44 protein-coding genes and 1 pseudogene (1 of these 45 running past the window's edge) are annotated in these 57,671 nt (G+C 61.0%); 24 read left to right on the top strand and 21 right to left on the bottom strand.

The window, feature by feature from the left end; genetic code table 11:
• The 10 genes and pseudogenes from ASD03_RS39320 to ASD03_RS25545 all read right to left on the bottom strand — a co-directional run.
• Positions 1 to 171 (bottom strand): annotated as a pseudogene (locus tag ASD03_RS39320) (glycine C-acetyltransferase); the annotation flags it as partial.
• A 179-nt stretch (positions 172 to 350) separates the two neighbouring features.
• The gene (locus ASD03_RS25505; protein ID WP_199197094.1) at positions 351 to 1,433 is read right to left on the bottom strand and encodes an NAD/NADP octopine/nopaline dehydrogenase family protein; all 1,083 of its coding nucleotides are present in this window, start codon (positions 1,431 to 1,433) and stop codon (positions 351 to 353) included.
• 45 nt (positions 1,434 to 1,478) lie between these two features.
• The gene (locus ASD03_RS25510) at positions 1,479 to 2,090 is read right to left on the bottom strand and encodes an XRE family transcriptional regulator (protein ID WP_063997110.1); all 612 of its coding nucleotides are present in this window, start codon (positions 2,088 to 2,090) and stop codon (positions 1,479 to 1,481) included.
• Between the two features lie 39 nt (positions 2,091 to 2,129).
• On the bottom strand, positions 2,130 to 2,705 hold the full coding sequence (locus ASD03_RS25515; RefSeq protein ID WP_025431398.1) for a peroxidase-related enzyme: 576 nt from the start codon (positions 2,703 to 2,705) through the stop codon (positions 2,130 to 2,132).
• Positions 2,702 to 3,202, bottom strand: a complete 501-nt coding sequence (locus tag ASD03_RS25520; RefSeq protein WP_057217244.1) for a hypothetical protein — start codon at positions 3,200 to 3,202, stop codon at positions 2,702 to 2,704. Before ASD03_RS25520 ends, ASD03_RS25515 begins: the two co-directional genes overlap by 4 nt.
• A gap of 9 nt (positions 3,203 to 3,211) precedes the next feature.
• Complete coding sequence (locus ASD03_RS25525) at positions 3,212 to 4,705, bottom strand: NAD(P)/FAD-dependent oxidoreductase (RefSeq protein ID WP_057217246.1); 1,494 nt, start codon at positions 4,703 to 4,705, stop codon at positions 3,212 to 3,214.
• A 93-nt stretch (positions 4,706 to 4,798) separates the two neighbouring features.
• Complete coding sequence (locus ASD03_RS25530; protein ID WP_057217248.1) at positions 4,799 to 5,884, bottom strand: ABC transporter ATP-binding protein; 1,086 nt, start codon at positions 5,882 to 5,884, stop codon at positions 4,799 to 4,801.
• A complete protein-coding gene (locus tag ASD03_RS25535; protein ID WP_025431402.1) occupies positions 5,884 to 6,678 on the bottom strand; it encodes an ABC transporter permease in 795 nt (264 codons plus the stop codon). Before ASD03_RS25535 ends, ASD03_RS25530 begins: the two co-directional genes overlap by 1 nt.
• On the bottom strand, positions 6,678 to 7,664 hold the full coding sequence (locus ASD03_RS25540) for an ABC transporter permease (RefSeq protein ID WP_057217251.1): 987 nt from the start codon (positions 7,662 to 7,664) through the stop codon (positions 6,678 to 6,680). The genes ASD03_RS25535 and ASD03_RS25540 overlap by 1 nt, the downstream gene beginning before the upstream one ends.
• 160 nt (positions 7,665 to 7,824) lie before the next feature.
• Positions 7,825 to 8,934: an extracellular solute-binding protein gene (locus ASD03_RS25545; protein ID WP_057208311.1), complete on the bottom strand. Its 1,110-nt coding sequence runs from the start codon at positions 8,932 to 8,934 to the stop codon at positions 7,825 to 7,827.
• A gap of 409 nt (positions 8,935 to 9,343) precedes the next feature.
• Here ASD03_RS25545 and yghU point away from each other — a divergent pair, with 409 nt between their 5' ends.
• Both yghU and ASD03_RS25555 read left to right on the top strand, forming a co-directional pair.
• Positions 9,344 to 10,258 carry a glutathione-dependent disulfide-bond oxidoreductase gene (gene yghU, locus ASD03_RS25550; protein ID WP_025431405.1) on the top strand — a complete coding sequence of 305 codons (915 nt, stop codon included), beginning with the start codon at positions 9,344 to 9,346 and terminating at the stop codon, positions 10,256 to 10,258.
• 10 nt (positions 10,259 to 10,268) lie between these two features.
• Complete coding sequence (locus ASD03_RS25555; protein ID WP_025431406.1) at positions 10,269 to 10,646, top strand: hypothetical protein; 378 nt, start codon at positions 10,269 to 10,271, stop codon at positions 10,644 to 10,646.
• Positions 10,647 to 10,859: 213 nt separating this feature from the next.
• On the opposite strand, the gene ASD03_RS25560 is transcribed toward ASD03_RS25555, so the two are convergent.
• From ASD03_RS25560 to ASD03_RS25590, 7 genes are all read right to left on the bottom strand, one after another.
• Positions 10,860 to 11,999, bottom strand: a complete 1,140-nt coding sequence (locus tag ASD03_RS25560) for a hypothetical protein (RefSeq protein WP_057217253.1) — start codon at positions 11,997 to 11,999, stop codon at positions 10,860 to 10,862.
• Complete coding sequence (locus tag ASD03_RS25565; protein WP_057217254.1) at positions 11,974 to 13,146, bottom strand: polysaccharide pyruvyl transferase family protein; 1,173 nt, start codon at positions 13,144 to 13,146, stop codon at positions 11,974 to 11,976. The genes ASD03_RS25560 and ASD03_RS25565 overlap by 26 nt, the downstream gene beginning before the upstream one ends.
• Positions 13,147 to 13,188: 42 nt before the next feature.
• The gene (locus ASD03_RS25570; protein ID WP_057217255.1) at positions 13,189 to 14,367 is read right to left on the bottom strand and encodes a polysaccharide pyruvyl transferase family protein; all 1,179 of its coding nucleotides are present in this window, start codon (positions 14,365 to 14,367) and stop codon (positions 13,189 to 13,191) included.
• A gap of 36 nt (positions 14,368 to 14,403) precedes the next feature.
• The gene (locus ASD03_RS25575) at positions 14,404 to 17,079 is read right to left on the bottom strand and encodes a glycosyltransferase (RefSeq protein ID WP_057217257.1); all 2,676 of its coding nucleotides are present in this window, start codon (positions 17,077 to 17,079) and stop codon (positions 14,404 to 14,406) included.
• Complete coding sequence (locus tag ASD03_RS25580) at positions 17,069 to 18,526, bottom strand: DUF6212 domain-containing protein (protein WP_107028307.1); 1,458 nt, start codon at positions 18,524 to 18,526, stop codon at positions 17,069 to 17,071. Before ASD03_RS25580 ends, ASD03_RS25575 begins: the two co-directional genes overlap by 11 nt.
• 218 nt (positions 18,527 to 18,744) lie before the next feature.
• Entirely contained in the window at positions 18,745 to 19,974 is a 1,230-nt protein-coding gene (locus ASD03_RS25585; RefSeq protein ID WP_057217261.1) for a glycosyltransferase family 4 protein, read from the bottom strand.
• 48 nt (positions 19,975 to 20,022) lie between these two features.
• On the bottom strand, positions 20,023 to 20,595 hold the full coding sequence (locus ASD03_RS25590) for a MarR family transcriptional regulator (protein WP_057217263.1): 573 nt from the start codon (positions 20,593 to 20,595) through the stop codon (positions 20,023 to 20,025).
• A gap of 192 nt (positions 20,596 to 20,787) precedes the next feature.
• On the opposite strand from ASD03_RS25590, the gene ASD03_RS25595 reads away from it, so the two are divergent.
• The 11 genes from ASD03_RS25595 to ASD03_RS25645 all read left to right on the top strand — a co-directional run bounded on the left by ASD03_RS25595 (position 20,788) and on the right by ASD03_RS25645 (position 35,714).
• A complete protein-coding gene (locus tag ASD03_RS25595) occupies positions 20,788 to 22,569 on the top strand; it encodes a type I secretion system permease/ATPase (protein ID WP_057217265.1) in 1,782 nt (593 codons plus the stop codon).
• Complete coding sequence (locus ASD03_RS25600; RefSeq protein ID WP_057217267.1) at positions 22,566 to 23,966, top strand: HlyD family type I secretion periplasmic adaptor subunit; 1,401 nt, start codon at positions 22,566 to 22,568, stop codon at positions 23,964 to 23,966. Before ASD03_RS25595 ends, ASD03_RS25600 begins: the two co-directional genes overlap by 4 nt.
• A gap of 265 nt (positions 23,967 to 24,231) precedes the next feature.
• Positions 24,232 to 24,891, top strand: coding sequence for a calcium-binding protein (locus ASD03_RS25605; RefSeq protein ID WP_057217270.1), 660 nt, complete (start codon positions 24,232 to 24,234; stop codon positions 24,889 to 24,891).
• Between the two features lie 292 nt (positions 24,892 to 25,183).
• Positions 25,184 to 27,208: a glycosyltransferase family 2 protein gene (locus ASD03_RS25610; protein ID WP_225906501.1), complete on the top strand. Its 2,025-nt coding sequence runs from the start codon at positions 25,184 to 25,186 to the stop codon at positions 27,206 to 27,208.
• Positions 27,205 to 28,044 carry a class I SAM-dependent methyltransferase gene (locus tag ASD03_RS25615; protein ID WP_057217272.1) on the top strand — a complete coding sequence of 280 codons (840 nt, stop codon included), beginning with the start codon at positions 27,205 to 27,207 and terminating at the stop codon, positions 28,042 to 28,044. The genes ASD03_RS25610 and ASD03_RS25615 overlap by 4 nt, the downstream gene beginning before the upstream one ends.
• Entirely contained in the window at positions 28,041 to 29,294 is a 1,254-nt protein-coding gene (locus ASD03_RS25620) for a glycosyltransferase family 4 protein (RefSeq protein ID WP_057217274.1), read from the top strand. The genes ASD03_RS25615 and ASD03_RS25620 overlap by 4 nt, the downstream gene beginning before the upstream one ends.
• A gap of 9 nt (positions 29,295 to 29,303) precedes the next feature.
• Positions 29,304 to 30,035: a hypothetical protein gene (locus ASD03_RS25625; RefSeq protein ID WP_057208333.1), complete on the top strand. Its 732-nt coding sequence runs from the start codon at positions 29,304 to 29,306 to the stop codon at positions 30,033 to 30,035.
• A 14-nt stretch (positions 30,036 to 30,049) separates the two neighbouring features.
• Positions 30,050 to 32,278: a hypothetical protein gene (locus ASD03_RS25630; RefSeq protein WP_063997113.1), complete on the top strand. Its 2,229-nt coding sequence runs from the start codon at positions 30,050 to 30,052 to the stop codon at positions 32,276 to 32,278.
• On the top strand, positions 32,275 to 33,609 hold the full coding sequence (locus tag ASD03_RS25635; RefSeq protein WP_057217277.1) for a glycosyltransferase family 4 protein: 1,335 nt from the start codon (positions 32,275 to 32,277) through the stop codon (positions 33,607 to 33,609). The genes ASD03_RS25630 and ASD03_RS25635 overlap by 4 nt, the downstream gene beginning before the upstream one ends.
• Before the next feature lie 12 nt (positions 33,610 to 33,621).
• Positions 33,622 to 34,809: a polysaccharide pyruvyl transferase family protein gene (locus ASD03_RS25640; protein WP_057217278.1), complete on the top strand. Its 1,188-nt coding sequence runs from the start codon at positions 33,622 to 33,624 to the stop codon at positions 34,807 to 34,809.
• Between the two features lie 17 nt (positions 34,810 to 34,826).
• Positions 34,827 to 35,714: a UTP--glucose-1-phosphate uridylyltransferase gene (locus ASD03_RS25645; protein ID WP_057208339.1), complete on the top strand. Its 888-nt coding sequence runs from the start codon at positions 34,827 to 34,829 to the stop codon at positions 35,712 to 35,714.
• Positions 35,715 to 36,020: 306 nt separating this feature from the next.
• On the opposite strand, the gene ASD03_RS25650 is transcribed toward ASD03_RS25645, so the two are convergent.
• Positions 36,021 to 36,701: a hypothetical protein gene (locus tag ASD03_RS25650; RefSeq protein ID WP_057217279.1), complete on the bottom strand. Its 681-nt coding sequence runs from the start codon at positions 36,699 to 36,701 to the stop codon at positions 36,021 to 36,023.
• Between the two features lie 275 nt (positions 36,702 to 36,976).
• On the opposite strand from ASD03_RS25650, the gene ASD03_RS25655 reads away from it, so the two are divergent.
• Together ASD03_RS25655 and ASD03_RS25660 are read left to right on the top strand one after the other, a co-directional pair.
• Positions 36,977 to 38,371, top strand: coding sequence for a sensor histidine kinase (locus ASD03_RS25655; RefSeq protein ID WP_057217280.1), 1,395 nt, complete (start codon positions 36,977 to 36,979; stop codon positions 38,369 to 38,371).
• Positions 38,368 to 39,024 (top strand): response regulator transcription factor, encoded by a 657-nt coding sequence (locus ASD03_RS25660; protein WP_057208345.1) that lies wholly within the window; start codon positions 38,368 to 38,370, stop codon positions 39,022 to 39,024. The genes ASD03_RS25655 and ASD03_RS25660 overlap by 4 nt, the downstream gene beginning before the upstream one ends.
• On the opposite strand, the gene ASD03_RS39325 is transcribed toward ASD03_RS25660, so the two are convergent.
• Positions 39,014 to 39,481 carry a hypothetical protein gene (locus ASD03_RS39325; RefSeq protein ID WP_057217281.1) on the bottom strand — a complete coding sequence of 156 codons (468 nt, stop codon included), beginning with the start codon at positions 39,479 to 39,481 and terminating at the stop codon, positions 39,014 to 39,016. The two genes, ASD03_RS25660 and ASD03_RS39325, sit on opposite strands and share 11 nt — an antisense overlap.
• 195 nt (positions 39,482 to 39,676) lie before the next feature.
• Entirely contained in the window at positions 39,677 to 39,943 is a 267-nt protein-coding gene (locus ASD03_RS39330) for a hypothetical protein (protein ID WP_146160938.1), read from the bottom strand.
• Between the two features lie 311 nt (positions 39,944 to 40,254).
• Here ASD03_RS39330 and ASD03_RS25675 point away from each other — a divergent pair, with 311 nt between their 5' ends.
• The 5 genes from ASD03_RS25675 to ASD03_RS25695 all read left to right on the top strand — a co-directional run bounded on the left by ASD03_RS25675 (position 40,255) and on the right by ASD03_RS25695 (position 46,975).
• The gene (locus ASD03_RS25675; protein WP_082557407.1) at positions 40,255 to 41,010 is read left to right on the top strand and encodes a GGDEF domain-containing protein; all 756 of its coding nucleotides are present in this window, start codon (positions 40,255 to 40,257) and stop codon (positions 41,008 to 41,010) included.
• A gap of 440 nt (positions 41,011 to 41,450) precedes the next feature.
• Positions 41,451 to 42,812 (top strand): TolC family outer membrane protein, encoded by a 1,362-nt coding sequence (locus tag ASD03_RS25680; RefSeq protein WP_225906504.1) that lies wholly within the window; start codon positions 41,451 to 41,453, stop codon positions 42,810 to 42,812.
• A 33-nt stretch (positions 42,813 to 42,845) separates the two neighbouring features.
• Positions 42,846 to 45,023 (top strand): type I secretion system permease/ATPase, encoded by a 2,178-nt coding sequence (locus ASD03_RS25685; RefSeq protein WP_057217285.1) that lies wholly within the window; start codon positions 42,846 to 42,848, stop codon positions 45,021 to 45,023.
• A gap of 60 nt (positions 45,024 to 45,083) precedes the next feature.
• Positions 45,084 to 46,364: an HlyD family type I secretion periplasmic adaptor subunit gene (locus ASD03_RS25690; RefSeq protein WP_082557409.1), complete on the top strand. Its 1,281-nt coding sequence runs from the start codon at positions 45,084 to 45,086 to the stop codon at positions 46,362 to 46,364.
• A 2-nt stretch (positions 46,365 to 46,366) separates the two neighbouring features.
• The gene (locus ASD03_RS25695) at positions 46,367 to 46,975 is read left to right on the top strand and encodes a ribbon-helix-helix domain-containing protein (RefSeq protein WP_057217287.1); all 609 of its coding nucleotides are present in this window, start codon (positions 46,367 to 46,369) and stop codon (positions 46,973 to 46,975) included.
• 95 nt (positions 46,976 to 47,070) lie between these two features.
• Here the strand turns inward: ASD03_RS25695 and ASD03_RS25700 are convergent, their stop codons facing one another.
• Complete coding sequence (locus tag ASD03_RS25700; protein WP_225906502.1) at positions 47,071 to 48,018, bottom strand: transglutaminase-like cysteine peptidase; 948 nt, start codon at positions 48,016 to 48,018, stop codon at positions 47,071 to 47,073.
• Between the two features lie 4,300 nt (positions 48,019 to 52,318).
• Between ASD03_RS25700 and ASD03_RS25720 the strand changes: the two genes are divergently transcribed.
• The 4 genes from ASD03_RS25720 to nuoH all read left to right on the top strand — a co-directional run.
• Entirely contained in the window at positions 52,319 to 55,642 is a 3,324-nt protein-coding gene (locus tag ASD03_RS25720) for a VCBS domain-containing protein (RefSeq protein WP_244494700.1), read from the top strand.
• A gap of 78 nt (positions 55,643 to 55,720) precedes the next feature.
• Positions 55,721 to 56,086 carry a hypothetical protein gene (locus tag ASD03_RS25725; RefSeq protein ID WP_057217293.1) on the top strand — a complete coding sequence of 122 codons (366 nt, stop codon included), beginning with the start codon at positions 55,721 to 55,723 and terminating at the stop codon, positions 56,084 to 56,086.
• A 53-nt stretch (positions 56,087 to 56,139) separates the two neighbouring features.
• Entirely contained in the window at positions 56,140 to 57,315 is a 1,176-nt protein-coding gene (locus tag ASD03_RS25730; RefSeq protein WP_158269007.1) for an ABC transporter substrate-binding protein, read from the top strand.
• A gap of 338 nt (positions 57,316 to 57,653) precedes the next feature.
• Positions 57,654 to 57,671, top strand: the start of a protein-coding gene (nuoH, locus tag ASD03_RS25735; protein WP_057208356.1) for an NADH-quinone oxidoreductase subunit NuoH. 984 nt of this gene lie beyond the right edge of the window; 18 of the gene's 1,002 nt are visible here — the first part of the coding sequence; its start codon is at positions 57,654 to 57,656; the stop codon falls past the right edge of the window.

The following is a 57,671-nucleotide window of genomic DNA, read 5'->3' on the forward strand; positions in this document are numbered from 1 at the left end:
GTCGGCCAGGCCGAGATAGTTGTTGGCACAGAAGTTCAGCACCCGCTCGCCCGAGGCAACCTCGATCTCGCCCGCCTGTTTCGAGACGATCACCCGCTCGGACTTGTAAAGGCCTGATGATTTCAAGCCGTCGAGTTCTGAGCGGAGGTGGGAAAGAAAAGCATTGGTCATGGCGGGGTAAAGCCTCACTCTTGCCGGCGACACACTTCCGTGTCGCAGCACTGGGAAATCCATATTGAACAACGAGGACCGGGCTGTTGCCCGATCGTTTGCCACAATCGCCCGGCCTTCACGCACGATCGGCGGGCTGGCTGCCGCGAGCGCGTGAAAGCGGGCAATCAGGACTGAAGTCAGGCCGCCGCGGCAAACCCGTTGCGGCACAGCTCCTTGAGCTCGTCCAGCGACATAGCGTCGAGATCAAGGGCCGTCAGAAGGTCGTTCTCCGCGGTGAAATCACGGCCATACATCGCCGAGAAAATTCGGATGCCCGCCTCGTGCAGTTCCGCGGGATGGCCTGCGAGACGTCCGATCTTCGCCGTCATGACCAGACCGAAGGGCACGTCTTCCGTCACGTAGCGGCTATCGGCGGTGGTCGGGCCGCTGCCGCCATTGCCGGCTTCGTGCATCTCCTGATTCATCTGGGAGATGGAGCTCATCGGCACGTGGAATGACAGATGAAAGTGCTGAAAGATATTGCGCACCTCAAGTCCGAGCTTGCTGGCGATGGCGATGCGCTCCCGGTCGAGATCCTCAAGAAGGCGTCCGACGTTCGGCGTCACGTTCTGGCCCTGGCTCCAGCTTTCGCCGCGCTCCATGCGGGTCATGTTGCCGAGCGCGATGCCCATATGGTTCTGCGGATTGAGGTTGGAAAGCGCGATCGCCATCAGGCTGCCGCGGTCGAGGAAACGGTCGCCGAACAAGGACTGGCAGATCGAGAGCCCCTTGGCGCTCTCGGACGCCGGCACCGTCGCGAGATCGACCTGCTTGCGGATCGTGTTCACATTGACCGAGGTCGGGCTCAACTGCCTGCCCGACACAGCTGTCGTGCCCCAAGCAACGATCGGAACGACGACCCCGCGTGCGGCCAGCAGGCGGGACAGGTACAGCGCGCCAAACGAGGCGTGCGAACTGAAGATGACGATCTGTCCCGGGTTAATGTGCGGTGCAATCGCATCGAGGACAGTCTTGTGACCATAGGCCGGCAGCGCGATGACGAGCGCCTCGGCACCGGCAACAAGGTCCTTTGCGCTGGTGGCAACGGCCGGATGGAAGGTGCCCTTGATCGCGCCTTCCGCAACCAGCGCCTGGCCGCTGGCCAAGGCACGCGTCCGTTCGCCGGATGGCGACCACAAGGTCACCTCGTGGCCCTGCTGCTCAACAAGCGCCGCCGTTCCAAAAGCGATCGAACCCGCCCCGACTATTCCTACCCGCATTATCATTCCCTTTTCTGCTCATGAATTCGGCCCGCTGGCCGATCGTTATTTCGGACGTATCGACGTTCTCGGCGTGTTCGGCCCGACATCGCCGGACGCAACCACCAGGAATGCCCCCGCCCCGACAGGACCGACGCTTGTCAGCGAATGGGGGACGTCGGCGGCATAGCGCGCCGTTTCTCCGGCCCGAACGATCATGGTGTTGCCTGCGCTGCGCACCACGATCTCACCCTTGGTGCAGTGCAGATGCTCAACTGTGCCTGCCCCATGCGGGTCGCTCACCAGTTCCCCTTCAGCCTCAAAACTCAGCAGATACCATTCGATCAGCGACACCATGCTGGCCGGGGACAGGATCTGCAGCGTGCAACTGCCGTCCGCACTGCGGATGGTCGGCGTCAGGTTTCCCGGCTGGAGGTCGATGATGGAACCGCCGCGCTCTTCGCTTGCGCCGCTGACCAGACTGTTGAGGTCGATCTTGAGCGCACGCGTCAGATGCCACAGCGTTCCGTAGGTCGGGTTGGCATTGCCGCGCTCAATCTCCGACAGCATGGAGCGCGATACGCCGGACATTGCAGCCAGTTCGGCGAGTGTCAGATTCAACTCTTTTCGATATGCCTGCAAGCGCGGCCCGATCTCGGGCGGGTTGACCAACACCATGGCTTGTCCCTCTTTGCCAATCGAGTTTGTCTCCTCCTGTCATTCCCTGATCGGTTCGCCGAGCGTATGCATAAGCCGGTTGGCCCAGCCGAACAGAGAGGTGGACAGGATGAGATCGAGGATTTCCTCCTTACCTAAACCGGCCTCCACCAGCGCCGCCATATCATCGGCGCTTGCTTCGGACGGGCATTTCGAAAGCTTGACCGCAAACTTCAAGATCGCCTTCAACCGCGGCTCGATCTCGGCATCGACGCCATCGGCAAAAATGGACGCAATCACATCGGTGCTTTTGGTCAACTGGTTGTAGCGACTGGCATGAACGGCCGCACAGTAGACGCAACGGTTGACGATGGAAGCACCGACGGCGCCGATCTCGCGCTCGGCGCGTGACAGGCCGCCACTATTATACATCACACCGTTGAAGAGCGGGCTTCTGTGCGTCAGCGTTTCGACATCATGCGCCAGCACCAGCACATAGTCCGAGACCTTGGTGTTGGATGGAGTGACCTTGAGCGCTTCGAGCTGCTCGGCGCTCGCGTCCGCCAGCTTGAGCGGGGTCACATAAGGCCTCCAGACCGGGATATCGGTGGTCAAGTCGTGCACGATCTCGCTCATGCCAGCCCCCTCATCAACTCCAGGCCGACGGCAACCCTGATCTGGTAGCTGACGAAGGCGACGAGTTCTGAAAGCCGCACGATGTCGTCATCGGCAAGACCCGCTTCCTGCAACGATTCGATGTCACGGCGGGTTGCCTGCTTCGGCGCATGCGCCACCAGGTCGACGTGGCGGATCAGCGCCTTGGCACGGATATCGCTGCCACCATCGAACCAGATATCGGCCATCCGGGCAGCGGCGTCGGGCGCACCGGCTTTTTCCAGCAAAGCCTCGAAATGATCCTCGAAGGCTTTATGGTCATTGATCTTTGCAATGCGCCAGGCAAGTGCTGCGCGCTCGGCATGCGACAGGCCACCGGGATTTTCCGGCGTCAGCGCACTGTCATGTGTCTTCTGGGTAAGCGCCATGATGTCCGCGCGCGCCGATAGCACGCCGGCCATCGCGCTGCCGGGCTCGATGCCGACGATCGCGGCAATCACGTCCTCGTTTTCAGCCATGTGATCCTCCTATGCCTGCTTGCGATCGTTGACCGCTACGCTGTCCGGCAAGGGCGATGCCGTCCATTCGTCGCCGCGCAATTCGGGCGTGTCGTAGTCAAGTAAACGCTGCCAATATTGGTCGAAATTCTCTGAGTAGAGCTTGGCGGCGATCTCCCGCACCAGCCACGACGCGCCTTCGCTGATGCCCGGAATGTCGCCACTCACCTTGCCGAGGCTGGCGGCAGCGCCCGAGTTGAAGCTGTGGATGTTGGCAAGCCACGGCGCCTGGCCTGGTACGCGCTCGAGGAAACTGAAATCGTCGGCGAGATAGGGGAACCGGCCGAGCTGATCATTTTCCTCGCGCGCTGGCGGCGTGAAGCGGTCCTGCCACAAAAGGATCTTGTCGGCGTAGCCGTCGAGTTCCTTGCGCGCCAGCGGATCGACCCCAAAGCCGGTGCCGAGGATAAGGAAATCCGCGCGGACCGACTTGCCTTGCGACGTCTCGATGACGATTTCGTCGCCGTCGAGTTCGACACTTTCGACGGCGGCGTCAAAATGGAAATAGGCGTTGGGATGGCGGCTGACGCGCATCGTCGACCCACGCGGCGCCGGCGTCTGGGTGCGCAGCGAGTAGTTCATGATCTGCCACCGCCTGGCGTCACCCAGCTGCGGGAACGCAGCGGTGAAGCCGAACGAGCCGATACCCATCAGTTTGTTGATGCAGGGCATTTCCTTGCGTCGGATGAGATGGCGGACTTCGGCAGCCCCCGCTTCCAGCGCCTCGGCGGCGTTGTCGACCGCCGATGCGCCGACCCCGACAACCACGACCCGTTTGCCGCTGAGGGCAGCAAAGTCGATCTCGTGAGAGGAATGCGCCCAGTATTTCTCCGGCAGATCGCCGACGAAGTCGGGAATGCTGGGATGCCCCATGCCGTCGCGGCCGGTTGCCATCACCACCTTCCGGGTAAACACCGACGTTTCCCGCGCGCCCTTGCCTGTTATCGTCAACCGCATGAAAGCGCCCTCGGGCTGGATCGCCTTGACCTCGACGCCGTTTTCGACCGGCAGATCGAGCACCTTGCGGTACCAGCGTAGATACTCCATCCACATCGGGCGGGGGATCTTGTCGAGCTTGGCCCATGCGTCATTGCCGAACTGGGCAACGTGCCAGGCGCGGAAGGTGAGCGAGGCCATGCCATAGGCCGGGCCGGTTAGTTGCTTGGGCGAACGCAGAGTCTCCATGCGCGCATAGGTCAGCCATGGCCCTTCGAGGCCCTCCTCGCTGCGATCGAAGATGCGGATATTCTGAATGCCGGCGCCGATCAGAGCGAAACTGGCGACCAGGCCGCACATGCCGCCACCGATGACGACGACGTCATGGACCTGTTCATCAGAGGCGGTGGGCACAACCCAGTTTGCCGGCGGATAGCACAGGCAGGCAAGATCGTCGCGGACACGCTGTTCCAGCTCCAGCAGGCTCGTCGCCGCCGATGGGATCGGTGTCTCTACGTTATAAGCCATGGTTCACCTCCGTCGGCCGATGGAACTTGGGGTTCGCATTGGCCGCCTTGCCTGCTTAGGACCCGCACCAATGCGATGCGCGCCGTTGGTTGATTAGTTGTGAGCGTGCCGGTCGGGAATGACCGTCGCCGTCTCGGGCTTCCAACCGACCCAGATGTCCTCGCCGTTAAGTTGCGCGACATCGCTTGGATGCACAAGGGTGTTGAGCAAGGTGCCCGCGCCGACTTCGACCATCAGCGAGGTGTGGTTGCCCTTGAACACCCGTTGACGGATCTTGCCCTTGATGCGGTTTCCGCTGGTCGGCTCGCTCGCCGAACAATGGATCGCCTCCGGGCGCAGGACCACGTAGAGATGCTCGCCGACCTTCGGCGAAAGCCCGCCTTGGTTTGCCGTGATGGTGATGCCGTTCCAGCTGAGAGCCGCGACATCGCCTTCGGTTCCGACAACGGTACTGCGCAACAGGTTGGTCTCGCCGATGAAGTTGGCGACGAAGACCGAGCCGGGGCGGCCGTACAGCGTGTGGGGATCGCCCATCTGCTCGATCCGGCCCTTGTTCATGACCACGATCGTGTCGGACATGGTCAACGCTTCTTCCTGATCGTGGGTGACGAACATGAAGGTCTTGCCGGTCTTTTCCTGGATGGCCTTGAGCTCGATCTGCATCTGCTGACGCAGCTTGGCATCGAGTGCGGAAAGCGGCTCATCGAGCAGCAGCACGTCCGGATCCGGCGCAAGGGCGCGCATGAGCGCTACGCGCTGGCGCTGACCGCCGGACAGCTCCGCCGGCAGGCGATTGGCATAGTCCTGGAGCTGGACCAGTTCCAGAAGTTCCGATACCCGGCGATGAATCGCCTGGTTGTCGAGGCCCTTCAGCTCGAGGCCGAAGGCAATGTTCTTGGCAACAGTCATATGCGGGAATAGCGCATAGTCCTGGAACACGATGTTGACGTTGCGCTTGTTGGGCGGAACCTTGGTGACGTCCTTGCCGCTCAGCAGGATGCGGCCGGATGTCGGCGTTTCGAAACCGCCAAGCATGCGAAGCGACGTCGACTTTCCGCAACCGGAAGGTCCGAGCAAGGTGACGAACTTGCCAGCCTCGATGCTCAGGTTCAGGTTGTCGACGGCGACGTGCTTGCCGTAGCTCTTGTTGACATTGTCGAATTGGACGACGGGTTCCATCAGCGGGTCCTCGCGCGGCGGGTGAGATGTTCGGCGTACAGTCCGACCGCGGCCGTAACCACGAGGACAAGCGTCGCCATTGCGTTGATTTCAGGAGACATGCCGCCCTGCACCTTGGCGAAGATCAGCATGGGCAGGGTCGGGCGATAGCCGCCAAGGAAGAAGGTGCGGACAAAATCGTCGATCGACAGAAGCACACAGAAGATCATGCCACCGAGCAGCGCCGGTCCGAGATAGGGCAGCGTCACGCGGAAGAAGGCAACGACGCTGTCGGCACCGAGATCGCGTGCCGCATCGACGAGGTTGCCGGGCATCGAGCGCAGGCGGGTGAGCGCCATGACGACGACGAAGGGCACGGCGTGCACGGTGTGGCCGAGGATGACGGCCGCCGTACCCGTCGGCATGTCGATGGTCGAGATGAAGATGCGCAGTGAGATCGCCGAGATCATGCCCGGGACGACCGCCGGCAGACAGGCGAGCGCGAAGATGATGACCTGGCCGCGGACGCCCTCGGCAACGATCAGCATGGCGATCCAGACACCGAGGATTGTCGCCGCAAGCGTCGTCGCTCCCGCGATCATGATGGAATAGAGGCAGGCTTCCAGGAACTGCTTGTCCTGCATCACCTTGACGTACCAGTCAAACGTCCACTCCCCGATCGGGAAGGCGACGAAATTGGCGCCCTTGAAGCTCATGGCCATCATCAGCGTGAGCGGCAGAAGCAGATAGAGGATGAAGGCCCAATAGAACGCGGTCAGTGATGCGCGCGGGGCATCGGAAAACAGATTGCGCATTAGATTGCTCTCCTTTTACGCCCGCCGACCAGCCGCATGAAGATGGCGGCGGCGACAAGTGCGGTCACCAGCATGATCAGGGCGAAGGCGGCGCCGACCGGCCACTTGTCGCTGGCACCATGGAAGAAACCGCTGATCGTTTCGGGAAACAGCACGGTGTTGGGGCCGCCGAGCAGCATCGGGGTGGCAAAGACGCCGATACATGTCAGGAAGACCAGGCAGCAGCCCGATACGATGCCATCGCGCGACAGCGGCAGGATGATCCGGCGGAAGCGCGTGAACGGCCCGGCGCCGAGATCGGCAGCCGCATCCAGCAACGGCGACGGGATCTTTTCGATCGCCGAATAAAGCGGCAACAGCATGTAGAGGCAGATCAGGTAGACCAGCCCGAAGCCCAGCGAGAACGACGTGTAAAGCATCGGGATCGGCCGGTCGATCAGGCCGATTTCGCGCAGCAGCACATTCACGGCGCCGCGGTTAGCAAGCAGCATGATCACCGAAAACGTCCGGATCAGCTCGCCGGCCCAGAACGGCACGAGCAACAACAGCAGCGCCTTGGAGCGTCCCTCGGGCCTGACGATCTTGGCGACGTAGTAGGCAACAGGATAGACCACGACCAGGGTCGCAGCGGTCGCGACAGTGGCAAAGATGAAGCTCTTGATCAGCGGCGTGAAGTAGATCGCCTCGCGGAAGAAGATAGCATAGTTGTCGAGAGTGAAGCGCGACTCCACGCCCGACTGAACCGGGTAATGGGAAAGGAGACTGATCTTCAGCATCTGATAGATCGGCCCGACATGCAGCATGATCAGCCAGATCATCGGCACACCGGCCAGAAGGATGATGCGACCGATCCGCGATTCCACCGCCGCTCCCAGCGTGTGCCGGTAAAGCGCGGAGTTGACCACCTTGGCTATCCCCGTCGAATATTTCGGTACGGGGGCATCGCGCACCGTGCCGTATCCGGCTGTCGTGTTGCTACTCACCATTGAACGATCTCGGTTGGCGCAGCCCGACCGGCACCGCGCGGCGTCGCCGGCAGTCAGTCCTTGCGCGTTGTTGGCTGGAAGGGGCCAGCAGACCGGCAGCCGTCCCGGAGCTTACCGAAGCGCTCCGGGACAGGTGCAAGCTATGCGAAGCGCCGCCTGATCAGGCCGCCTTGACCTCTGTGGTCGCGCGGTCGATCATTTCGTTCTTCATGTCGCGGTTGACCGACGAGAAGAAGATGATGCGCTCGACTTCTTCCTGCGGAAGCGTCGAGGCGAGCTTTTCGCGTTCGTTGAGCAGATCGCCGACGCCGTTCATGGTCGAGCTGTAGCCCGACTGGCGGGTCATTGCAGCGCCGACTTCCGGGCTCGCCAGGATGGCGTCGAGCAGCTTGTAGGCATTCTCTGCGTTCGGCGCGTTGTTGACGACATTGAGTGTGTAGCAGAAGCCGAACGTGCCTTCCTTCGGCACTGACAGCTGGATCGGATGACCGTCGATGATCAGTTTGGCGGCCGGCCCAGACCACGAATGGGCCAGATAGATGTCCTCGTTGATGAACATCTGCTGCACTTCAGACCCGGCATCATAGTACTTGCGAACCATGTCCTTGTTCTTGATCAGGAAGTCGCGCGCCTCGTTGGTCGCCTTCTGGGCGACGTCCGCTTTACCGGCATAGCTGACGAAATCGCCGTCATGGCCGAGATATTGCATGACGATGGTCATGAAATCGCTGACGATGTAGGAGGTCTGGCCCTTGAACTGCGGATCGAACATGATCTCCCAGCTCGGCGCCTCCTTCACATAGTCGACGTTGCGGGCGAGACCCTCGTAGCCGGCCAGGATTGGCAGACCCCACAGATTGCCGTCGACACGCGCCCAGGGCGCGTCCTGATAGGCGGGATTGAGGTTCTTCCAGTTGGCAATCTTGCCGGTGTCGAGCGGCTGCAGCAGCTTTGAGCTGATGAACTGTGAATAGCGGTGGCCGGCAACGGTGACGATATCGGTCGACGGATTGGCACCCTCGGCGGTAAGCAGGTTGTACTGCTTGCCCTGGTCGTCGGTCAGACGGATGCGAACCTCGATACCGGTATCCTTCTGGAACTTGTCGATGAATTCCTGCGGCAGGAACTTGTCATAGGTGGTGATGTTGAGGACACCATTGTCGGCCCAGGCCGGGCGCGGACGAATAATGTAAGGCGCCGCAAGAACAGCCCCTCCCGCACCAAGCAGTTTCAGCGCCGTTCTACGATTGATGGATACAATTTCACTCATTTAAGTCCCCCTTTTTTAGTTTTGACTTGTGAGAGCAGATATTTTGGAATGTTCACGCACCAACTGGGCGCATTTGTCCGCAGGCAACATGGTGCCTCAGCGCGATCTGTCGAAAAGGCCTCCCCGCCTTTGTCCGGTATACCGAACTTTGCGTCCGCTAAACAGGAATTGACCTGTATAATGGACGAATGTCAAGCGAGCTTTGCAGGAAAATTACTGGGATCATCGACCGTGATGGGTGAAATCGAACCCGAGAAAAAGCGCGCAGGTCCGGTTGACGGAAATCGCTCAGCACGGTCTCTCTGGTTTCCTCGCTCAAAGTCGTGATTAACAGTGATTGCTTTCCTATATCGAGAGATGCCAAACCCGGCAGAGTGACGTGTTTCCGAGAAGACAAGGTTGAATTTTCATGACCGAGAAATCCCCCGCCGATAATTTCCCCGCCGGCTATGCACTTCCTAAGGTCTGGACCTGGGAAGCGGGCAATGGCGGCGCGTTTGCCAGCATAAACCGCCCGATTGCCGGCCCGACCCATGACAAGGCGTTGCCCGTCGGCAAACATCCGCTGCAGCTCTATTCGCTCGCCACGCCCAATGGCGTGAAGGTCACGATCATGCTGGAAGAGCTTCTGGCTGCCGGCCATTCGGGCGCGGAATACGACGCCTGGCCAATCCGCATCGGCGATGGCGACCAGTTCGGTTCCGGCTTCGTCGAGGCCAATCCGAATTCCAAGATCCCGGCGATGATGGACCACGCGCCGAAGGGTGGCGGAGCGCCGGTTCGCGTTTTCGAATCTGCTTCCATCCTGCTCTATCTCGCCGAAAAGTTTGGCGCCTTCCTGCCAACCGAGCTTCGCGCCCGCACGGAAACGTTCAACTGGCTGTTCTGGCAGATGGGCTCCGCGCCCTTTCTCGGGGGCGGCTTCGGCCATTTCTATGCCTATGCGCCGATGCACATCAAATACGCCATCGACCGCTACGCCATGGAAGTGAAGCGTCAGCTCGACGTGCTCGACCGCCATCTCGAAGGCAATCGGTTCATGGCCGGGTCCGAATACACTATCGCCGACATGGCCATCTGGCCCTGGTATGGCGGCCTGGCCCTTCACCAGACCTATGGCGACGCCGGTACCTTTCTCGATGTAGGGAGCTACAAGCACGTCCAGCGCTGGACGGCCGAAATCGCGGCGCGTCCGGCAGTCAAGCGCGGCCGCATGGTCAACCGCCTGAGCGGTGATCCGTCGGAACAATTGCACGAACGCCACGATGCCTCCGACTTCGACACGAAGACGCAGGATAAGATCGCCCAGAAAGAGACCGCGTAAGGAGAGTGGAATGGCCAAGCTGCCTGATATGACGAAACACCGGGGATTTCCCTACGCCATGCCGGGTACAGGCATCCAGTTCGTGATTCGTCGCGCCAATCCAAAGGGGGCAACGCCGATCAAGGCGTTGCCCCGCCATGCCCGGCCGGGCTCGGGAGCGCACCGCATCGACGCGGCATTCCTCCACGCCCTTTGGCATCATTTCGGCGCGGAACCGTTCGAACGTGGCAATCTTGACGCCGCCCGGCTGAACCTCCTGTTCGGCCGCGAGGTCTTGGCTGTGGACAAGGACTTCGACCCGGTGTCCTATGAAGCCTTGCTCGTCATCAACGAAAAGGTCGCTCGCCAGAGCTTCCCGGAATCGTTCGAGGACGTCTTCGAGGTATGAAGGTAACGGGCCGCGACCAGTGCGCCTGTTAGCGGCCCGCACCAGCAGATACGGGGATCAACGGCGACCTGAGCCAAACGTAGGGCGGATGCAAACTCTCCGAACCTGGAGGCGACAATGCCTCGACACGACGCCTGAAGGGCGCTGGAACTGCTGCAAAATGCGGGCCATCCTCGCCCCCACGCGCAAGCTGCCCCGATTGAGGGCCGTCAGCTAGTTCGGAGCGATTGCCTTGATACCGGCAGAACTGAGCTGGCCGCATCGCCAGACACCGTAGCCGGCGTTGGTATCCCAGTCATAATAGAAAGCGGCTTCCAATCGCCCTGACGACATGAGGTCGCTAAAAACTGATCGTATCGCCGCCACCGCCCCGGTGCGCTTCTGGTCGTCGAGCGGGCAGGAACGGGCGGAGTTCGCCACGCCCCATTCGGTGATCCAGCAGGGCCTACCTGTGTCCCCTGCCCCGCAGAAACGAAGGAGTTCGCGGATATAGCCGGCAAGCTTCGGCCCTGCCTTACGTCCCGGATAGACGTGAATGCCATAGGCGTCGACATACTCATCGAGCCCACGCAATTTAAGAAGGGTGATCACTTCTTCCGGGTCCAGGCGCTCCATGCCCCTATGATCCGCCTCCCCGGCGCTCATGTCGGACAAGCCGGCAGAAACGACCACCGCGTCGCGGCTATGGATCGTCGCCTTCAGCTCCTGCCGGGTAATCCTGGCAACCTCCACATAGGTTGCCAGTCCTCGCTCGAAGGCCTGCCTGTTGCGGATGTCGGAGACACGGCGCGGTGTGACGGCACCGGGTTTTCGATAAACGACGAGATCGCCATTGTAGGCGCTGTAATTGATCTCGTTACCGGGCTCGACGGCCATCAGCGTAACGCCTGCATCGTCCAATCTGCGCAATGCCGCCTTGAGGCTTTCGCGGTACTTCGCCGGATCGAGGTCGGAGAGGCGGCGAATGTCCCAGATACGACCGAAGCCGGTTCGAGCACGAACCTCGTCCGCGTAGTAGTCGGGATTCGCGAGCTGAATCTCCAGCAGGATCTTCAAGCCGAGGCCATGAGCGATCTCGACCGCGTCGATGCTCTTGTCTACCGGGGCCGACAGGGATAGCCGCACGTGGGTTGCGCCGCTCGCGGCGATGTCACCAAGGATTTTTCTCTGCTCGTCGGGTGTCTGCCAAGCGAGATTGACCCTATTGATCCCGACGATCGCCGCCGGGTGTTGATCCTGTGCGATCGCCGATCTGGCCTCGAAGACAAGAAGCGAAATCAGCGCGCAAAGAAGGACTTTGCGCGCCGCAACCTTCCATGCCACGCGCTCAGATCCCAATCTGGCCGAGCACATTTCTGAAGTTGGTCTCACAGGCGCGATAACGGTCGACGGCCGCCTCTGCGTCGATCTTGGAAAGGAAGTTCGAAAGATAGGTCCGCTTGTCGGCCTCGCGATTCCAGGTCGCCGCCTCGATATAGGGGAAGCCGATGAACTCGAGCATTTCGCGCATGCGGTCGTCGACCGCGATCATCAGCGCCGGAACGCCGGCCTGCATGCCGATGATGCAGCCATGGAATCGACGGCCGAAACACATGTCTCTGGTCGTCGTCCAGCCTCGCCATTGGTTTGTGTCGAAGAAGGCGATCAGCTCGTGTTCGCGCTGCCACTTCTCCTTGTGCTTGTACTGCGTCGCCCCGGTAATACGTCCACTGGCGCGATCGTAAACCGGGGTCGTATCCTCACCCGGCAGATCGAGATTGTAGGCGATGACCTCGTCCTGGACCACATAGCTGGCAACGGACTTCGGCCCCAGTAGTGCGTGCGCGTCGACGATCGTGTCGGCGACGCTGCCGAGGTAACCACCGAAGGCGATCTTCTGCGCGTCCGCCAAGGCCGGATTGGCGAGTGCCGTGAGCGATCGGACCATTTCGTTCGGGGCGAAATAGAGCGAAGGGCAGCCCGTCGGCTTGACGAATTTCATCCCCTGCTCTCTCAGGAACTCCGCGGTAAAATAGCCGCGTGTCAGGAAGAAGCTTTCCCTGTTCCTGAGCACGTCCAGGAACTTGAGCGTGCCTGCCGGCAGCAACTCCTTGAGACCTTCCTTACGCTGGATGCCGATGCCCATCACCACAACGGGCATCTTCAGCTTGGCGAAAACCTCGGCTTCGAGATCGGCGGAATATCCGGGCCGCAACAGGTTGGCGGAAGCGAAGACGCAGATATCGAATTCGCGGTTGGCCTGCTCGTAGAGATCGTCCGAGGTGCGATTGTTGACCAGGTGCCAGAAGGGCACATAGGTGACATCGTGCCCCCGCAGGCTTTGTGCAGCACCCTCGCCGATCAGATAATTGCCGGTATTGGCGATTCGCCTGACCTGGGAGAGGAAGTCCTTCTTCGCCGTCACCTCGTCGAAATAGGGGCGATGGTGCACCGTCATGCCGGCAACTGAGCCGATCGTGCGCTGCAGATACGAGGGGATCCCTGTAAGTAAGATACGCATAACTGTCCTTTGAACGAGCGCTTGGGAGGATGCCGAGTTCTGCTAGTGACCGATGCCGATTTCCCGCAAAGTCGAACGGAATGTGCGCTCCCGATCGGAATATCTGTCGACGAGCTCCGAAGCATTGAGCTTCCCCAGATGGTCGGCGACGAATTCGCTGCGGTTCTCGGCGCTGTCGATCTCGTTGATGTCGACTGCAGGCAATCCGGTGTAGCCGAGCATTTCGCGCATGCGGTCGTCCACCGCGACCATCAGGCTCGGTACGGCCGCCTGCATGGCAATGATCGAGCCGTGGAAACGGCGACCCAGATTGAAGTCCATCGACGAAGCCCAGGCTCGCCACTGGTTGGTGTCGAAGAAGGTGCGCACCTGGAATGGCTTGCCGAGCCTGTCGGCGCCGGGATAGGCGAGGTTGCCCACCATGGTGCCCGACGCCGTGTCGTAGACGCGCCCCTCCCCATTGGGCTCGACGCTCATGTCGAAGTGGAGAAACTCGTCCTGGACCACATATTGCGGGACGCTGTCGCCGCCAGGCAGAGCCTTGGCATCCAGGACCGTATCCTGGTTGCCGCCAAGGTAACCGGAGAAAATGGTGCGCGCCTTGCCGACATCGACCTCAGGCAGCTTTCTGAGCGATTTCCGCATGTTGTCGGGCATGAAATAGACGGACGGGCAACCGGTCGGCCGCACGAAGTTAAAGCCTTGATCTTTCAGGAAACCTTCCGTCTCGAAGCCGCGCGTCAGGAAGAAGTGCTCACGCTCCTTGAGAATGGCCAGCAGCCGCTTCGTGCCCTCTGGCAGATTGTTCTCCAGGTCCTTGCGGTTCTGCTGACCGATGCCGAGCATGACGATCGGCATCTTGAGCTGCTCGAGCACATCGGCTTCCGCGTCGGCCGAAAGCCCCTTGCGCAGCAGATTGGCGCAGGTGAAGACGCAGATGTCGAAGTTCGAGTTGAATTCGTCGAGGCCGACGCCATTCTTGGCGCAATTATAGAGATGCCAGAACGGCACGTGCTTGGCGTGGGGTGAAAGCGCGCGCAGGGCACCTTCGCCGATGAGGTAGTTGCCGGTGTTGCTGATATTGCGCAACTCCTGCAGAAACTCCTCTTTCGTCTCCGGCTGTTTTTGACGCTCCGCATAGGAGACGGACAAACCGTGGGCGCCATTGACGAGGCGGGTGTAGTGACCGGGAATACCGGTCACAAGAATCCTTGCAGGCATGCAATCGACCTTTCTGCTTGAAAAACCGGCGTGGGCTCAACTGGCCGCCCGGATGCCGGCGTCTACCGCTGGATCCGCTGGAAAGACGGCCGTTCTTGACTGGGAAGAGTTATCGACCCAGGTGTCGCACCACGCGAGAAACTGCGAAAACGAGGATGTCCACGATCGACGGGATGCAGTCTTGATGCAGCCTTCGATCAGCGGAGCAAGTTGGTCTGGGTTGCGGGCAACCGCCTCGATGGCCTGTGCCATCGACCTGACGACTTCTGGATCGGCCGCCGCATGGATCAGCACACCGTCTTCGCCGTCGATGATGAGTTCGTCGACGGCTCCAACCGCCGTGGCAATCGGAACGCATCCGAGCTGCTGCGCCTCGGCGATGGCAAGCGGCGCGCCTTCCCAACGGGACGGCATGACGAGCACATCCGCCCAGGACAGTGCCTTGACGAGTTCCTTGCTGGCGAAGGCCGGTGGACGGACGTCGACGGAGAGATCCTTCAATCGTTCAGTCCATGAGACGCTCGAGTCGGCAAGAATCTCCCCACCGACGGCACGCGCCTCGAATGGAACATTCCTCGCTCGAAGCTCGGACAGCGTCGCTGCCAGCCTGTCGATCCCCTTCTGCCGATCAAGCCGCCCCATGTAGAGCACGTGCAAGCGCGCATCGTCGCGCGGCTGCCGTCGGGCGGCGATCACGTCTGCCTGGACTTTCGGTGGCACCGTAAAGCCCGCGCTGTTGGAGACGGCAAAGACCTTTGCGTGGGGCACGCCGAAACTGTGCAGGTAGGTCTTCAACTGCTCGGAGCAGGTCAGGAACGCGTCGTAGCAATGTTCGTGAGCGATCGCGGCAAAAGGCTGGCCCGCCGGGCGCTTGAACGCGGTGTTGTCGACGACGTGAAGATAGCATGCCGTTCGCGTTCCCTCGGAACGCAGCCGGGCGATGAGGGGATGGACGGCCATGACATGGTTGTTGATCACCAGATCGAAACCAGACAGCTGGCCCTTCAACGCCTGCCAATCGACTCCATGCTCGTCGGCGATAAAATCCTGTCCGAGGAATGAGCCCGACCCGCCCCATGCAGGAACGCCGGCATCCCAGAAGTGAATGTGATCAAAGCTCGCATCGAATTCGTCGATGACATCCATCTTGGCGCTGCCGAGCACGAACAGATGTGTTTCGAAACCGGTTCGCTTCAGCTCGCGCGCGACAGCATAAATGACCTTTTCGGCCCCACCGAAAGAGGCGTTCGGCACCAGCAGAGCCGCAGTGCGCTTGCCGGAGCTGTGCCCGAGCGGCAGGACCGGCGAACCGCCGACTTCCCTTCGCAGCTCCTTGTATAGCTCGCCATAGGGCACCAGCCGCGAAGGCCGCCATGTCCACCGTTTGCCCGCCGTATGGCGCAAGGGGCTGGAAGCAATGGCATTGATGCAATTGATCATCATCTGCTGCGGCGTGATCAGCGAACGGCGCGACAGGCTCTTGGGGAAGGGAAAGCGAACTTTCAGCAGCGTCACCGTCGGCCAGATCTGCTGGTTGCCGATCGATGCGAACCACTCCAGCGCGTTGTTCTGGATCACGTCTCTGACCAGCGGCGTCGGAAGGAAAACAAGGTCAGCCGGGCCGACATTCTGTGAACCTGCCGGTAGTGCAACCGCCTCGATCCCACGCTTCACGCCGTCATTTGCAAGTTGAACGAACAACGCGTTGGTATTTTCGCTCAACCGCTCCAGGTGGGCGAGAATGTTTGGAAGCATGCGCGAGCGCAATAAGAGATCGAAAGCCGAACCACTGCCCGCCACGAGAAAGGGCGGGAAGTGTGCATTGTCGGGTTCGCCGACATTTGCCCAGAACGCCGGGATGATGTCGTCCAGCCGAAGCACGGTTGGTGCCTTGGTCGGATCGGTAAACAGCGAGATCGACGCATTTTCGGTTCGGGCGAAGAGATAGCGCGGCGCTTCCTCATGCTCGAAATCGACGAGCATCGGGCGGCGATACAGAGCCTTGTGGCGTTTTCTGAGGTAACTGACCGAAGTAGCGCGCTCCCGGTTGGCTTCCTTGAAACGGCTTTCGGCGCGCAACCGATACTCAAAGACCGTGTCGTGGCATGGCACCCCGACGAAGCCATTCTCGATGCAGGACAACCAGAATTCCCAGTCCTCAAATCCGTTCTGCCGGTCGTCGCTGAAGCGCACGCCGGCGCGGAAAACGTCGATGGAAATCAGCGATCCCGTGTCGCAAATGTTGTCCGTGATGCAATGCGCCAGCCGCGAATACTGATTTCCGTAATGCGCGCGCCAGGACACGGAGAACGTATCGATGTTGGTATAGACCCAGCCACAAGCACTGCTGCCGAGCTTTTCATAGAGTGTCTCTATGGTGCGAGGCAGAACACGATTGTCGGCATCGAGGAAATACACCGCCCGCGCCTCGGGCAGATGCTCGAGAATGAAGTCGATGGCGCGGTTGCGGGCACCACCTGGCCCCGCGTTGCGGCCGAATATCACGTGAATGAACGGATGGACCGCAGCATAGAGCAACAGCTGGTCGAACGTTTCGTGGCACGGGTCGCCATCGACCGAAACCACGATCGCGAGCCTGGATGTGTTCAGATCGGACCCAAGAGCGGATTCGATGGCTTCCAGGACAAGCGCCGCATGACCGTAAAGCGGCATCGCGATGGCGATGAGATCGGCCTCTGGATTACCTGGCATTCAGGGCCTCCGTCGACTGCTTTACCAGTCGGAAGCTCGACAACTTGAGCCAGCAAAAATCGACGGTCTCATCCACGGCCCGGCTGAGGATGATCAGATCCATTGGCACGCGGATCGCTTCGTCCATCTGCATGCTGATGCTGATGGATTGCTGGGCACCGACTTCGCGCCAGCCGCTGAACAGGGTCGAAGGTTTCACCGAACCCTTGCGCGCGAGCTCGGCGACTTCCGCGCGCGCGTTCGAACTGGCGGGGCTCAGGAGAAAACTGACTGCTGCCGGCGCGCCCTTGGGATGATCGATAATGGCGCTTGCCGACAACGAGACGGTGCCAGGCTCGATGGCGCGGTTGATCGCCCCGGCTGAGATACCGGTCGGCAGCGGGTGGCAGACGATCGCATGTTCGTGTTCGAGGAACCGGATCGTCTGGAAATCCGGGACGATCTGGGTCACCGAAACGTCAGTGATCTGGCTGAGCTTCTCGATCCCCAGCCTGTAATCGACGGTGAATTGTCCTTCCAGCAAACTGGTGGGAGCGATCATGTTCGCGGTGCTGGCGGGCTTGACCCCGGGCAGCCCCGTAAACACCCGGAACGCAAGCGGGCGCAGGTCAAGGTCGGGATGCGGATGTTCCGATCGCGCCGAGTAGCGCTCGCTGGCGATGTGGTGCCCGAGCGAAAGGCCAAGCGCGTCGGAGCCGCTTGCAGATACGCGCAGGCGAAGTGTCCTTGCCGCGCCGCCGCAGGCACGCGGCAGAGAAAAGAAGTTCCAGCCGGAAACCAGGCCGACATAGGGAACATTCCATTCCGCCACGCCTTCGCCACTTTCCAGGTAGTTCAAAGTGACGATGAGCTCTCCACTGCCCTTCGGCAATGAGTGCAGGTGAAGCGCGAAGCCGGCGACCCCGAGGCTCGAGACGGGCAGGAGCTGCTCGATGAACGCGCTGCTCAACAGCTGCCCTACACCCTCGTCCTTCGGATCGGCAAAGGGATCATGGGCAAAGACTTCGGCAACCGGCTCCCAGTTTCGCGCATGGAAGGCGTCTTCCAGAAGGCGATAGTTTTCGAACAGTTCTTCGCGCTCACGCCTCAGCATGGCGAGTTCCGACGTGATCGAAGCCGAATATCGGGCGAGCCGGCCTACTCCGTCTTCGGCAAGCGCACGCAGGAGCGCCGAGCTCTCCGCCACATTGACCGGGTCAAGACGCAGGACCGCCAGCTCCGGGAGCGTTCGCAAGGCAGACAGTCGCGCCAGCCCCTTCTTCAGGTCCACCTCTGCCTTGTCGGAAAAGGCGACCGCGGCGATCGGAAACGTATCCTTCAACGTGTCGAAGGAACCACCGTCGGCTTCCACATAGTCCACCAGATGGGCAACATTGCTGCCCTGCAAGATCGCCCGATCGCGATCCGATGCCAGAAGCAGCTTTTTCAAACCGAGCCGAGGCCCCATGGCGGAGTGTCTTACTTCTTGCACGTAACGCCCTCAGAAGAAACGATAACGCATATCGATGGAGTTTCTGAACCGACGACAGCTATACTGTCGATCGCCATTCATCACGCTGATTACGTAGCAGTGAATTTCGCAGTGCACAACGGCAAAATACATAGCGCGCCCAACAATAAACATAACAAATACTTCAATATTTGAAGTATTCTGAAATGTTATTGTCACATTGCTGCCGGACGCCCCGTCATCGTTGTCATAAGGTCTCGCTGGCGCAGCAGGCAATCCTCGAGCCGGAAGCGCCGCTCGACAGTCCTTCGCGCTGCCGCCCGCATGCCGACGGACGCCTGCGGATTGCTGACGGCGCCGAGGATTGCTTCACTGAGCGCGTCGGCGTCGAAGAACGGCACAAGGATACCGTTGTGACCCGTGCGAATGACTTCGCGAACCGGAGGCGTGTCGGATCCGATAACCAAGGCGCCGCATGCCATGGCCTCGAGCACGGACCAGGAAAGCACGAACGGATAGGTCATGTAGACATGGGCCGCGGAGACCTGAAAAAGCTGGCGAAGGATGTGGTGCGGGACAACACCTGGAAAGATGATGTTGTTAGGCGGCACGTCAAGCGAGGCGAGCAGGTGCGATTTCCATGAACCACCGCCAGGAGGCGGCGGCCCGTAGCTGGTTCCGTCACCTCCGACGAAGACGAAAACCGTGTCAGGGCGCTTCTTCACGACCTGTGCGGCGGCCTGCAGTGCCTGGGGAAAACCACGATAGGGCTCAAGATCGCGGGCGACAAAGGTGACCACCGGCGGATCATTGGCCTTCAGCACGCGACCGTCCGGAAGCCGCACCGACGCCGAAGCGTTGGGGCGGAACAGCGCGGTATCGATACCTTCGTGGCAAACGGCAATGCGCTCGCGCGTATCGGCGGGATAAAGGCTCTTTTGCCATTCGGTGGGGCTGATGCCGCCATCCATGGCTTCCAGTGACAGCAATTGCGCGACGTTGCGCAGTCGCAATCTCTTGCGCTCTTCGAGGTCGGGTTGATCGTCGGGCGCAAAGCCGATATCGGCCCCCTGCGACCGATAGAAAAACTCGCAGTAGCCAAGGGCCGGAACGCGAGGAAGGGCATCCTTGACGAACATCATGCTGCCCCAGCCGATGTGGCCGACGACGATGTCCGGCGTCATGTCCTGTCGCGTCATCGCATCGAGCGTTTCGGCAACGCGATGTCCGATCCGGGCATGGTGATCCGGCACCGCCATGTGCCGAGCGATGGCCGCGGACATGCGCGGCCCGGGCTCGGCCCGGTGCCGAATGACGCGCACGGACGGAATCTTCTGATCCACGGTTTCGGTGATCAGGCTGACGCTGTTGCCGGACCGCACCAGGTCAGCCGCCAACGCGGCGAACTGGCCGAAGCCGCGCCGATGAACAAATGCCACATGCATGCTATCTAATCCGCTACCTGAATGACGTCCACATTGGGTTCTGCCCGGTCACATGTCGTAACGTGACGCGCTGCCCCAGACGAGTTCGAGTTGATGCAGGGTCTGAAAGGCGGTCTCCAGGTTCTGGCGATCCTGATGGCCGCGATTGAGCGCCCGCTCGTAGGCCATCGCCGCGTCGCGCAAGTTCGCCCTCAGCAGCCGGCCCTTTTCCGTAAGCTTGATGCGCGCCGAACGCTTGTCGCGCTGGGAGGCAACCCGATCGATATAGTCGCCATCTGCAAGTTGCTTCAGATAGTACGACACGTTCGAGCCGACATAGTGCCCGCGATCGAGCAGCTCGGCCACCGACAGCTCGGCATCTCCGATTGCCAGCAAGACCATGGCCTGAGCCGGACCGATGTCGTCGACACGCAGCTTGGTCAGCTCGGCGCGCACCAAACCGGAAAACCGCCTGCTCACCCTCTCCATCAGGCGCGCAAGCTCGAAATAGGTCAGCTGTCGGCAATCGTTCGCGGCTTCGGCTTGATCGTGGGCTCCTACCGCCTTCGACGTCTGCTCCTCCTGCTGGAGCAACGACACATCTTTGATCCCCGTGGACGGATAGAGTACTCTTTCATTCATCCAACTCTCCATTTCGAAATTTACTTCAAATCTTGAAGTAAATCAGACTACAACATCCCCTCCCCTCTACCTTGAACTTGCATTACCTCTTGCTTTTGTGCCACACATAGCGAAGCAATACTACGCTTCACCCTATTTTAAAGCCAGACGTCCTCCACGGATGGCTTTAACGTCAACCTCAGGCTACTGCCCATGCGTGATACTGTTCGGAACGAGACGATAAGCAACGCTCAAATTTTAGGGGTTCTGCGCCAGGATGAAATTATCAATCCAAGATTGCTAATATTGCAAGCCAAGCGTGTGTTTCTTTCCGTATCACTTTACGCCGCATTGCTCAGTGTCTGCATAAGCCTGCTTCAGCTCACGATACCGCTGTTCATGTTGCAGATTCATGACAGGGTTCTCAACAGCCAGAGCTTTGATACGCTCACCATGCTGACGCTGCTCGCGATCAGCGCATTGGTCGTCTATGGGGTCCTAGATCTTATCCGAGCCCTTGCTTTCCAAGCGATGGGCAGCGCCATCGTGCGAAGACTGAATGCTCCGGTTCTGGCATCGGCGGTGCAGGCATCGGTGAACCAGGGGCTTACTCGCGCCGCCCAATCCCTCCGCGACCTGTCGGAACTTCGCAGCTTCCTCACTTCATCGGCTGTGGTCGCGCCGCTCGACGCCGCTTGGTCCCCGATCTTTCTAGGGGCGCTGTTCCTGCTGCATCCGCTTTTCGGCCTGATCGGCGTCGTGTCCGTGGTGTTGCTCGTGTGCTGCGGACTGGTCAACGATTTGATGACGCGCCAGCTCACCAAAGAGGCCAACCAGGCGAATGTCGAAGCGGTCTCGAAGATCGCCGGCTCCCTTAGGCACGCCGAAGCGATCGAGGCGATGGGTATGTTGCCGGCGCTCGCAAGGCGCTGGCGTGGCCTGCAAATCCACGCTTTGGGCGCTCTTGAGGCCGGAGGAACCAGGAGCAGGGCGATGGCGTCGCTGACGCGCAGCCTGCGCTATTCGATCCAAGTGATCACGCTCGCCGCCGGCGCCCTGCTGGTTCTCGACCAGGCCATCACCCCCGGCCCGATGATGGCTTCGAGCATCCTTGTCGGCCGTCTGCTCATCCCCTTCGACACGATCATTGAAAACTGGCGCCAATGGGTGCTTGCCATTGCCGGCTGGCGCCGGCTCGAGGCGGCGATCGGCGAAGATCTGGCAATCCGCCAGACGACACCGACGCCCCATTCGGTCGGCGACGTGGGCGACATGATTGTGGATAAACTCGTTTACGCCGTCCCCGGCGTCGAGGTTCCGATCATCAAGGGCATTTCCTTCTCGCTTTCCCCCGGCGAAGTGCTGGGCGTGGTCGGCCCGTCGGCCGCCGGAAAATCGACGCTGGCCCGGCTGCTGGTCGGCATCTTGAAGCCGACCTCGGGTGGGGTCTTTCTCGATGGCCACAATACTTATCTTTGGGAGCGCGGGTCCTTTGGGGAATCGGTCGGATACCTCCCGCAATCGGTATCGCTGCTGGAGGGCACGATCCGGGAAAACATTGCCAGAATGGAAGATGGGGACCCCTACAAGGTCATCGAGGCCGCGCGGCTTGCAGAAGTGCACGAGATGATCGGCCGCCTGCCGCTCGGCTATGACACGCCCGTCGGCGATGGTCACCTGACGCTTTCCGGTGGACAAAGGCAGCGCATCGCGCTGGCGCGCTGCCTCTACAATCGCCCGCGCCTAGTCGTTCTCGATGAACCCAATGCCAACCTCGATTCGCTTGGCGAGCGCGCGCTGGTGCGTGCGATCCAGCGCATGCGCGACCAGGGTGCCATCGTCATCATGATCGCCCACCGGCCATCGATCATGCAGGTCGCCGACAAGCTTCTTGTCCTCGAAAATGGTCGTATCAGCCAGTTTGGGCCGCGAACGGATATCCTGACGACCGTGCCTGGGCCCGGCGAAACTCGGCGCGAGGTTGCTTCCGCATGACCGACAAACAGATGCTTCCGCTTCGTCCGCAGCCTTCAGAGCCCGTTGTCAGACCGCTGGCAAAAATCGCCCCTCAGGCGGCACCGACCCTGGCCGATATCGATGAGGCGCATTCCGAACGCGCGCTTCGCCGCCTGATGGTGGCGGGGCTTGCGACCATCATCGTATCCTTCGGTGGCTTCTTCACATGGGCGGTGTCGACGGAACTCAGCAGCGCGACCGTTGCCAACGGCAGCGTGATCGTCGACTCCAAGCGCAAGACGATCAGCCATTTCGAAGGAGGTGTCATGGGGCGCCTTCTGGTTCAGGAGGGCGAACAGGTGGCCGTGGGTCAGCCGCTCATCCTCTTGGAAGACACGCGGGCACGCTCCAACTTGAATGCCCTCACCAGCCGTCGCATCGGCCTCATTGCCAGGCTCGCCAGGCTCAAGGCGGAACAGGACGGCGCCGCCGCAATCGCCTTCCCAAAAAATTTCGGCGAAGCCGGCGAGATCGCCGTCGACGAAGCGATCAAGGCGGAGAATGTCTTCTTCGACAAGCGACACGAGGCCAAGGCCGGGCGCGTCGACGTTCAGACGAAAACGATCGAGGAATATGGCGAACAGACAAAATCGCTGCTCATCCAGCTCGAAGCGACCGACCGGCAGATCGCCCTCATCACCGAACAGCGCACCGCAATCGCCACGCTGGTCGAGAAGGGCTTCGTGCAGCGCGCGAAGCTCATCGAGGTCGATACGCGCCTGAGTGAGCTCGCCAGAGCGCGCGGCGAACTGGCCGGAGACAAGGCGCAGGCAGAAAAGGCAAGGGCTGGCGCCCAACTCGCGTTGATCGGCATCGAAAGCGAGTTTCAATCGACCATCGCGGGTGAGATAACCACGGCGCGCATCGACCTGACGGATGTCGAAGAACAGATCGTTGCGGCAAAGGATGTCTTGCGGCGCATGGAAATCCGCTCGCCCCAGGCAGGCGTGGTCAGCAACATCTGGCTGCGTACCCCCGGAAGTGCTGTCACGCCTGGCCAGCCCCTGATGGAAATCGTACCCGAAGACGAGCCGTTGGTCGTCGAGATGCGCGTCAACCCTCGTGACATCGACAGCATATCGGTGGGCTCTCCGACGCAGATCCGTCTGACCGCCTACAATCAGCGCTCGCGCATGCCCTTCAATGGCGCGGTGACCTACATTGCCGCGGACCAGACGGTCGATGAGAAGTCGGGTGCCTCCTATTTCACCGCTCGCGCCAAGATCGATGCGGCGTCTCTTGCTGCCGATCCCGATGTTCGCCTGTATCCGGGGGCGCCTGCCGAGGTGCTGATCGTGCACAAGGCACGCCGCGCCATCGACTACCTGGTGTCTCCTCTGACAGAAAGCTTCAATCGCGCCTTCAGGGAAGATTGATCCGGCGCCGGCAAGCGGGATACGTAGTAAATTACTACAAATATTGAACTAGTTTGCTACTAAACTACCCACTAAATCGCGGAAAACTATGCATAGTTTAATTTCTGTATTGATTTCCCACGAAAATTGGCAATAATGTCGCGAAGATTTCATGATTTAATCTGGAATCGATGTTGAAATATATTCGAGGCCGATGCACACTCCCGGCGCATCAACATCGACCTGGTCGGTGGACGTGCGATTTATCCACCAAGAGGAGAGGCAGATGGCCACACTAGAAGGCGGCGCATACGACGACGCGCTGTTCGGCTCTCGCTTCAACGATTTCATCCATGCTCGAGCGGGTGATGATTTCGTGAGCGGCGGCAACGGACATGACATCATTTTCGGTGACGAAGGTGACGACCAGCTTTTCGGCGGCAACGGCAACGATACGCTGTTTGGCGGCGAAGGCGACGACGTTCTCTATGGCGAGAACGGCAACGATACGCTGACCGGTGGATGGGGTGATGATCTCCTTTCCGGCGGCAATGGCAGCGACATTTTGCTCGGCGGTCAGGGTAACGACTTCCTGTCCGGCGGCAAAGGCAGCGACATGCTCTTCGGCGGTGGCGGCAATGACGTCATCGACGGCGGCGCTGGCGACGACCTCCTGGTTGGCGGTGCCGGCAGTGACGTCTTCGTATTCGACGGCGGCGGCGGCAACGACGTCATCCTCGACTTCACGCCCGGTGAAGATCTGCTGCAGATCTCGAAGGGCATCAATGGTCTCGATATCACCTCGCCTGACGACCTCGCTTCGCGGGTCACCCAGGTCGGCGGCAATGTCATCATCGACCTCGGCCACGGCGATTCACTGACCCTGGTCAACGTCGACGTCGACGACATTCACGCAAATCCCGAGAACTATTTCACGGTTCACTAAGCGTGGACTAGGCGTGCCCTGCATTCCTCCCGCAGGGCGCGCACTCCAAGAGGGATTGAATTTGCCGTTCAGCGATATCAAGCAGCCGAATACCGATCATCGGGACGCAAAGGCATTTCGTTTAGGATCGGACCTGGCTGTTCTCATCTGGGACCTGCCGCCGGGGCTGCCAATTCCAACGCGGCCGGTGCTGACGATGTCAAAGCCGCCGGTGCCGCTCGTGAGCGTAACTCTTTCGCTCGTTGACGGACATCAGCGAACGCTGTGGGCGATGCGGACAGCGAGAGCGCCGATGTCGGCTGTCATTGCCGTCGAAGGCAGCGACAGCGCAGTGCCGATCGGCATCGAACCGGCAAGCGGTCTGCCTCCACTCGACATGGAGCAGCTGTTCCTGGAACTCGCGCCGGAAGCGCGTATCAGATTTCTCAACGTCCTGCTGACGACGTGGCGAAGCGCATTCAAGGTCGCTAGCGACCCATATTTCTCACTTATCGTCGAAGACGCCCTCAACGCATTGGCGCCAACGCCTCGACCGGCGCGCATCACCTGCGAGCTGGGCCGCGGACGGTTCTTGATCGAAACGACCATCAATCCGGAGTTCGACGACAAGCTCGGGATCTATGTCGTGAGCGCTGCAAGCGTCAGCCAATTAAGGCCGAAGGCGATCATCCGTCGCGGCACACGCTCGGCCTGGCAGGCCTGCCACTTCATTGCCGAGATGCCAAGCCTCAGCCCACCCTTTCAGATTGTGCTGCTCAGCAAGAACGGCATCGCCATAAGACAGCTTTCCGAGCGCGAAGCGCAATGTCCAAGCCTTACGCGCTGGTGGGCAGACAATCGCGACGCGCTCGAACTGCGCGAATTGCTCGTTCAGCATCTCGCCGCCTGGCCGAACGGTGGACCGGCGACCGCAATCGACCTGCAGGTCCGGGCGCCCTTGAAAGAGCGTCACGTTCCGAGAGCGGCACAGCAGCCATCCGGACAGGTCGACCTGGCGCTCGCCCTTTCCGACAGCCTGCTGGTCGGCGGATGGTATCATGATCCGTCATCCATGCTCGCCGGCATCGACTATCTGCAGGCGGATGGCAAAGCGGTGCCGCTGGACGGCAATATCTACGAATTCCCCGGATGGGCGCAGACACAGGCCGACAAATCGAAGACGGACGTGACCGGCTTCGTTGCCCGTCTACCCCTCGATCAACCGCTCGGCCCGCTGCTTCAGCCGCGTTTTCAGATGCGGCTCGCCTCCGGGGCCGTGAAATCCCTCATCCCGCCGCCGCAACCCTTCGAACCCGTGCTGCAGCGAAACCAGATCCTGCGCGCGGTCCCGCCGCAACACGCCATCGACGATGCATTCCGCACGATACTTGCGCCGGCGCTGCGAGAAGTGGAGCAACGTCTGGGCAAGACGGTCGAGGTCAAGCGGACGAGAGACTATGGCCTGCCGCAGCATGCACCGCTCGTTTCCATCGTCATCCCGCTCTACAAGGTTCTCGATTTTCTCCGCTTTCAGCTGTCGGGCATGGCGACGGACCCCTGGCTCATGGAAAACGCGGAACTGGTCTTCGTTCTGGATTCCCCGGAAATTCAGGACGAGACCGAGCATCTGCTCGGCGGGCTGCATCTGTTGCACGGTTTGCCCATGCGGCTGGTGGTCATGAACCGGAACGGCGGCTACGCGCGGGCGTGCAATACCGGCGCGCGTATGGCGCGCGGCTCCGTTCTGGTCATGCTCAATTCCGATGTCGTGCCCTGCGAACCCGGCTGGGTGCAGACGCTGATAGATCCGATCATGAGCGGGGCGTTCGGCGCGGTCGGCCCCAGGCTGATCTTCGAAGACAGATCGCTGCAGCACGCGGGCCTCTATTTCGGCCGCGACCAGCGTGGGATCTGGCTGAACCACCACTTCTACAAGGGCATGCCCAGCGACTACATGCCGGCGCAGCAGGCGCGAACGGTTCCCGGTGTCACGGGCGCCTGCCTCGTCACCACGAGGGATCTCTACGAGAGCGTCGGCGGCTTCACCGAGGACTATATCATCGGTGATTATGAAGACAGCGACCTTTGCCTGAAGATCCGCCGGGCCGGCTTCGAGATCGGCTACGAGCCGTCGGCCTGCCTGTATCACTTCGAGCGCCAGTCGATCCGGCGCAGCCAGGACTACATGCGCGGGGTCGCCAGCCAATACAACTCCTGGCTCCACACCCAGCGCTGGGACGATGACATCGCCGCGCTGATGGCGCGCGACTATCGATCGCCGAGCAGCCCCAAGACCGCGTCTCCCGATGACCACGCAATTGAATGGACGAATGCATGATCGATGCCCTGCCCCGCGATGAAATCGGTGCACCACCGCCACTGGACGACGCACATCTTCGCTGGCTGACCGACAGCGTGTCGCGCAACCGGTTCCTTCCGCAGCCGGACGCGAACAGCATTTTTGTCGGCGACGGTGATTTCCGTGCGATCGGCGCGGAGTTTCTCGGACATTTCATCCGCATGGGCGGCTTGCGGGCCAATCATCGCGTTCTCGATATCGGCTGCGGCATCGGCCGCATGGCCGTGCCGCTCACCCAATATCTCGATGGCGACCGAGGCCGTTATGATGGCCTCGATCCCGTGGAGGGCGGCATCCGCTGGTGCCGGGCGACCGTGACGCCGACCTATCCGAACTTCACCTTCCAACGCCTCGACATCGCCCATGATCTCTACAACCCGACGGGGACGATCAAGGGCCGGGAACTGAAACTGCCATTTGCAGACGCGCAGTTCGATTTCATCATCATGACGTCGGTCGTCACGCACCTGCCGGCTGACGAGGTCATGGCCTATCTGGCGGAGATCGTCCGGGTCCTGGCACATGGCGGCCGTTTGTTCATGACAGCCTTCATCGTCGACGAGATCGCCAGGCGAAATGCCACGGGGCGGCGCGATCCGCGCCTTGCCTTCGAGCGCGCCGGCCAGGGACCTTGCTGGTTCGTACCGGGTCAGCCGCCGTTGGCCGCCGTCGGCTTCGACGATGGTTTTCTCGACGGCGCGTTCAATCGCACCGGTCTCTCGCTCGCGCTCAAGTCCTTTGGCCATTGGCGCGAACCGGGCGGCACACACTATCAGGATGTGCTCGTGGGTGAGCGTCACCGGAGCCGCCCATGAGCGAGCGCATTCTCGTGGTGGCGCACAATCATCCGGCCCTTCATCCCGGCGGCACGGAAGTCTTTGCGCACGATCTCTTCCGCGCCTACCAGCGCGCAGGACACGAGGCCCTGTTCCTGGGCGCGGTCAACCAGGTCCATCGCGAGGCCAGACCGGGCACGAGTTTCCAGGCCATAGGGCCGACAGGCGACGAAATCCTGCTTTGGGCGGGGCATTTCGATCGCTTTTTCATGAGCCAGATCGACCTTTACGGTTTCGTGCCGGATCTGGTGGAACTGCTGCGCGAATTCCGACCCGATGTGGTGCATCTCCACCATATTCTGCTGATGGGCGCCGAATTTCCGCATATCGTGCGCAGAACGTTGCCGGCGTGCAAGATCGTCATGACCCTGCATGATTACTACCCGATCTGCCATCATGACGGCCTGATGGTGCGCACCGACAGGCGGGAGCTCTGCCATGGTTCAAGCCCGGACCGTTGTCACGCCTGCTTCAAGGACATCAAGCCCGACCGCTTCGCGCTCAGGGAACAACATCTCAAGGCGCTTCTGAGCACGGTTGATTGCTTCGCCGCGCCGAGCCAGTTCCTGAAACGACGCTATGTCGACTGGGGAATTGCCGAAGACCGCATCTCCGTCATTGCCAACGGCCTACCGCCCCAGGCGTTTAAGGCCGGCAAGGACAAACCCAAGAGCGGCCGCCCCGTCTTCGGCTATTTCGGCAACCTAAACCCTTGGAAAGGTATCAAGGTGTTGCTGGAGGCGGCGCGCCAGCTGATCGCCGATGGCGTCGACTTCGAGCTGCGCGTCCATGGCGGCGCACCGTTTCAGACCCAGGAATTCGTCGCCGACATCGACCGCCTGTTTTCCGAAACCGCACCCTTCGTCCAGCTGCGCGGCCCCTATCGGCGAGAAGATGTGGCAGCCCTCATCGGCGGCGTCGACTGCACCGTTGTCCCCTCCATCTGGTGGGAAAATGCGCCGCTGGTGATCCAGGAGGCGCAAGCGCAGGGACGCCCCGTGATCGCCAGCAATATCGGCGGAATGGCCGAAATGGTCAGGAACGGCGTCAATGGCCTGACCGTGGCACCCGACGATCCACGCCAGCTCGCAGCCGCCATGCGGCAGGTCATCGAAAAGCCGACGCTTCTGCGCCAGCTTTCCGGCCGAGCCGTTCGCCCTGATGACATCGACACGACAGCCGGTCGTTACCTTGCTCTTTTCAATCTCCAGCAGGTTCAGGCCGCATAAAGAGGACCCATGGCCCAAGTCGCAGAAAAACTCGACACGCCGCCGCCCGAGAATGAAGGCGCCAAACCCATCAACGGTCGCGTCGATGCCATCGATGGGGGACGCCTGTTCGGCTGGGCGCACGATCCCGCCGCCCCCGGCCAACGGCTCAAAGTGCGCGTCCTCCTCGATGGCGCACCGGTCGCCGAAGCGATCGCCGACCGCAATCGCCCGGACCTCAAGCGAAACGGGATCGGTGACGGCCAGCACGCATTCGAAATCGCCCTGCCTGAGGCGGTACAGAAGCGCAGCCGCGATCTCGTCGTCATGGCGTTTACGGGAGACGGAGCGGGGCAGCCCCTGCGCGTGCCACAACCAGACGAACAGGCAGCCGAAGCGCTGATCGCAGCACCATTGACCAGGGTGCTCGACAAACTGGACGTGCTGATGGCTGCGCAGCGTCAGCTGCAGATTTCCCAACGTTCGCTGCAGCGCGTACCTCATATCGGTGCAGATGCGGCGGAAACCGACGGAGCGGCAGACCCGAGCGCCGGCATCGACGGCCTTCGTGCCGAGATGAGCCGACGGCTCGACGATCTGGACGTGCATCTGCTGCGAATGGATGGCGTCGTGGCGGGCATGGAGAAGACACTCTCCACACTTCAAAAACGGGCGGGCGGCGAGACCAGGCCGCTCGTGTTGCTTCTCTTCGTCCTCATGGGATTTGCAGCCGGAGCGCTGCTGGCATTGCTGGCAAGATGATGATGCGGCAGACGATGGCGAACGATGAAAGACCCGCTGGCACCAACGGCACCCGCGCCGCGGGGGCACCCTTGCGCTTCGGCAAGGGTCGGGCCGTTTCCGCTCGGATCGATCAGGAAACCATGCTCGTCCTTGGCAGCGGACGAGCCAGGGGCCACGCTGTTTCCGTCAGGGCCGATGGCGCAAAGCCCGCGCGAGACGGCGCTTCTGTTGCAAGCTGGCCCTTGTCTGCATCGTCGCCGTCGGCGACGCACGGTTTTGCGGCGCTCCTGACGCAACCGAAGCCCGATGTGCCCATCTCGCTGATCGACGTTGACGATGGGCGCATCAGCGAGCGCTTCATCGTTGCCCCCAGACCGATTTCGATCGAAGATGCCGCAACCCTTATTGCGCAGACCGCAGCAGGAGAAACGGCCGTCGTCGTCAGTCGCCTCGCCGATCAGCTCATGGCGCAGCCGGGCAACCGCAACAGGGTTTTCGCCGGACTTTCGCTGATCAAGGCACTGCAGCCGTCCGACGGCTTCATCGAACTGGTCGGAGAGACCCATGACGGCGTCATCGTCATCATGGGCTGGAGCCGCGCATTCGTTCCCGGCCGTTGCCAAGCCTATCTGCTAGCCGGCGCAACGACCGTCGCCGATTGTTTCGTCGCCAGTTTTGCCCGGCCGGATATACCGGAGGGCGAACTGGGCTTCGTCGCCGTTCTGGAAACGGGCGGGAGGGTGCGCGCCGACGCGCTCAAAGGCATCGTCTACAATGCCGGCGGAGGCTGGCACCTGACACCGGCGCATTCGCGCGTGCAGATCAGCGCGGCCCTGGACACTCCGGACCACATCCGGTCCGTGCTGCTCGAAGCCCGGGCAACGCCAGAGGCCATGCTGCGCCTGCGTTCGGCGGCAAACGGGTTCACCGGCAAGGACACAATATCGAGCCTTCCATACCCGGTTCGCCTGGACGTTGACCGGGTGTTCGAAACCGATGAAGGCGACATGCTGATTTCGGGCTGGCTGCTCGACCCGGAGCACCATGTTTCCTCCGTCAAACTGCGGCGGCCGGGCGCAGAGGCCAGGCTCGACGACATCTGGACGCGCCTGGATCGGCTCGACGTTTCGCAAAGCTTCGCCGATCAACCCGCATTCCGGGCATCGCTCGACAGCGACGATCAGGCCCACGGATTTGTCGCCCATGCGAGACTGCCTGGCGGCAATCTCGACGCTACACCCTATCTTGATCTGACCTTGAGAGAAGGTCGGCGCGCGTTTCTGCCCTTGACACCCAAGCGGATGCCGGCGCGACGGGCCGCAATCCAGCAATTGTCTTTGTTCGATGCCGCCAACTGGGCGCTGCCGGCGATCGTCGATCACCAGATCGTCCCGCTTCTCTCCAAGGCCGCCTGCGCCGCGCCGCGCATGGAAACGATCATCGACGTCGGGGTGTTCGACGAAAATGCCGGCGTTCCCATCATCGTCGGCTCCACCGTCGGAATGCCGGAAGTCGGCCCGCTCCTCGCATTGTTTGCGCTCGACCCGCAGACGCGCTGCGCTCCGCTCGTGATCGTTGTCAGCAAGCCGGCCTTCCAGAGGGATCTCGTCCGTCTTAGACAGCTGGCACGGTTTTATGGTCTCTCGGTCCGCCTGGTCTGCGCGGCCGCGGCACAAGATCGCTTCGATCTGCTGTCCGTCGGGGCGGAGGTGGTTTCATGCGACACGATCGTAACCATGGCGGGCTCACTCGTCCCTACCGGCAAAGGCTGGTACGACGCACTGACGGCAGTCGGAGAGGCCCACGTCGGAAGCGTGATTTCGCCGATGCTTGCCTATGACGATCACTCGGTGAAATGGGCAGGAAGCTGGCTCTCCGAGGACGGCGATCAACTGCTGCTCGATCGCTATGCCGGTTATCCGCTGATGGCGATTGCGGCACTGCAATTGACGCGGGTCGACGTCGCGTCGCTCGAATGCTGCATCATGCCGCGTGCGGTCCTGAACGACGCGATGCGCGATTGCGGCGTCTATCTCGGCTCAAAACAGAAGGCCTGCGAAATCGGGCTCCGGATCAACCGGGCAGGCACCGCTGCCTACTTGCTGCCATCGATCCAATTGCTCGGCTGCGACGAGCCGATGTCGGGAGAGCAGAACGGCAAGCTTGCCGCGCTCGCCGAGCGCATCGATGTCGAAATCCTCAAGTCGCGGTGGCGAAGTGCTCACCAGAACCAAAGATCGTTTGACAGGGTTTCCGCATGAGGGAGCAAAAGCTTCGCGTCCTGGTGATCTCGCATGCGCACCCCTCGTTTTCGCTTGGAGGGGCGGAGATCGCTTCGCACAACCTGCATCGCGGCCTGAACGCGATGGAAGGTGTCGAATCCGTGTATCTGGCGGCCGCCTCCCCGCCACTGCAACGACACGCCTCGTCGGCGCTGATGAGTGCGCGCCTGCCGCAGGAAGAGGTGTTGTTCCACACCGATGCCTATGATCATTTTCACCTCGCGAATGAGGACGTCGAGTCGATCGAGCGTGATCTCCTGCGCTTCGTGCGCGATGTGAAACCGGATGTCATTCATTTCCATCACGTTCTGGGTTTCGGTCTCGAGGCCCTCTATGCGGTGCGCTCCGCACTGCCAGACGCGGCAATCCTTCTCACCCTTCATGAATTCGTGCCGATCTGCCACAACCACGGCCAGATGGTAAAACGCCCGACGGGTCAGCTTTGCGAGCAGGCTTCGCCGACCGCCTGCAACAGCTGCTTTCCGGATATTCCGGCATCAAGGTTCCTCCGGCGTGAGGCGCTCGTGCGCACCATGCTCCTCGATATGGTCGACGCGTTCGTTGCGCCGAGCGCCTTTCTCGCCAAGCGCTATGCGGAGTGGGGCGTAGATCGCCAACGCATTCACGTCATCGAAAACGGAATCATGGGCGAGGAAGCGACACCCGCGCGCGAACTTGCGCGAAGCGACGCGCGTCGCAACCGCTTCGCCTTCTTCGGCCAGATGACGCCGTTCAAGGGCGTCGACGTGCTGATCGATGCCATCGGCCGCGTACCGGATGAGATCTGGGGCGATGACGCCTACCTGATGATCTTCGGCGCCAATCTCGAGCGCCAACCGGCCGAATTCCAGGCGCGGATGAAGAAGCTGATCGAGCGAGCCGGTCGTCGGGTGCGCTTCTACGGCAGCTACCAGAATGCCGATCTGCCGAAGCTCATGCGATCCGTCGATTGGGTGATCTTCCCATCGATCTGGTGGGAGAACTCACCCGTCGTTATCCAGGAAGCGCTGCTGCACCGCCGACCGATCATCTGCTCTGACATTGGCGGCATGGCCGAGAAAGTTCGCGATGGCGCCGATGGCCTGCATTTTCGCGCCGGCAACGGCCAGCACCTCGCGGATCGGATCGTCGAGGTGCTGAACGACGACACGGTCTGGGACCGCTTGCGCAGCAGCATGCGCGGTCCCTTCAGCTCCAAGGATTGCGCACGGGAACACCTCGGCGTCTATCGCAGCCTGCTGCGCGAGAAAGACGGTGCCGCGCAACGCGAACATCGCGTCGAGATGCGCGTCTCGTCACAGTTCCAATGACGGATTAAGCTTTTGGCACGCATATTAGTCATGATCCCCGCCGGTGAAGTCTACGCACATGACAGCGTTCGCTGGTATCAACATCAAGACATCCAGTCTCACATCAACCACTACCACAATATGGGCGATGCCTTCGTCTTCGACTCGTCGCTGAAACTGCTGCGGTTCGAACAACTCGGTGTGCTCGAAATATCGGAATTCAGGCCACGCGACATCGCCCGGCTTCGCGAGGAATACGATTACGTGTTCCTGCGCGGATCAAATTACATTCACGACGCCATGAACTGGGAGGCGGCAGCAACGGTCCTGAAGGCGCTCGGCCTGCCAGTGATCGGCTTTGGCATCGGTGCACAGGCTCCGGTGGATGGAAAAATCAGGCTCTCCGACGATACGCGCGCCGTTCTGCGCCTGATGTCGGAATCGACGACATCAATCGGTGTGCGGGGTGCCTATTCGGCCGAAGTTCTGTGGGATCTCGGCATCCGCAACGTCCGGATCATCGGATGCCCGACCGCCTTCCGCCAGAACGATCCGGAACTGCGCATCACGCTGCCGCCGCTCGAACAGGTCCGCAAGGTCGGGGTCACCGTCAGGCGAGAAGTCTCCGACGCCTATGCCAAGGACATTGAACGCTATCTCGGCTTCCACCGCGAACTGGTGAAAACCATGGCCGGGCGCTTCGAGACCGTGCTGTTGACGCAGGGCGAGGTCGAGGAAAAGAAGCTTGTCCTGGGAGACGAGGCCCAGCGCGAAGAAGCACTCGCCGCGCTCAAGGCCGACCATTGGACATCGTCCTGGTATCTCGATGAGGTGATGCTGCGCCTCTACCAGCAAAGGCTGTTCTATTCCGATGTGGTTGCCGATTACGAACGGCTGATCCGCGCCCAGGACCTGGTGCTCGGCTACCGCCTGCACGGCAATCTCATGGCGCTGGCGAATGGGGTTCCGTCGATCTACTGCACCTATGACAGCCGAACGGCCGAGTTCTGCGACACATTCAAGATCCCCAGTTTCGACATCTTCGGGCAGCAGGCGTTCCGCCTCGAGAACTATTGGGACCAGGCCCTCTTCGACAGGTACAACCGTGCCTGGTTCCAAACCTACGGCGAAATGTACCGCTTCCTCACTGAGAATGGTGTCGAGCACAAGATGCACGACATCCTCAAATCCCCACCCGCAAAAATCTCCCGAGTTGCTTGAAGCGAAAAGGTGCTGACATGCAGAACAAAGTGCGCAAGGCGATCATCCCGGCCGCCGGATTCGGTACGCGAATGCTGCCGGCGACAAAAAGCGTTCCCAAGGAACTGCTGCCGATCGTTGATCGGCCGATCCTCGACTACATCGTCAGCGAGGCGTTTGCCGCAGGCATCGAACACGTCATCATCGTCACCGGCCGCATGAAGGGTGCGATCGAGGATTATTTCGATCACGCATTCGAGGTCGACGCAACGCTGCGGCGAGCCGGCAAGAACCCGCTTGCCGATCGGCTGGCGACGGCAACGCCTGATGTCGGCAGCATCTCATTCGTGCGTCAGCAACAGGCGCGTGGCCTTGGCCACGCCGTCTGGACGGCGCGCCACATCGTCGGCGACGAACCTTTCGCCGTGCTGCTGCCGGATATGCTGATGGTCGATCACGAACCCTGCCTCCAATCGATGACGACCCTTCACCAGCGACATGGCGGCAATGTCGTGGCGGTCGAACGGTGCTTGCCGGAAGAGGCTCACAAATTCGGCATCGTTTCCCTGAAGCAGACCATTGGGGGCGCACTGGTCGATGGCCTCGTGGAAAAACCGGCCCCGGGCACGGCGCCGAGCAACCTGTTTATCTCAGGGCGCTACATTCTGCAGCCGGAGATCTTCAACATCCTCGAAAACCAGGAGCCGGGTGCAGGCGGCGAGATCCAGTTGACCGACGCGATGATCACCCTGATGAAAGACCAGGAAATTCGCGCTTTCGAATTCGGCGGCCGCACGTTCGACTGCGGAAATCCGACCGGCTTCGTCGCGGCCAACCTGCACATGGCAATGGCGCGCGCCGACATTGCAGCAGGGATCTCCGGCGAGATGCATGCACTGATGACGCCCCTGCGCGCAATCGCCTGATGACGCTACGCCGCAAGGAGCGGCCGTGCCGCCAGGTTGCGCAATCTGTGTTCATGGCGGCGGCGTTTAAGGATAAAAACATGCAGCAGTTCAAAGGGCTACAGCGACCTTTTCGCGTCTAATAAGACGTGCGGCGCTGTAGAACATCAAAAGGCCCGCAGACATTCCTGTTTGCGGGCCTTGTTTGATTTGGCTGTCAATCTCTTCCGGATTTTCAACGATCACGAGACCGGAGAATCCTTGGCGCCCCGTTATCTGCCGACCACGATCAACTGTCTGGCCCCGCCGAATGGCGGGCCACAACGGTCAATTCACGGGTGCCGGAGGAAGCGTTTCGCGGATCTGATCGATCTTGCCGACGTCAGGCCCGACGCCAAGGACATCCTTGGCTTCGTCGAGCATATCATCGGTTACGACACCGTCTTTCGAGAAGCCGGCAAGCGCATCGCGCAGAGCCTCATCGCTGAGGGCTGGGTCGCTTGGGATGGCGTCCACGCCGTTCTCAGCCTCAAACTCTGCATAGGCGATGGCGTAGGCGGCAACCGCGGCCATACGGGGATCGTTCGAGTTGAGATAAGCGTGATAGTTGCGGTTCAGCGAGCGCAGTCCCGGCGTGCCGACGCCAGCTTCAATTGGCTCCACCTTGGTCAACTTGTCGGCCTTGGCAGCTTTTTTCGCGGTGTCCGGGACTTTTTTGCCACGTGTGAACAATGATTTCCACGTCGGCGTGTCGCTGGCGCTGGCCTTGCCCGACCGGGTGTCCTTGCTTGCACGCGCGGTTCCCGATTTTCCATGGCTGGAACCTGAGCCCCCGCCATGGTTGCCGCCATTTCCATTTCCATTACCACCGCCGCCGCCGCCACCGGAATTGCCATGGCCTTCCTTGGCCAGGGCTGCGCCCGCCGCACCGACCATACCGCCTACCGCGGGGGCAACGACCAGACTCAGCGCCAAGGCGCCACGAGCGATTGCTTTCGCGAAAACCATAAGAAACTCCTCTTCGAATAGCCGCGGCACCGACTTCGATGAAGGCCGCGTTTGTAGAGAAGCGTAACTTATCTTGGGCAAAAGGGAGCTACTATGCCCCCCGGACCATTGCGGCGGCCTATAGGACCTTGGTCCTGTCCGGCAGACAGCCTAAGGTCCGATAAGGATTGAGAACCGTGCCACGGCATTGACCAGCCTGCCCAAGCGTTTAGGTTAACGTGGGTTTGTTGTACCACAGCGACGCTGGCGACCAGCAGTCGATACCGGGAAATTTCGTGCGCGCCACCCAACTCATCAAAAATTGGAACGCCCGCTCACTGGCATCGCAGTTCCTGCTTATCGGCGGCCTTGTTGCAGCGGCTGCAATGGTGCTGGTTGGGGCGTTTGTTTCACGCCTTATCGAGGAGGCCGTCACTCGCAACTCCGCCGCAACCACGGCTCTCTATGTGGACAGTGTGATCGCACCGTTGTTGCCCGATATGCAGACGACCCAGATACTCGACGGCGGTGTCGCGCGCGCGCTCGACGAAACCCTTGGTCAGGGCGCCTTGGGAGACCGTCTCGTGTCCTTCCGCCTTTGGCGGGCAGACGGCACGGTTCTGTATTCAAGCGACGAAGCCCAGATTGGAAAACGGCTCGAGCTCAGCGACGAGTTGCGAACGGCATTCTCCGGCAGGATGGTGGCGCTCTTCGATCAATCAGGGGAGCAGTCAGACAAACGCCCAGCCGACATGCCGATCCTTGAGATCTACAATCCGGTGCTGCAACCGTGGTCGGGAGAGGTCGTTGCAGTTTCTGAATTTCATGAGGTCTCCTATGATTTCCAACACGGCTTGAATCAAGCGCGCTTCTATACCTGGTTAGCGGTCGCAGCCTTTACGCTTGCTTTTTTCGTGGTTCTCTCTGCGATCGTGCTGCGAGGCAGCCGGACCATTGAGACGCAGCGCCATGCGCTCAAGGATCGGATCGCCCAGCTTTCAGCGCTGCTCGCGCAGAACGAAGCTCTACGTGGGCGGCTCCAGCGGGCCTCGCAGCGCACGGCGGCGCTCAACGAAAGTCATCTGCGCCGCATCGGTGCTGATCTGCACGACGGGCCTGCGCAACTGCTGGCCTTCGCCTCCCTGCGGCTCGACAGCGATGCTTTGACGAACCCGAAAACACCCGGAGCGACGCGCGAGCGCAGCATCGCCGAAATCAAGGAAAGCCTCGATGAAGCAATGCAGGAGATCCGAACGATCTGCAGCGGTCTTGTTCTGCCGCAGATAGAAACAGCGACCCTGCCCGAGATCTTGAAGCGGGTCGTTCACGCCCATCAGCAGCGAACGGAAACGACCGTGGAGCTGTCAGTTTTCGACCCGCCTGATCACCTCGCTCTGTCCGCCAAAATCTGCATCTACCGCTTCGTGCAGGAAGCGCTCAACAACGCGTACCGCCATGGCGGCGGCGTCGGCCAGCGTGTCTCACAATCGACGGTGGGTGCGCAGGTGATGGTCGAGGTCGGGGACAATGGGCCTGGCTTCAACCCGGATCGCGTCGAGCCAACGGGCCTTGGCCTTGAGGGTTTAAGGGAACGAATCGAAAGTTTGGGTGGAGCCTTCGAGATTAAAGTCTCAACAACTGGCACCGTTGTTCGTATGACAATCAGCACCGAGGAGACAAAAGCGGTATGAAGACAGCGATACGCATAGCCGTGGTCGATGACCATCCCTTGTTTCGAGAGGGCGTAACAAGAAGCCTGCTGGAGATCGGCGGCTTCGAAATCGTTGCCGAGGGGAGTTCCAGGGATGATGCCCTGCTTATTGCCGAGAATCTGCGTCCCGATGTCATGCTGCTGGACATATCCATGCCGGGGGGCGGCTTGAACGCAATCCCACCTATCCTCGAGTTATCGCCGTCGCAAAAAATCATCATGCTGACCGTTTCCGAAACGAGCGACGATGTCACTGCAGCCCTCGAACGAGGGGCGCTGGGATATGTGCTGAAGGGCGTAGGTGGCCGAGCCCTGGCGGAAATCATACGCAACGTCGCCACGGGCGAGAGCTATGTCACTCCGGCGCTCTCGGCCAAACTTCTCTCCAATCGGACGCGCGGTCCATCAAACCTGTCGGCCCTAGTCGCCAGCCTGACCGCGCGTGAACATGAAGTGCTGCAGTTGGTGGCCGCAGGCATGAGCAACAAGCACGTCGCCCGGAAACTCGAACTTCAGGAAAAGACAGTAAAGCACCATATGACGCAGATCATGGCCAAGCTCAGTGTCACCAACCGAACCGAGGCTGCCATGGTGCTGCGCGACGCGGCCGATTGGCGTCCCCTCACTGAATGAGGGACTGAATTCGTTTCAAGTCCGCCAGGGTCGCCTTTCGGTTGATGATCGTGCGCCCCCGCGCATCCTTCATTATGTAGCGGCCGTTATTGATCTCCTCGCTCATACCATCGGCATGGCGCACGCCGACCCTGGAAGCACCGCCGCCGGCACCCTTCGAATTGCCACGGGCGTTGCCGCCGCTCGAGTTGCCTTTTCCAGACCTGCCCCCTCCGTTTCCTCCGCCGTTACCACCGCCATTTCCTCCACCACTTCCTCCGCCATTTCCTCCACCGTTACTACCGCCGCCGCCGCCGCCCCCACCATTGCCGTTATTCTCCCCGCTCTTGGCAAAAGCGGCCTGGGGAACAAGTTCCAGCAACGAGCCGGCAGGGCCGAGGGTATATGGAAGGGCTGTGGCGAACAGACAAACGGCTCCCGAACTGACTGCGGTAAGAAACTTCCGACGCGTAGGCATGACATCTCCTAAGTACAGAACTTTGCCCGGGCTTCGACAGGTTGTCGAGATTGGGCATGCTCTGCCAGACCACAATCCGGCGGTCGATAGCATGAGTTCAACCGAGACAACCGCCTCGACAAACCCCTGTAAATGAAAGCCCTGATCGCTGAAACGCGTTGGGCCAGGGCGCCGCGAACGACCCGTGGCAGGCTTTCAGTGCGGACCTTCGGCTTTGCCGGCACGGTCCACCTTCTCAATACAGGACATGAGCCGCATTTCAATATCGCGACACAGAACTTCAAACTCCCGGATCGCATCCTGCCGCGGATGCGTTTCTAGCTGTAGCCTGTGCAGTTCCGTGACCGCCAGGTTGTAGGCTTGGCAAAGGTCAAGAAGAGACTCCAGAACATGTGTCCTGGGCGCCAGTTCTTGCCCGAGCGTCGGAGAAAGAAGTCGGCTCAGAGAGTTCTTGATCCTCATTTTCGTGACACCAGCCCAACATGCTGTCAGCGTGCGGAACAAGCGGGCCTGTGTCAAAGCGGACTGAAGTCGGATCAGGAGTAGGACCAAAGTCCGCCGGACGCGCTTTCTCGACAGCGGAAGAACGGGTTTTCCCCGCGGCCGTCTTGAATTTGCACGCCGAGCGCGAATATTCAGGCGGCAGTTATGCCGTTTTGGTGCATTTCCCTGGTACATTCTATGCGGTGCATAAAGTTGTAGATACCTAGGAAAGGGAATATGCATAAAACCGCACTAGACCGATTATCGTCAGTGAATCGGGAGCTGGATGCATGCAGAGAGAGTTACCATTCAACGGGCAGAGGGATTGGCGGATCGTGCGCTATGTCCTGGCCGGCATCGTTGGTTTCGCCGTACTCGCCCAGGTTCTGGTTTATCTCAGCCTGGTCGCTCTCGTCGACCGGCCCTATGCGGCAGCGATGGTCGGCGCGGCCTTGATTTCCTTGCTGATGGGTGTGCCGCTGATCGTCGTCGCGGCCATGCAGTTTCGCCGGGCCCAGCGCCTCCGCAACCAGATCAACCACGTCGTTGCCCATGACGCCACGACCGGCTGCGTTACCGGCCGCGGGCTCGTCCAGCATGTTAATGGTCTCGAGCGCCGCCGTCAGCGCGGTGCCGAGGAGCTTCACGGGGCTCTCATCCATCTGCGGATCAACAATCTCGACGATGTCGGCGCCGCTTTCGGCCCGGAATGGAGTGATGAACTGCTCCAATTCGTCGCCTCCACCATCAGCACCTCGGTGCGGCGCGACGATGTCGTCGCGCGAACCGGTCCAGCGAGCTTCGACGTCCTGTTGGTGGGTGCGACCGAAGCTGATGCAGAGCAGGTTTGCACACGCCTGACGAAAGCGCTGACCTCGTCGCATTTCGCTGCCGACGGCAGCAAGGTCGATCTTGCCTTCAGCGTTGGCGGTGCGTTGTTCGACGGCAGCGTTGACCTGGAGCAGCTGCGCCGCACTGCCGCTTCCGAGGCCGTTGCTGTTGCGGCGACTCAGAGCGTCGGTTTTGTCCGCCTGCCCTCGGCTTGAATCAATGTGGGCGCTGGCGCTCACGTTAGGTGAAGATACAACCTTGCGCGCGGCGACTGAGATTCAGCGGCTGAATTCGCACCTGCATTGAGTTGTAGACGGCAACTTAGTCGCTCAAATCCTGAAGACGCGATGCGCGATCGGTTCTATTTCAATAGCTTAACGGATCCCGGCTTAAAGGGCGCGATTGTTCCATTTTTGCAACATGACCGTGCGAAAGGCTGGGATACTCTTGCACCACCCCAAAAGTGGTGGCCGCCTTTTATTACAGCTGTATTATTTAGCGATAAATTTCTGCAGTTGTAATGTGCGCTTGGATTTGCAAGCGTGACGTACTGATTGCGAGGGGGATAGTATTGAACGTGGGGAAAACCTTTAAGGGCGGGTTGTTTTCTATTCTGCTCGCGTCAACCGTGTTTGCGGGCGGTGCGGCCGATGCGATGACGCTCAGGGAAGCGCTTCAAATCGCGATGGAATCGAACCCGGAGATCGGGCAGTCGATGGAGAACCGCGAGGCGATCGAGTTCGAACTGCGGCAGGCCCGCGGTCTCTACCTGCCGAGCCTCGATGTGGAAGCTTCCACGGGCGTGCAACACCTCGAGGACGAAGCACGACGGCTCGGCTCCATCGAAAACGACCCGCTCTATCCTTCCGATGTCGGTCTGACAGTCACTCAGAAGCTCTTTGACGGCGGTGGTCGTCGTGCCGAACTGGAGCGGCAGGCAGCACGCGTCGACAGCGCCTCCTTCCGTGTGCTGGAACGTTCCGAAACCATTGGGTTGCAGATCGTCCGCGAGTACTTCGAGTATATTCTTCAGCAGCAGATCGTGGCGGAGGCCCGCAAGAACGTCGGCGTTCATCAGTCGATCCTATCGGATATCAGCTCGCTGATTTCAGGTGGAACGTTGACTGATGCGGATCGCCAACAGGCCAGTGAACGCCTGCTTTCCGCAAAGGCCCGCCTATTGGAAGCGGAGGAAGCGCTCGATACCGTCAAGATCAGCTTCAATCGCCTGGTGGGCCAGCCGCTTACCAAGCCGTCGATGCCGAAGTCGGTTGCGAACGTCTTGCCGAAAACGCTGGAGACGGCGATCGGCATCGCCCGCGGCAACAACCCGCGCATCAAGGCTGCCGATTCCGACATCAGTGTCGCGGACTCGCAGGTAAAGGCTGCGCGCTCGAGCATGTTTCCGGAGGTCTTTGCCGAAGGAAGCGTGCGCTCCGGAAACGATATCGACGGCGCGACCGGCAATTCCTGGGACGCGCAAGCGCGGATCGTCGCAAAATGGAATCTCTATCGTGGCGGCATAGACATCGCCAACGAGCAGGAACAGATGCGCCGGGCGAGCGAGCAGCGGCTGGTCTTCCACCAGGCGCATCGCGAGGTCGAGGAGGCCGTTCGCATTTCCTGGGAACGCCGCACGAGCCAGTATGACATTTCGCGCACGCTGAATGCACAGGCCCAGATGAACGTGCAGATCGTCGAGTCCTATCGCGAGCAGCTCAAGGTCGGCCAGCGCTCGCTGCTCGACGTGCTGGGCGCGCAGAACGCACGTTTCAATGTCAGCGTCCTGGCGAAAACATCGCAATATGCAGCCTTGTTTGCCGAATATCGCCTGCTTGCCGCAACTGGCCAGCTCCTGGCGACGATGCAGATCAAAGCACCGGCTCAATCCGAAGCCTATGCGCGCACCGAGTTCAATGTTCCGGACACGCCTGCTACGGAAACCTATCGCCGTGTTCCGTCGCGCCAGACGAACGATTTGCCGCTCGACTTGTTGGCGCCGATCCGGCAGAAATGATAGTCCTCGTGAGGGCGGACACAACCGGTGGTGATGCAAGCTATTGACAGGCATGCGCAGATTGGCCCGTCCTTGACTGGCTTTTCCGAGGCGTTCAAGGAGATTTGCGTCTTCTTGAACCGCCCCTCGTCAGACAGTGTGCTCTATTCCGACGTGCCCTTCGACGCCCGGTCGCCGAGCGCCGAAGACGTTTCCCGCATAGCTGAGCGCGTTGGCCTGGAGACGGAGCTTGTTTCCACGCGGGCCCTTGCCAATCGCGATTTCGTGTTCCCGCTGCTGCTCGTCTTTCGCGATGGCAGCGCCACGGCGTTGTTGGAGGAGGCGCCGGACGGGACTCTCAGTCTTTCGAACAAATTGGCAAGGCCCGACGAGACGGCGGTGAAGCTGTCCGATCTGCAACTCGGCGGGCTCGCCTATGCCGCATCGTTCTCGGCGACCTATTTGAACGCGGCTGCCGGCCGGGGTGTTGGCGAGGCGCGCAACATTGACCGCCGGCACTGGCTGACTTCGACGATCAAGCCCTTCTGGCAAGCCTATGTCCAGGTGGCGATCGCGACATTCTTCATCAACGTCCTGGCGCTCGCCGCGCCGCTGTTCACGATGAACGTGTACGATCGCATCCTGCCGAACAAGGCGATCGCGACGCTCTGGGTCCTGGCGCTGGGCATCAGCACCGCCATCCTTTTCGATTTCCTATTGAAGACCGTACGCGCGGCGCTGATCGACTACGCCGGCCGCAAGGCCGATCTGAAACTCTCCTACATGCTATTCGAGAAGATTCTGCATGCAACCATGGCGTCGCGGCCGCCGTCCACCGGCGAGTATGCGAACCGGGCGATGCAGTACGAATTCGTGCGGGAGTTTTTCACGTCGAATACGCTCAGCATGATCATCGACAGTCTTTTCGTCTTCGTCTTCATCGCCGCCATCTATGCGGTGGCAGGTTGGATCGCGCTCATTCCAGCGATTGCTTTTATCTTGAGCCTCATCATCGGCTACGTCGCGCAGTACAAGATCGGCAATCGCGTCGCCGCGGCATCCAACGAGTCCGCCCAGCGCCAGGCACTCCTGGTCGAAACGATCAGCGCGATCGAGACGGTGAAAACGCTGCATTCGGAAAAACAGCTGCTTCGCCGCTGGAACGAATTGGCCAAGCATTCCTCGAACACGGCCGAGAAAATCAAGGAGATTTCCTCCTGGGCGTCGCACGCGACGCAGTTCGTGCAGCAGTTGGTGACGGTCTGCATCGTCGTGGCCGGCGCCTATGAATTCACCGAAGGAAACATCTCCTCGGGCGCGATCATCGCCGCCAGCATGCTGGCCGGCCGCGCCGTCGCACCGCTCGGCCAGATTGCGATGACGCTGGCGCGACTGCGCCAGGCGCTTCTATCGCTGCGGATCCTGAATGCGGTGATGGAGCAGCCGGAGGATCGGCCCGATACGATCGGTTTCGTTAATCGCGAGATCCGCAACGGCAGCATTACCTTCGCCAATCTCGACTTCGCCTACCCGGGGACCGACCACAAAGTGGTCAGCGGCATGAACGTGGCGATCAAAGCGGGAGAGCGGGTGGGCATCATCGGCCGCATCGGTTCCGGCAAGACGACGATCGGCCGTCTGCTTGCCGGCCTCTACCCACCAAGCGCGGGGCGAATCCTGGTCGACGGCGTCGACATTCGCCAACTGCACCCCTCTGTCGTTCGCTCGGCGGTATCGTTCGTGTCGCAGAATTCTGATCTGTTCTCGGGCACGATCAAGGAAAACCTCCTGATGGCAAATCCGACCGCCAGCGATGAAGAAGTGGTGGCGGCAGCGAGGCTTGCCGGCGTGGACGAATTCGTCTCCCACCATCCGCGCGGCTATGACATGCCCGTAGGTGAACGCGGTTCTCAGCTTTCCGGCGGGCAACGCCAGGCGGTCGCCATCGCACGGCTGCTATTGCGCAAGCCGAAGGTCGTCTTCCTTGATGAACCCTCCGGGGCAATGGACCTTGCAAGCGAACGTGAGCTGATCAACAAGCTCTCCACCGTCTTCAGCAGCGATGTCACCCTTTTGATATCGACGCATCGCCATAGCATGCTGAGCCTCGTCGATCGGCTGCTGGTTCTTGACCGCGGGCGCGTCGTTGCCGATGGCCCGAAGGCTGAGGTCATCGAGCAGTTGCAAAGGCGGCCCGGTCCTGCTGGCCCAGTGGCCGGAGCCGGCCTATGATGCACGCTTTCACAAAGATGACGAAAAGACGTCGGTTCGCAAATGGCGGGAGGGGTCAGCATGACTGAGAAACCGCCGCTTGCCGCGCGCGCCGGGTTGCTTGTCATCGGCTTGCTGATCAGCTCTTTCGTCGCCTGGGCGGCGATTGCCGAGGTTGATGAGATCGCCCGCGGTGAAGGCAAGGTCATCCCCGTCTCGAAGACGCAGATTATCCAGTCGAGTGAACCCGGCATCGTGCGCGAGATCGCGGTACAGCCCGGACAGGTCGTTCGCCGCGGCGATCTGATCCTCCGGCTCGACGATACCGCGAGCGGCTCCTCCCTTGGCGAACTCGAGGCCAAGGGGCGATCGCTGCGCGCGCAAGTCGCGCGGCTCAAACTCGAGGAGACCGGGGCCTACGACGCAAAATACCAATGTCCTGAGGACATCACTAAGGTCGCGCCGGCCATATGCGCGAACGAGGAACAACTGCTTCAAGCCAAGGCCGGCAATTTCAACAACAAGCTGTCGGTCATGCAAGCGCGCGAAGGCCAGCGGCAGAAGGAGCTTGCCGAGGCGGCGGCCAATATCACCCGCCTGACAGAGAGCCTGCAGTTGACCGAGCAAGAACAGGAAATGCTCGCGCCGATGGTCAAGCGCAAGCTCGTCGCGCAAACCGAGGTGCTCAGGGTCGAGAAAGAGCTGACCGATACCCGGGGTCAGCTCGCCCTCTGGAAGGAGTCAGTCGGAAAGCTAGAGGCGGCGCTCAGGGAGGCAACCCTCCAGGTGACCGAATTGTCGCTGCAACTGAAGCAGGAGGCCCTGGCGGAAAAGACCGAGGCGCTTTCGCAACTTTCCGTTATCGAGGAAACCATCCGCGGCGCCAGCAGCCGGGTCGCCAACACCGACATTCGCTCACCAGTCGACGGCATCATCAATACGCTCGATGTCAACACAGTCGGCGCCTATGTGACGCCCGGTGGGGTGATCGCCGGCGTCGTACCGACGTCGGAGATTCTGCTCGTCGAGGCACGGCTATCTCCAAGGGACGTTGCGTTCGTGCGCGCCGGCCAGCCGGCACTGATCAAGGTCTCGGCTTATGACTTCTCGATTTACGGTGGCCTCGGCGGTGTCGTTGAGACCATCAGCGCCGACAGCCTGGTTGATCAGAACAATGGCGAAACCTACTATCTCGTGCGCGTCAAGACCGACACAGCCGCGCTGGTGAAGGATGGGCGCGAATATGCGATCATGCCCGGCATGATTGCGTCCGTGGATATCATGACCGGCAAGAAAACGATCCTTGCCTATCTGATGAAGCCGATCAACAAGGCGCGCGAGGAAGCTCTGCGGGAGCGCTGACGATGAACGAGACGCCGCCTCCCCCGTCCGACGCGGACCTGAGCGCTCTGCGGTTCCGTGTCGTCACCGTCGGCGGTCAGCGCCGCGGGATCAAACTTGAGGAGATCTATTGGCAGAGCCTTGGCGAGCTTGCCGCGCGGCAAGGCCGTAAGCTCGCGGATATCGTTGCCGCCTGCGAAACAGAACTCGAGGGCGAAGGCAACCTGACGGCGCGGCTGCGCTTTATCGCCACCCGCTACCTGCGCGACGAACTCTCGTCGGCCAAGGAGCGCAGCAATCTGGCGGTGGTTGCAGGCCAGGTCCGCGCAAGTCCGTCGCCGGCCTTTGCGCTCACGGGGAACAAGCACATCATTGCCTATAACCCCGCCTTTCTCTCCTTCGTCCAGTCACGTGTCCTGCGCTCGCACCTGCCTCAACCCGCACGGGGCTTGAAGCTCTCCTTCGACGTTCAGTTTGTCGATCTCGTGCACCGCCTCAAGGAGACCCCCGGCGAACCGCAATCGGCCGGCTTCACCATCGGCGCGCAGGGACAGATCACGCGGGGCAAGTTTACCGCCGCCCTCGCTCCGCTCTCCGACCAGGACGTCATCATCGGCTTTATTCTGGCCTGATCCAATGCGACCGCCGCTGCGACAGCGTAGTTAAAATGGCGACCCTTTCGAGCGGTCACCCATTCGACGAAAGGCGTTGCGTTTGGAGATGAGGTTTAGCGAAGCGCGACACCCTCTCCGGGCATGACATCGGACAGAGGTGCGGCCGAAGCGACCTTGTCGCCGGTCGACCTGACGCCGTGGATCCAGGAGCGGTCGGCGCTGACCGAGAAGAGCGGCTGGTAGTTGGGCAGAGCACGGTCGGGCTTCACCTCGTCGCTCAAATTGTCGAGAATGAAGTGGCCCTGGCTCGTCGTGATCGCGAGCACCGCGTGATAGAGGTTGCGTCGGACATCGCGCAGAACGACGACCGACATGGCTTCCGGCGGCAGGCCGGCCGCCTTCAGAGCCGCCATCTTCAGGATGGCATAGTCTTCGCAGTCGCCCTTGCCGCGGGCGAGAATTTCGTCCGGCGTTGCCCAATAATCCTTGGAGCCGTAGTTCTCAGCGTCCGGCTGGTAGCGGACAAGCCGGTTCACCGTCCGGTTGATGCCGCTGATCTTCTGCCGGAAGGCGAGGCCGTTGGCGTTTTCGATCGCCCTGCCGAGGATGCCGCGAGCGGCACAACCACTCTCGTTGGCGCAGTGGTCGAAATCGGCTGCCGCGACCGCCGGAAAGACGGTTTTCCATTTGCGGGCCACGGGGATCGAAGAGACGCGGAAGGCGACGGAATGGAAAACGGCGGAGGGCGTCGACTGCGCCGGTGTTTGGCCACCGAGGTTGGTGCCTGCCGTCACCGCCACTTTCTGCACCCGCTGCCGCTTGAGCCCTTCGGAGGCTTGCTTCGACCAGGTGCCGATTGCCTCAGTGGCGACGGCCGCCAGCGGACTCGCGAGGCTCAGCATCTGCTGGAAGACGCCGGGCTGGAGCATGCCGGGCTGTCCGGCCTGCACAGAGGATATCGCTGAAAGCGATGCCAGGCCGATCGCAAACACCGAAGTCTTCAGGTATTTTTCGCAGTGCTTCCAGCTCTTCTTGTTCATCGCCGTGTCTCTCGGTTGCATGGAGACACTCTACGAATCAAAAGAAAAATGCAGGTAAAGCCGTATGTATTATTTAGTATGTGCCACGCCAATACGTTTTATGTAAAATTTTATTCAAACTTTATACTTGTGTATGCTTTTGGAGCACTGACGGATTCGTTTATAGAAGTCGCCGACTCCGTCATCATGAAAGCGATCGCCAGCCCGGAGCATGCCGTTTGGCACCTGTGCCGGTTGTTTCATGAGGATGCGTTCAACGGAACGTCTTGCAACGCGGCCAGTTGCGATTGACGGGCGCATTTTGCCACTGTTCTCTGTGACATCAGGGCTTCTTTTTATAGCTCAGGCGGCCCGGATGGGGCATTCGTTTCGAACCCATGACCAGAACTATTAAAATTGCGTCAATCTAACCAATTTTGGGTATTAGCATATCATATTATGCTGTTTTTCTCTAATCCCTTCGATGCCGATTGCGGCTGCACAAGGTTGATGTTCTCTTGCCCGCAAAGGTCGAGGGGTATTTTCTATGGCAACCGCAGGCACCACAAATTCCAACGATGCCGCCGCAAACCCGGCAGAGGCAATCGAGTACCGCGACGCACCGGATGGCAAAGCCGGCCGGTTGGTAGCACAGACCGGTGGTGGCGCGACGGACGAGCCGCAGCTCCTGGACCAGGCAACCGGCGCTCCGGTGAAGGGCGCTGAGAACGCGCTCCAAACGCCGCCGATGCCGGCGACGGTCAGCGCCGATGCTTCAAATGTCGTGCACCTCCCTGCAGGCGCATCGATCGAAAAGATCCAGGTGGTCGGCACTGATATCGTTTTAGAACAGCCTGATGGCTCTACAATCACGATCCAGAACGCCGCATTGAAAGTTCCGACCTTCGTCATCGGCGACGCCGAAATCCCCCGCGAAACCCTCGTGGCGGTGCTCGGCGAAAACGGTATCAACGTCGCCGCGGGGCCGGATGGCACCATCAGCGTCGTGTCGAACCAAAGCAGCGGCGGGGATCTCTCCGATGCGACCGGCGACATCGGCCAGGCCGGGCCGGTCATCGACTTGCTCGCCCCGACCGCCCTGGAGTTTCCTGCGCTTGAAGCGACCGAGCGTCTGCCCTTCGCGCTTGACCCCAACGATGACCCGTCGATCACCCCCGACTCCAAAGATAATCCAGGCGGCATCGCGGTGAGCGACAGGCAAGTCGACGAAGCCGGCCTCGCAGTCGGATCGCGTGCGGGCGATGGCAGTGCGTCGGTCAGCGGTGTGTTTGCCCTCACCGATCCGGACGGGCTTGACGACATCGCTGGCCTGACCGTCAACGGTCAGACGTTCGCCATCGGCGGTCTCGTCGGGCAAACGGTTGTGGGTCAATTCGGTACATTGACCATCACCGGCTACAACCCGCTTACCGGTGTGGCGGATTACACCTACGAGCTGACGAGCGCAGTCACGAGTTCCGGGGTCAATCCCGGGACGAATATCGAGCAGGACCGGGACATCTTCGACCTCACGGTCACCGATCACGATGGTGCCGGCGGTTCGGCCACCCTCCAGATCGATATCATCGACGACGTTCCAGTGATCGGGATCACCGATCCGGCCGCGCCGAGCGTGGTGGAAGGCCAGACGCTTGCCGGCAGTTGGACGCTTTCGGCAGGTGCCGATGGCGTCGGCACAGTCGACGTGACGGCCGGCAACACAACGCAGACGCTGACCTTGACGGCGGGCCAGTCGGTGGCGTTTGCGCTTGCCGAGGGCACGCTGACGGTCAATGCCGACAACACCTGGACGTTTGCAGCGGCCAGCAACCTCAACAATGCCGGCGGCGTCAATGTCAGCTTCACGCTGTCGGCCAAGGATGCCGACAACGACACGACGAGCGACAGCCAGACGATCACGGTGACGGACGGCGCCGGCCCGACAGTCAATCCGCTTGCGGCTTCCGCATCGCTTGCACTCGACGACCAGAACCTGGCCGACGGCAGCACGCCGGGCGCCGACGCCAGCAGCGGCACGATCGGCTTCGTGGCCGGTTCGGATGCGATCGCCACCATCGTGTTCGGCGACACCAGCACCCTCACCGGTGCGCTGACCTGGGATAGGGTCTCCGACACCCAGATCGTAGGTAAGGCCGGCGGCGTGACCATCGTCACCCTCGACCTGGTGCGCAGCGGCGACAGCGCGACGGTGACGGCGACACTTACCGACAACTATGCCAGCCATCCCGGCGTCAATGCCGACGATCTCGCCGCACTCGGCTCGGTCAAGGTCATCGCTTCCGACACGGACGGCGACACGGCGGAAGGCACCGTCTCCGTCTCGGTCTCCGACGACGTTGCGACGGCTGCAGCGGACACGGATAGCGCGACCGAAGATGGTGTGCTCGTTGCGGATGGCAATGTGCTGACCGGCTCGGGTGGCACGGATGCCAATGGTACGGACGGTGTCAAGGACGTGCGGGGGGCAGACGGGGCGTCGGTCACGGCCGTATCGTCTGGCGACGCGGCGGGCGTGGTTGGTGGCGCAACGGTCGGCCAGTTCGGTACGCTGGTTTTGGGCGCTGACGGCAGCTACACCTATACACTGAACAACGCTCATGGCGCCGTCCAAGGTCTTGCTGCGGGCCAGACAGTGACGGATACGTTCAGTTACGAGATCACTGATGGCGATGGCGACAAATCGTCGACGACGGTGACGATCACCATCACCGGCACCAACGACGTTCCGGTAATCACCTCTGCGGTGCAGAGCGGTTCGGTGACGGAGATCGCCGACGGTGCTGCGGGCGAGAATGCGACAACGCATGCGCAGAATGGTGCGGTAACCTTTGCCGACGTCGATGCGCTCGACACGCACAGCGCAACTTTCACCGCACAGGGCGCCAGCTACCTCGGCACTTTCGCGCTCGGCGCGGTGAACCAGGCGGGTGACTCGGTCGGCTGGAGCTTCGAGGTCGCCGACGGCGTGCTCGACAGCCTACAGGCCGGCCAGACGCTGACGCAGAAGTACGATGTGACCGTCGACGACGGCCATGGCGGCACGGCAGTGCAGACGGTGACGATCACGATCACCGGCACSAACGACGTTCCGGTRATCACCTCTGCGGTGCAGAGCGGTTCGGTGACGGAGATCGCCGACGGTGTTGCGGGCGAGAATGCGACAACGCATGCGCAGAACGGCGCGGTAACCTTTGCCGACGTCGATGCGCTCGACACGCACAGCGCAACTTTCACCGCACAGGGCGCCAGCTACCTCGGCACCTTCGCGCTGGCGGCGGTGAACCAGGCGGGTGGCTCGGTCGGCTGGAGCTTCGAGGTCGCCGACGGCGTGCTSGACWSSCTRCAGGCCGGCCAGACGCTGACGCAGAAGTACGATGTGACCGTCGACGACGGCCATGGCGGCACGGCAGTGCAGACGGTGACGATCGTCATCACCGGCACCAACGACGCCCCGGTGATCACGTCCGGTTGGCAGCTTGGCGGCGTGGTGGAACGGTTTGACGNGACGTGACCGTCGATGACGGCCATGGCGGCACGGCAGTGCAGACGGTGACGATCACCATCACCGGCACGAACGACGTTCCAGTGATCACCTCTGCGGTGCAGAGCGGTTCGGTGACGGAGATCGCCGACGGTGTTGCGGGCGAGAATGCCACGACGCATGCACAGAATGGTGCGGTAACCTTTGCCGACGTCGATACGCTCGACACCCACAGTGCCGGCTTCACCGCMCAGGGCCCCAGCTACCTCGGCACCTTCTCGCTCGGCCCGCTGAACCAGGCGGGTGACTCGGTCGGCTGGAGCTTCGAGGTYGCCGACGGCGTGCTCGACAGCCTGCAGGCCGGCCAGACGCTGACGCAGAAGTACGACGTGACCGTCGATGACGGCCATGGTGGCACGGCAGTGCAGACGGTGACGATTGTGATCACCGGCACGAACGACGTTCCGGTGATCACCTCTGCGGTGCAGAGCGGTTCGGTGACGGAGATCGCCGACAATGCAGCGGGCGAGAATGCGACAACGCATGCACAGAATGGTGCGGTAACCTTTGCCGACGTCGATACGCTCGACACCCACAGCGCCGGCTTCGTACCGCAAGGCGGCGGCTATCTCGGCACCTTCGCGCTCGGCGCGCTGAACCAGGCGGGTGACTCGGTCGGCTGGAGCTTCGAGGTCGCCGACGGCGTGCTCGACAGCCTGCAGGCCGGCCAGAYGCTGACGCAGAAGTAYGACGTGACCGTCGATGACGGCCATGGCGGCACGGCAGTGCAGACGGTGACGATCACCATCACCGGCACGAACGACGTTCCAGTGATCACCTCTGCGGTGCRGMGCGGTCACTTTTGCCGACGTCGACACGCTCGACACCCACAGCGCCGGCTTCACGGCCCAGGGCCCCAGCTACCTCGGCACCTTCGCGCTCGGCGTGCTGAATCAGGCGACTGATACGGTCGGCTGGAGCTTCCAGGTCGCCGACGGCGTGCTCGACAGTCTGCAGGCCGGCCAGACGCTAACGCAGAAGTACGACGTGACCGTCGACGACGGCCCTGGCGGCACGGCAGTGCAGACGGTGACGATCACCATCACCGGTACCAACGACATTCCAGTGATTACCTCTGCGGTACAGAGCGGTGCGGTGACGGAGATCGCCGACRRTGYAGCGGGCGAGAATGCGACAACGCATGCGCAGAACGGCGCGGTGACCTTCGCCGATGTCGACACGCTCGACACGCACAGCGCCGGCTTCACCGCACAGGGCCCCAGCTACCTCGGCACCTTCTCGCTCGGCGCGGTGAACCAGGCGACTGATACGGTCGGCTGGAGCTTCCAGGTCGCCGACGGCGTGCTCGACAGCCTGCAGGCCGGCCAGACGCTGACGCAGAAGTACGACGTGACCGTCGACGACGGCCATGGTGGCACGGCGACACAGACGGTGACGGTCGTGATCACCGGCACCAACGACGCACCGGTGATCACGTCGGGCACGCAGAGCGCGACCGTGACGGAGATCGCCGACGGCGCTGCGGGCGAGAATGCCACGACGCACGCCAAGAGCGGCGCGGTGTCCTTTGCCGATGTCGACACGCTCGACACCCACAGCGCCACCTTCACCGCACAGGGCGCCAGCTATCTGGGCTCCTTCTCACTCGGCGCGCTGAACCAGGCGAGCGACTCGGTCGGCTGGACCTTCCAGGTTGCAGACAGCGTGCTGGACTCGCTAAATGGAGGCGAGACGCTGACGCAGAAGTACGATGTGACCGTCGATGATGGTCATGGTGGCACGGCGACGCAGACGGTTACCATCACGATCACCGGCACCAACGACGGTGTCAGCGTGAATGGGCTGTCGTCGAGCACCGAAGTTACGATGTATGAGAAAAATCTCCCTGACGGTTCCTCGCCCAACGCAGCGGCGCTGACGCAGACCGGCAGCTTCTCGGTGACGACGCCGGATGGTCTTGCCGGGCTGACAGTGAACGGCACTGCGGTTGTGACGGCTGGCGTGTTCACCGCCAACCAGACGGTGGACACGGCGCTCGGGCTTCTGACGATCACCGGCTACACACCTACGACGGTCAATGGCGTGGTGACGGGTGCGACCTTCACCTACAGCTATCTGCTGCAGGACAACAGCACGGGACACACCTCGGCCGGTCCCGACGGCGGCGTGTTCGACAACTTCACCGTGGCGGTGACGGACGAGGACGGCTCGAGCACCAGTGCGGTGCTCAATGTCGAGATCACCGACGATACGCCTTCGGCAATCGATCCAGACCATCTCCATCTGACAAACAAGGCGGGGACCGAGGCGATTGCCTATCTCGATGCGGATCGCAACGTTGATGACAATGTCGGCGCGGATCAGGGTGGAACCGTGAGGTTCGCTTCATCGCTCAATGGCTCGAATAGCGGTTTCACGTCAAGCGGGGCGGCGATCTACTACTACGTTGTCGGGAATACCCTGATTGCGTCCACGTCGTCGACCAGTGCGGCAGACAATACCAAGTGGGTCTTCGAAGTTGAAATCAACCAAGACGGAAGTTTGGCCGGTTCGAACGACAGTTATGGTGTCACCATGTACGGGAAGGTCGATTCCGCCAGCAACGTTAACTTCAATGGTGGGAGCTACGCATTCTCGGGTGGAAACACCAATTGGGTGGGCTTCGTGCCGAACGGGCAAATAAACAGTCCCCAAAATGATGATTCGCCAGACCTGCTGATCACTCCTATTGGTGATGACGCTAAAAGAATTAACGGGACGGCCAATTCTGTTGGTGTTTCGGGAGGTGACGGCGGCCAGAAAATCGGCTCAGACGAAGGGGTGAGACTGAACTTCGTTTCGGATCTTACGGGAACTCCTACTGCGACTAACTACAATTCCGTCTCGCCGGGCCACACATTCGACGAGCATTATCTGGTCAACGGCGCTTCCGTCAAATTCGGCAGCATAGGCAATGGTCGCTCCACCGCGGTATTCGTTGCTTCGGATGACAATGACTTCGGCGATGCCAGTGAAGACAATCGCATAAACGATAGCACACCCGAACCGATAACCAGGGTCATCATCAGCCATTCCGGCAACAACGCCAACCCTTCGGATAACACTTTCGTTGTCGATTTCTCAACCGGCAATACGCAATCGATCACCGTCGATGGCCTCAGCTACCGCATTACGCGAAACCTGCTGACAAATGAAGTTAAGGTTGAAGGACTTGTCGACAACACGACCGTAGCCGTTTACACCGCAGATCAATACACAACCCTTGATGTTTATTACGGCACAGGAAGTGACACGTTCGCGAACGCGGACGATTCGTTCGCACTGACAGGATTCGGTAGCGCCGTCGTTGCGACCGATCCCGTAAGCATCTCTATCCCAGTCGAACTGGTCGACGCGGATGGCGACAAGGCTGGTGGGGCCTCAATCGATCTGACTTTCGAGCCGGATGGTCAGGCGATGGCAGGGTCCGCTTCTGACGAAGTCTTTGCCGCCACGTCTCACGCCGATAGTTTCAACGGCGCCGGCGGCATGGATATGGTTTCCTATCAGTCGGCCTCCGCTGGCGTAGTTGCCAGCCTTGCGGCGCCTGCTGCGAATTCTGGCGATGCGGCCGGCGATGGCTACACGGCGATCGAAGGGCTCGTAGGCAGCTCATACAATGATGTTTTGACCGGCGACAGCCTAGGCAATACGCTCATCGGCGATTCGGGCAGCGACGCGCTCTACGGCAATTCGGGCAATGACATTCTCGTCGGCGGTACGGGCGACGATTTCCTCTATGGCGGCACCGGCTCGGATACGATGACCGGCGGTTCGGGCAAGGATACCTTCGTGGTTGACCTCGACTCGCTCCAGCTTGGTATCGACGATGTGATCACCGACTACAACTACGCGGAGAATGACAACGTCGACCTGTCCGCCCTGCTCGGCAACCTGCCGACGGGTACCAATCTCGATGGCAACTACGTCCAGGTCGTGCAGGATGGCCAGAACGCCAACCTGCAGGTGGACACGGACGGCAGCGCCGGCAATGGCGCGGCATGGCATACAGTCGCCGTACTGGAAGATTTCCAAGTGTCGACCGAGGTGGTGAAGGTCCTGTTCAACGAAAACGGTGCGCCGAAGACACAAGACGTTCCTTAAACGCAAAGTCGATCTCGACAGCTCCGCGGTTCTCGGCAATCATCCGGGAACCGCATATTCCAGGGGGGAATCTTTTTCATGATCAGAAGCATACTGGCGGGCGCGATCGTCGCTCTAATGCCCTTTTCAGGTTTCGCGGCCGATCTCATCGTCGACTATGCACCGGTTGCCAGACAGTGCACCGAGCTTAGCCAATCCTCGCTGACAGTCGAGGAGAACGTCGCCACGTTGACGAAGGAGGTCGTGTCGCGCATGGACGAGGCGATCGCTGTTGCCGATGATCCGCGCTGGATTTTCTCGACGCGCCCCGCTTTCGTTTGGGCGTCCGAGACCAAGGTCGCTTGCGGCAAGGCCTACGGTTACCTTCGAGCCAATTGGCGCGACGAGGACTATCTCGCCAAGTGCGATTGCTTCCACGCCAAAATGCGTCGCTTCATGAACTGAAACAGGCGGTTTGATCGTCAATGTCTCGCGCTGTCATTTCATCAGCAACGTGTGTGTCGCCTCGTCGGCAATGGCTAACCCTCTGCATCTTCGCGCTCGGCGTGCTTGCCGGTTGCCAGGGCACCCCCACCCCTCAAGACGTGCTCGACGTGGAATCACCGCAGGCGATGCATGCCCGGCGCGCGGCAGAACATGCGGCGAAACCGCAGGAAACCTTCGGCAGCGGCGCGACGCGGATCGCGCTCATCACAGCCCTCATGTCGCCGACCGGAGAAACGGTGCGCGAACGCGACATCCGGGATGGCGCGTCGCTCGCCGTGGATGAGGTTGGCGGTGGCCAGCTCTCGCTGCTGGTCGAGAATACCGACGGCTCACCACAGCAGATCCAGGACGCCGCGAAGCGGCTCGCCGGCCAGAACGTCGCGCTCGTCGCCGTTTCCGTTGCTGACGTGCCGGTCAGCACCGTCCGCCAGGGCCTCGGCAATGCTCGCGCGCCACTGCTGGTGTTACGCAACAACGGCGCCGAGCGGCCGACAGGCACCTTCGCCTTTGTATCTGACCGCATCGACAGCGCCGTCGAGGGCGCGTCATACGCGGTGGCTTCCGGCCATAAGCGGCTTGTCGTGCTTTTGCCGAGCGATGTCTCTGCCGCCGAGCGGCAAAGGCTCGAGCGCGAGCTTGCCGGCTATGGCATCAAGCCGGTCCTCGTTGCTGTGACAGGCACGACCGCGTTTTCCGCCGACGCGGTTACCAAGGCCAAGCTGAAGGACGTCGATGCAGTGATCCTGGTCGGTGCGGGAGGTTCCGACGTCGGCGCGTTGTCGCAACTCAAGGCCAACGGTTATCTGAAACCAAACGCGATGGTCGTTGGAAGCTCCGGCTGGAGCGCGGCCGCCTACAAGCGCCCAGAGCTTTCCGGAAGTCATCTCTGTCTCTTCGGTCCGGAGAACGGTTCGCGGATGACGTCGCGCTATATCGACCGCTACGAGCGTGCTGCCAGCCCCGACGCGGCCTATGGCTTCGACATCATTGCGCTTGCAGCCGGTCTCGTCCGTACCCAGGGCGAAGACGCCATCAACCAGGAGAACATCCGTTCTCCGAACGGCTTCATCGGCGCAGCGGCGGCATTCCGCTTCGAAAAGAACGGCACCGTGCGGCGGACCTGCGCAATCCATCAAGTTACGGGCGGAAGCGTGAAGCTCCTGGATCCGGCCCCACGGTCGTTCTGAGCCGGGCGGCTGGACCCTGTGCGAGTCCTGATATCGAAAACGAAGGGTTTTGCCCACCGCAACGACGAAACGGCCTCGCATCGATCTTGGAGGAGCCGGCGCCGACAGGCACTATGCTGCCAGAAGCCGATTGCGCTGAGACTTGTACGACCCAGTTGAATTCAAGTTTTGGGCGAAGTCGTTTGCGCCAAACGCCCAACAGCGATGCGGAAACGATTTCCGCTTTGCAAGTAATGCATCACCGCTGTACCGTAAATACTGGCAAGCGTAGTGTTCAACGTATAGCTGGAGCCAACGTCCGGGCGTCGTTTCAACCCGATGAATAAGTAGCCGCGATCATGGAACTTATCGTCGCT

It is taken from the genome of Ensifer sp. Root127 (genome assembly GCF_001425225.1).
GTDB classification, from domain to species: Bacteria; Pseudomonadota; Alphaproteobacteria; order Rhizobiales; family Rhizobiaceae; genus Ensifer; species Ensifer canadensis.

Coding starts and splice junctions, on each gene's coding strand:
- ASD03_RS25505 (WP_199197094.1), bottom strand. CDS start 1,433: ATGCGGGTAGGAATAGTCGGGGCGGGTTCGATCGCTTTTGGAACGGCG.
- ASD03_RS25510 (WP_063997110.1), bottom strand. CDS start 2,090: ATGGTGTTGGTCAACCCGCCCGAGATCGGGCCGCGCTTGCAGGCATAT.
- ASD03_RS25515 (WP_025431398.1), bottom strand. CDS start 2,705: ATGAGCGAGATCGTGCACGACTTGACCACCGATATCCCGGTCTGGAGG.
- ASD03_RS25520 (WP_057217244.1), bottom strand. CDS start 3,202: ATGGCTGAAAACGAGGACGTGATTGCCGCGATCGTCGGCATCGAGCCC.
- ASD03_RS25525 (WP_057217246.1), bottom strand. CDS start 4,705: ATGGCTTATAACGTAGAGACACCGATCCCATCGGCGGCGACGAGCCTG.
- ASD03_RS25530 (WP_057217248.1), bottom strand. CDS start 5,884: ATGGAACCCGTCGTCCAATTCGACAATGTCAACAAGAGCTACGGCAAG.
- ASD03_RS25535 (WP_025431402.1), bottom strand. CDS start 6,678: ATGCGCAATCTGTTTTCCGATGCCCCGCGCGCATCACTGACCGCGTTC.
- ASD03_RS25540 (WP_057217251.1), bottom strand. CDS start 7,664: ATGGTGAGTAGCAACACGACAGCCGGATACGGCACGGTGCGCGATGCC.
- ASD03_RS25545 (WP_057208311.1), bottom strand. CDS start 8,934: ATGAGTGAAATTGTATCCATCAATCGTAGAACGGCGCTGAAACTGCTT.
- yghU (WP_025431405.1), top strand. CDS start 9,344: ATGACCGAGAAATCCCCCGCCGATAATTTCCCCGCCGGCTATGCACTT.
- ASD03_RS25555 (WP_025431406.1), top strand. CDS start 10,269: ATGGCCAAGCTGCCTGATATGACGAAACACCGGGGATTTCCCTACGCC.
- ASD03_RS25560 (WP_057217253.1), bottom strand. CDS start 11,999: ATGTGCTCGGCCAGATTGGGATCTGAGCGCGTGGCATGGAAGGTTGCG.
- ASD03_RS25565 (WP_057217254.1), bottom strand. CDS start 13,146: ATGCGTATCTTACTTACAGGGATCCCCTCGTATCTGCAGCGCACGATC.
- ASD03_RS25570 (WP_057217255.1), bottom strand. CDS start 14,367: ATGCCTGCAAGGATTCTTGTGACCGGTATTCCCGGTCACTACACCCGC.
- ASD03_RS25575 (WP_057217257.1), bottom strand. CDS start 17,079: ATGCCAGGTAATCCAGAGGCCGATCTCATCGCCATCGCGATGCCGCTT.
- ASD03_RS25580 (WP_107028307.1), bottom strand. CDS start 18,526: ATGGGGCCTCGGCTCGGTTTGAAAAAGCTGCTTCTGGCATCGGATCGC.
- ASD03_RS25585 (WP_057217261.1), bottom strand. CDS start 19,974: ATGCATGTGGCATTTGTTCATCGGCGCGGCTTCGGCCAGTTCGCCGCG.
- ASD03_RS25590 (WP_057217263.1), bottom strand. CDS start 20,595: ATGAATGAAAGAGTACTCTATCCGTCCACGGGGATCAAAGATGTGTCG.
- ASD03_RS25595 (WP_057217265.1), top strand. CDS start 20,788: ATGCGTGATACTGTTCGGAACGAGACGATAAGCAACGCTCAAATTTTA.
- ASD03_RS25600 (WP_057217267.1), top strand. CDS start 22,566: ATGACCGACAAACAGATGCTTCCGCTTCGTCCGCAGCCTTCAGAGCCC.
- ASD03_RS25605 (WP_057217270.1), top strand. CDS start 24,232: ATGGCCACACTAGAAGGCGGCGCATACGACGACGCGCTGTTCGGCTCT.
- ASD03_RS25610 (WP_225906501.1), top strand. CDS start 25,184: ATGTCGGCTGTCATTGCCGTCGAAGGCAGCGACAGCGCAGTGCCGATC.
- ASD03_RS25615 (WP_057217272.1), top strand. CDS start 27,205: ATGATCGATGCCCTGCCCCGCGATGAAATCGGTGCACCACCGCCACTG.
- ASD03_RS25620 (WP_057217274.1), top strand. CDS start 28,041: ATGAGCGAGCGCATTCTCGTGGTGGCGCACAATCATCCGGCCCTTCAT.
- ASD03_RS25625 (WP_057208333.1), top strand. CDS start 29,304: ATGGCCCAAGTCGCAGAAAAACTCGACACGCCGCCGCCCGAGAATGAA.
- ASD03_RS25630 (WP_063997113.1), top strand. CDS start 30,050: ATGGCGAACGATGAAAGACCCGCTGGCACCAACGGCACCCGCGCCGCG.
- ASD03_RS25635 (WP_057217277.1), top strand. CDS start 32,275: ATGAGGGAGCAAAAGCTTCGCGTCCTGGTGATCTCGCATGCGCACCCC.
- ASD03_RS25645 (WP_057208339.1), top strand. CDS start 34,827: ATGCAGAACAAAGTGCGCAAGGCGATCATCCCGGCCGCCGGATTCGGT.
- ASD03_RS25650 (WP_057217279.1), bottom strand. CDS start 36,701: ATGGTTTTCGCGAAAGCAATCGCTCGTGGCGCCTTGGCGCTGAGTCTG.
- ASD03_RS25660 (WP_057208345.1), top strand. CDS start 38,368: ATGAAGACAGCGATACGCATAGCCGTGGTCGATGACCATCCCTTGTTT.
- ASD03_RS39325 (WP_057217281.1), bottom strand. CDS start 39,481: ATGCCTACGCGTCGGAAGTTTCTTACCGCAGTCAGTTCGGGAGCCGTT.
- ASD03_RS39330 (WP_146160938.1), bottom strand. CDS start 39,943: ATGAGGATCAAGAACTCTCTGAGCCGACTTCTTTCTCCGACGCTCGGG.
- ASD03_RS25675 (WP_082557407.1), top strand. CDS start 40,255: ATGCAGAGAGAGTTACCATTCAACGGGCAGAGGGATTGGCGGATCGTG.
- ASD03_RS25680 (WP_225906504.1), top strand. CDS start 41,451: ATGACGCTCAGGGAAGCGCTTCAAATCGCGATGGAATCGAACCCGGAG.
- ASD03_RS25685 (WP_057217285.1), top strand. CDS start 42,846: ATGCAAGCTATTGACAGGCATGCGCAGATTGGCCCGTCCTTGACTGGC.
- ASD03_RS25690 (WP_082557409.1), top strand. CDS start 45,084: ATGACTGAGAAACCGCCGCTTGCCGCGCGCGCCGGGTTGCTTGTCATC.
- ASD03_RS25695 (WP_057217287.1), top strand. CDS start 46,367: ATGAACGAGACGCCGCCTCCCCCGTCCGACGCGGACCTGAGCGCTCTG.
- ASD03_RS25700 (WP_225906502.1), bottom strand. CDS start 48,018: ATGCAACCGAGAGACACGGCGATGAACAAGAAGAGCTGGAAGCACTGC.
- ASD03_RS25725 (WP_057217293.1), top strand. CDS start 55,721: ATGATCAGAAGCATACTGGCGGGCGCGATCGTCGCTCTAATGCCCTTT.